At 48.3% G+C, this 57,073-nt stretch carries 54 protein-coding genes, 1 tRNA gene and 1 pseudogene (2 of these 56 cut by a window edge); 31 read left to right on the top strand and 25 right to left on the bottom strand.

Annotation, left to right across the window (positions count from 1 at the left end):
- The 4 genes from ACOJUO_RS09995 to ACOJUO_RS09980 form a co-directional block, all read right to left on the bottom strand.
- Nucleotides 1-476, bottom strand: the 5' portion of a protein-coding gene (locus tag ACOJUO_RS09995; protein WP_422139701.1) for an iron-siderophore ABC transporter substrate-binding protein. The gene continues 430 nt to the left of window position 1, outside the view; 476 of the gene's 906 nt are visible here — the first part of the coding sequence; the start codon lies at nt 474-476; the stop codon falls past the left edge of the window.
- On the bottom strand, nt 476-1,306 hold the full coding sequence (locus ACOJUO_RS09990) for an ABC transporter ATP-binding protein (protein WP_422139700.1): 831 nt from the start codon (nt 1,304-1,306) through the stop codon (nt 476-478). The genes ACOJUO_RS09995 and ACOJUO_RS09990 overlap by 1 nt, the downstream gene beginning before the upstream one ends.
- Before the next feature lie 228 nt (nt 1,307-1,534).
- Nucleotides 1,535-1,921, bottom strand: a complete 387-nt coding sequence (locus tag ACOJUO_RS09985; protein WP_422139699.1) for a hypothetical protein — start codon at nt 1,919-1,921, stop codon at nt 1,535-1,537.
- A 6-nt stretch (nt 1,922-1,927) separates the two neighbouring features.
- The gene (locus tag ACOJUO_RS09980; RefSeq protein ID WP_422139698.1) at nt 1,928-3,223 is read right to left on the bottom strand and encodes an MFS transporter; all 1,296 of its coding nucleotides are present in this window, start codon (nt 3,221-3,223) and stop codon (nt 1,928-1,930) included.
- 101 nt (nt 3,224-3,324) lie between these two features.
- Between ACOJUO_RS09980 and ACOJUO_RS09975 the strand changes: the two genes are divergently transcribed.
- The 5 genes from ACOJUO_RS09975 to ACOJUO_RS09955 all read left to right on the top strand — a co-directional run bounded on the left by ACOJUO_RS09975 (nt 3,325) and on the right by ACOJUO_RS09955 (nt 9,741).
- A complete protein-coding gene (locus tag ACOJUO_RS09975) occupies nt 3,325-5,247 on the top strand; it encodes an IucA/IucC family protein (protein WP_422139697.1) in 1,923 nt (640 codons plus the stop codon).
- 117 nt (nt 5,248-5,364) lie between these two features.
- The gene (locus ACOJUO_RS09970) at nt 5,365-6,384 is read left to right on the top strand and encodes a GNAT family N-acetyltransferase (RefSeq protein WP_422136570.1); all 1,020 of its coding nucleotides are present in this window, start codon (nt 5,365-5,367) and stop codon (nt 6,382-6,384) included.
- Nucleotides 6,381-8,189, top strand: a complete 1,809-nt coding sequence (locus tag ACOJUO_RS09965; RefSeq protein ID WP_422139696.1) for an IucA/IucC family protein — start codon at nt 6,381-6,383, stop codon at nt 8,187-8,189. Before ACOJUO_RS09970 ends, ACOJUO_RS09965 begins: the two co-directional genes overlap by 4 nt.
- Complete coding sequence (locus ACOJUO_RS09960; protein WP_422139695.1) at nt 8,186-9,478, top strand: lysine N(6)-hydroxylase/L-ornithine N(5)-oxygenase family protein; 1,293 nt, start codon at nt 8,186-8,188, stop codon at nt 9,476-9,478. The genes ACOJUO_RS09965 and ACOJUO_RS09960 overlap by 4 nt, the downstream gene beginning before the upstream one ends.
- Nucleotides 9,479-9,480: 2 nt before the next feature.
- A complete protein-coding gene (locus ACOJUO_RS09955; protein ID WP_422136567.1) occupies nt 9,481-9,741 on the top strand; it encodes a hypothetical protein in 261 nt (86 codons plus the stop codon).
- Between the two features lie 178 nt (nt 9,742-9,919).
- Here the strand turns inward: ACOJUO_RS09955 and ACOJUO_RS09950 are convergent, their stop codons facing one another.
- On the bottom strand, nt 9,920-11,488 hold the full coding sequence (locus ACOJUO_RS09950) for a hypothetical protein (RefSeq protein WP_422139694.1): 1,569 nt from the start codon (nt 11,486-11,488) through the stop codon (nt 9,920-9,922).
- A 327-nt stretch (nt 11,489-11,815) separates the two neighbouring features.
- Here ACOJUO_RS09950 and ACOJUO_RS09945 point away from each other — a divergent pair, with 327 nt between their 5' ends.
- Entirely contained in the window at nt 11,816-12,070 is a 255-nt protein-coding gene (locus ACOJUO_RS09945; protein ID WP_422136565.1) for a hypothetical protein, read from the top strand.
- Between the two features lie 11 nt (nt 12,071-12,081).
- Here ACOJUO_RS09945 and ACOJUO_RS09940 read toward each other — a convergent pair whose 3' ends face one another.
- Nucleotides 12,082-12,960, bottom strand: a complete 879-nt coding sequence (locus ACOJUO_RS09940) for a hypothetical protein (RefSeq protein WP_422139693.1) — start codon at nt 12,958-12,960, stop codon at nt 12,082-12,084.
- 84 nt (nt 12,961-13,044) lie between these two features.
- Nucleotides 13,045-14,397: an aspartate/glutamate racemase family protein gene (locus tag ACOJUO_RS09935; RefSeq protein ID WP_422139692.1), complete on the bottom strand. Its 1,353-nt coding sequence runs from the start codon at nt 14,395-14,397 to the stop codon at nt 13,045-13,047.
- A 428-nt stretch (nt 14,398-14,825) separates the two neighbouring features.
- Between ACOJUO_RS09935 and ACOJUO_RS09930 the strand changes: the two genes are divergently transcribed.
- The 3 genes and pseudogenes from ACOJUO_RS09930 to ACOJUO_RS09920 all read left to right on the top strand — a co-directional run.
- The gene (locus ACOJUO_RS09930) at nt 14,826-15,428 is read left to right on the top strand and encodes an outer membrane protein (protein WP_422136562.1); all 603 of its coding nucleotides are present in this window, start codon (nt 14,826-14,828) and stop codon (nt 15,426-15,428) included.
- Nucleotides 15,429-15,850: 422 nt separating this feature from the next.
- Nucleotides 15,851-17,776, top strand: coding sequence for an acetate--CoA ligase (acs, locus tag ACOJUO_RS09925; protein ID WP_422136561.1), 1,926 nt, complete (start codon nt 15,851-15,853; stop codon nt 17,774-17,776).
- 183 nt (nt 17,777-17,959) lie between these two features.
- Nucleotides 17,960-18,838: pseudogene (locus ACOJUO_RS09920) on the top strand (ISL3 family transposase); the annotation flags it as partial.
- Between the two features lie 15 nt (nt 18,839-18,853).
- Here the strand turns inward: ACOJUO_RS09920 and ACOJUO_RS09915 are convergent.
- From ACOJUO_RS09915 to ACOJUO_RS09895, 5 genes are all read right to left on the bottom strand, one after another.
- Entirely contained in the window at nt 18,854-19,309 is a 456-nt protein-coding gene (locus ACOJUO_RS09915) for a YaiI/YqxD family protein (RefSeq protein ID WP_422139691.1), read from the bottom strand.
- Between the two features lie 74 nt (nt 19,310-19,383).
- Complete coding sequence (locus ACOJUO_RS09910) at nt 19,384-20,760, bottom strand: sodium-dependent transporter (protein ID WP_422139690.1); 1,377 nt, start codon at nt 20,758-20,760, stop codon at nt 19,384-19,386.
- Between the two features lie 312 nt (nt 20,761-21,072).
- Nucleotides 21,073-21,384: a stress response translation initiation inhibitor YciH gene (yciH, locus tag ACOJUO_RS09905; RefSeq protein ID WP_422136557.1), complete on the bottom strand. Its 312-nt coding sequence runs from the start codon at nt 21,382-21,384 to the stop codon at nt 21,073-21,075.
- Between the two features lie 299 nt (nt 21,385-21,683).
- Nucleotides 21,684-23,693 carry a GMC family oxidoreductase gene (locus ACOJUO_RS09900; RefSeq protein ID WP_422139689.1) on the bottom strand — a complete coding sequence of 670 codons (2,010 nt, stop codon included), beginning with the start codon at nt 23,691-23,693 and terminating at the stop codon, nt 21,684-21,686.
- 487 nt (nt 23,694-24,180) lie between these two features.
- Entirely contained in the window at nt 24,181-25,233 is a 1,053-nt protein-coding gene (locus ACOJUO_RS09895) for a DUF2333 family protein (RefSeq protein ID WP_422136555.1), read from the bottom strand.
- 463 nt (nt 25,234-25,696) lie between these two features.
- Between ACOJUO_RS09895 and ACOJUO_RS09890 the strand changes: the two genes are divergently transcribed.
- A tRNA-Ile gene (locus tag ACOJUO_RS09890) sits at nt 25,697-25,773 on the top strand.
- Between the two features lie 91 nt (nt 25,774-25,864).
- Here ACOJUO_RS09890 and ACOJUO_RS09885 read toward each other — a convergent pair.
- Nucleotides 25,865-27,316, bottom strand: a complete 1,452-nt coding sequence (locus tag ACOJUO_RS09885; protein ID WP_422139688.1) for a phage major capsid protein — start codon at nt 27,314-27,316, stop codon at nt 25,865-25,867.
- Nucleotides 27,317-27,538: 222 nt separating this feature from the next.
- Between ACOJUO_RS09885 and ACOJUO_RS09880 the strand changes: the two genes are divergently transcribed.
- On the top strand, nt 27,539-27,991 hold the full coding sequence (locus tag ACOJUO_RS09880) for a hypothetical protein (protein WP_422139687.1): 453 nt from the start codon (nt 27,539-27,541) through the stop codon (nt 27,989-27,991).
- On the opposite strand, the gene ACOJUO_RS09875 is transcribed toward ACOJUO_RS09880, so the two are convergent.
- Entirely contained in the window at nt 27,916-28,335 is a 420-nt protein-coding gene (locus ACOJUO_RS09875; RefSeq protein WP_422139686.1) for a hypothetical protein, read from the bottom strand. The two genes, ACOJUO_RS09880 and ACOJUO_RS09875, sit on opposite strands and share 76 nt — an antisense overlap.
- A 150-nt stretch (nt 28,336-28,485) precedes the next feature.
- Nucleotides 28,486-28,644 (bottom strand): hypothetical protein, encoded by a 159-nt coding sequence (locus tag ACOJUO_RS09870; protein WP_422139685.1) that lies wholly within the window; start codon nt 28,642-28,644, stop codon nt 28,486-28,488.
- A 188-nt stretch (nt 28,645-28,832) separates the two neighbouring features.
- Between ACOJUO_RS09870 and ACOJUO_RS09865 the strand changes: the two genes are divergently transcribed.
- The 7 genes from ACOJUO_RS09865 to ACOJUO_RS09835 all read left to right on the top strand — a co-directional run bounded on the left by ACOJUO_RS09865 (nt 28,833) and on the right by ACOJUO_RS09835 (nt 32,586).
- Nucleotides 28,833-29,186 (top strand): helix-turn-helix domain-containing protein, encoded by a 354-nt coding sequence (locus tag ACOJUO_RS09865; RefSeq protein ID WP_422139684.1) that lies wholly within the window; start codon nt 28,833-28,835, stop codon nt 29,184-29,186.
- 381 nt (nt 29,187-29,567) lie between these two features.
- Nucleotides 29,568-30,944: a tyrosine-type recombinase/integrase gene (locus ACOJUO_RS09860; RefSeq protein WP_422139683.1), complete on the top strand. Its 1,377-nt coding sequence runs from the start codon at nt 29,568-29,570 to the stop codon at nt 30,942-30,944.
- Complete coding sequence (locus ACOJUO_RS09855) at nt 30,937-31,176, top strand: hypothetical protein (protein ID WP_422139682.1); 240 nt, start codon at nt 30,937-30,939, stop codon at nt 31,174-31,176. The genes ACOJUO_RS09860 and ACOJUO_RS09855 overlap by 8 nt, the downstream gene beginning before the upstream one ends.
- A 5-nt stretch (nt 31,177-31,181) precedes the next feature.
- Nucleotides 31,182-31,502: a hypothetical protein gene (locus tag ACOJUO_RS09850; protein WP_422139681.1), complete on the top strand. Its 321-nt coding sequence runs from the start codon at nt 31,182-31,184 to the stop codon at nt 31,500-31,502.
- A gap of 11 nt (nt 31,503-31,513) precedes the next feature.
- Nucleotides 31,514-31,792 (top strand): hypothetical protein, encoded by a 279-nt coding sequence (locus ACOJUO_RS09845; protein WP_422139680.1) that lies wholly within the window; start codon nt 31,514-31,516, stop codon nt 31,790-31,792.
- A complete protein-coding gene (locus tag ACOJUO_RS09840; protein WP_422139679.1) occupies nt 31,789-32,223 on the top strand; it encodes a DUF7673 family protein in 435 nt (144 codons plus the stop codon). The genes ACOJUO_RS09845 and ACOJUO_RS09840 overlap by 4 nt, the downstream gene beginning before the upstream one ends.
- 12 nt (nt 32,224-32,235) lie before the next feature.
- On the top strand, nt 32,236-32,586 hold the full coding sequence (locus ACOJUO_RS09835; RefSeq protein ID WP_422139678.1) for a hypothetical protein: 351 nt from the start codon (nt 32,236-32,238) through the stop codon (nt 32,584-32,586).
- A gap of 81 nt (nt 32,587-32,667) precedes the next feature.
- Here ACOJUO_RS09835 and ACOJUO_RS09830 read toward each other — a convergent pair whose 3' ends face one another.
- The 3 genes from ACOJUO_RS09830 to ACOJUO_RS09820 form a co-directional block, all read right to left on the bottom strand.
- Nucleotides 32,668-33,144, bottom strand: a complete 477-nt coding sequence (locus ACOJUO_RS09830; protein ID WP_422139677.1) for a hypothetical protein — start codon at nt 33,142-33,144, stop codon at nt 32,668-32,670.
- A gap of 174 nt (nt 33,145-33,318) precedes the next feature.
- The gene (locus ACOJUO_RS09825) at nt 33,319-33,846 is read right to left on the bottom strand and encodes a hypothetical protein (protein WP_422139676.1); all 528 of its coding nucleotides are present in this window, start codon (nt 33,844-33,846) and stop codon (nt 33,319-33,321) included.
- 646 nt (nt 33,847-34,492) lie between these two features.
- Nucleotides 34,493-35,434 carry an STM4504/CBY_0614 family protein gene (locus ACOJUO_RS09820; protein ID WP_422139675.1) on the bottom strand — a complete coding sequence of 314 codons (942 nt, stop codon included), beginning with the start codon at nt 35,432-35,434 and terminating at the stop codon, nt 34,493-34,495.
- Between the two features lie 985 nt (nt 35,435-36,419).
- On the opposite strand from ACOJUO_RS09820, the gene ACOJUO_RS09815 reads away from it, so the two are divergent.
- Complete coding sequence (locus ACOJUO_RS09815) at nt 36,420-36,833, top strand: hypothetical protein (RefSeq protein WP_422136543.1); 414 nt, start codon at nt 36,420-36,422, stop codon at nt 36,831-36,833.
- 167 nt (nt 36,834-37,000) lie between these two features.
- On the opposite strand, the gene ACOJUO_RS09810 is transcribed toward ACOJUO_RS09815, so the two are convergent.
- Nucleotides 37,001-37,165 carry a hypothetical protein gene (locus tag ACOJUO_RS09810; protein ID WP_422139674.1) on the bottom strand — a complete coding sequence of 55 codons (165 nt, stop codon included), beginning with the start codon at nt 37,163-37,165 and terminating at the stop codon, nt 37,001-37,003.
- Between the two features lie 316 nt (nt 37,166-37,481).
- Here ACOJUO_RS09810 and ACOJUO_RS09805 point away from each other — a divergent pair, with 316 nt between their 5' ends.
- Together ACOJUO_RS09805 and ACOJUO_RS09800 are read left to right on the top strand one after the other, a co-directional pair.
- Complete coding sequence (locus ACOJUO_RS09805; protein ID WP_422139673.1) at nt 37,482-37,742, top strand: type II toxin-antitoxin system RelB/DinJ family antitoxin; 261 nt, start codon at nt 37,482-37,484, stop codon at nt 37,740-37,742.
- Nucleotides 37,743-37,744: 2 nt separating this feature from the next.
- Entirely contained in the window at nt 37,745-38,014 is a 270-nt protein-coding gene (locus tag ACOJUO_RS09800; protein ID WP_422139672.1) for a type II toxin-antitoxin system YafQ family toxin, read from the top strand.
- A 51-nt stretch (nt 38,015-38,065) separates the two neighbouring features.
- Here the strand turns inward: ACOJUO_RS09800 and ACOJUO_RS09795 are convergent, their stop codons facing one another.
- Nucleotides 38,066-38,260, bottom strand: a complete 195-nt coding sequence (locus ACOJUO_RS09795) for a hypothetical protein (RefSeq protein WP_422139671.1) — start codon at nt 38,258-38,260, stop codon at nt 38,066-38,068.
- 591 nt (nt 38,261-38,851) lie between these two features.
- Here ACOJUO_RS09795 and ACOJUO_RS09790 point away from each other — a divergent pair.
- Both ACOJUO_RS09790 and ACOJUO_RS09785 read left to right on the top strand, forming a co-directional pair.
- The gene (locus ACOJUO_RS09790) at nt 38,852-40,552 is read left to right on the top strand and encodes a hypothetical protein (protein ID WP_422139670.1); all 1,701 of its coding nucleotides are present in this window, start codon (nt 38,852-38,854) and stop codon (nt 40,550-40,552) included.
- A 24-nt stretch (nt 40,553-40,576) separates the two neighbouring features.
- Complete coding sequence (locus ACOJUO_RS09785) at nt 40,577-40,858, top strand: nuclear transport factor 2 family protein (RefSeq protein ID WP_422139669.1); 282 nt, start codon at nt 40,577-40,579, stop codon at nt 40,856-40,858.
- A 64-nt stretch (nt 40,859-40,922) separates the two neighbouring features.
- Here ACOJUO_RS09785 and ACOJUO_RS09780 read toward each other — a convergent pair whose 3' ends face one another.
- Together ACOJUO_RS09780 and ACOJUO_RS09775 are read right to left on the bottom strand one after the other, a co-directional pair.
- Nucleotides 40,923-43,202, bottom strand: a complete 2,280-nt coding sequence (locus ACOJUO_RS09780; protein WP_422139668.1) for a TonB-dependent hemoglobin/transferrin/lactoferrin family receptor — start codon at nt 43,200-43,202, stop codon at nt 40,923-40,925.
- Nucleotides 43,203-43,328: 126 nt separating this feature from the next.
- Nucleotides 43,329-44,372: an endonuclease/exonuclease/phosphatase family protein gene (locus ACOJUO_RS09775; protein ID WP_422139667.1), complete on the bottom strand. Its 1,044-nt coding sequence runs from the start codon at nt 44,370-44,372 to the stop codon at nt 43,329-43,331.
- Between the two features lie 313 nt (nt 44,373-44,685).
- Between ACOJUO_RS09775 and ACOJUO_RS09770 the strand changes: the two genes are divergently transcribed.
- The gene (locus ACOJUO_RS09770) at nt 44,686-45,771 is read left to right on the top strand and encodes an outer membrane beta-barrel protein (protein WP_422136539.1); all 1,086 of its coding nucleotides are present in this window, start codon (nt 44,686-44,688) and stop codon (nt 45,769-45,771) included.
- A 48-nt stretch (nt 45,772-45,819) separates the two neighbouring features.
- Here the strand turns inward: ACOJUO_RS09770 and ACOJUO_RS09765 are convergent, their stop codons facing one another.
- Nucleotides 45,820-46,329 (bottom strand): copper resistance protein NlpE, encoded by a 510-nt coding sequence (locus tag ACOJUO_RS09765; protein WP_422136538.1) that lies wholly within the window; start codon nt 46,327-46,329, stop codon nt 45,820-45,822.
- A gap of 781 nt (nt 46,330-47,110) precedes the next feature.
- On the opposite strand from ACOJUO_RS09765, the gene ACOJUO_RS09760 reads away from it, so the two are divergent.
- From ACOJUO_RS09760 to ACOJUO_RS09730, 7 genes are all read left to right on the top strand, one after another.
- Entirely contained in the window at nt 47,111-49,162 is a 2,052-nt protein-coding gene (locus tag ACOJUO_RS09760) for a TonB-dependent hemoglobin/transferrin/lactoferrin family receptor (RefSeq protein ID WP_422136537.1), read from the top strand.
- A gap of 122 nt (nt 49,163-49,284) precedes the next feature.
- Nucleotides 49,285-49,977 carry an energy transducer TonB gene (locus ACOJUO_RS09755; RefSeq protein WP_422136536.1) on the top strand — a complete coding sequence of 231 codons (693 nt, stop codon included), beginning with the start codon at nt 49,285-49,287 and terminating at the stop codon, nt 49,975-49,977.
- Nucleotides 49,978-50,034: 57 nt separating this feature from the next.
- A complete protein-coding gene (locus tag ACOJUO_RS09750) occupies nt 50,035-50,721 on the top strand; it encodes a MotA/TolQ/ExbB proton channel family protein (RefSeq protein ID WP_422136535.1) in 687 nt (228 codons plus the stop codon).
- A complete protein-coding gene (locus ACOJUO_RS09745; RefSeq protein ID WP_422136534.1) occupies nt 50,718-51,146 on the top strand; it encodes an ExbD/TolR family protein in 429 nt (142 codons plus the stop codon). Before ACOJUO_RS09750 ends, ACOJUO_RS09745 begins: the two co-directional genes overlap by 4 nt.
- Nucleotides 51,143-52,036: a heme/hemin ABC transporter substrate-binding protein gene (locus tag ACOJUO_RS09740; RefSeq protein ID WP_422136533.1), complete on the top strand. Its 894-nt coding sequence runs from the start codon at nt 51,143-51,145 to the stop codon at nt 52,034-52,036. The genes ACOJUO_RS09745 and ACOJUO_RS09740 overlap by 4 nt, the downstream gene beginning before the upstream one ends.
- A gap of 21 nt (nt 52,037-52,057) precedes the next feature.
- Nucleotides 52,058-53,107, top strand: coding sequence for a FecCD family ABC transporter permease (locus ACOJUO_RS09735; RefSeq protein ID WP_422139666.1), 1,050 nt, complete (start codon nt 52,058-52,060; stop codon nt 53,105-53,107).
- Entirely contained in the window at nt 53,107-53,880 is a 774-nt protein-coding gene (locus tag ACOJUO_RS09730; protein WP_422139665.1) for a heme ABC transporter ATP-binding protein, read from the top strand. The genes ACOJUO_RS09735 and ACOJUO_RS09730 overlap by 1 nt, the downstream gene beginning before the upstream one ends.
- 506 nt (nt 53,881-54,386) lie before the next feature.
- Here ACOJUO_RS09730 and ACOJUO_RS09725 read toward each other — a convergent pair.
- Nucleotides 54,387-54,629 (bottom strand): hypothetical protein, encoded by a 243-nt coding sequence (locus tag ACOJUO_RS09725; RefSeq protein WP_422139664.1) that lies wholly within the window; start codon nt 54,627-54,629, stop codon nt 54,387-54,389.
- 121 nt (nt 54,630-54,750) lie between these two features.
- Nucleotides 54,751-57,073, bottom strand: the 3' portion of a protein-coding gene (locus tag ACOJUO_RS09720; RefSeq protein WP_422136529.1) for a hypothetical protein. 710 nt of this gene lie beyond the right edge of the window; the window shows 2,323 of its 3,033 coding nt (coding positions 711-3,033); the start codon falls outside the window, past its right edge — the gene reads right to left on this strand; the stop codon is at nt 54,751-54,753.

Raw genomic sequence — 57,073 nt, 5'->3', positions numbered from 1 at the left:
CTGAGTCTCTTTTCTGCCAGAGCTTCGCGCCCCAGAATATGTGCCACTGAACGAAAAATACCCTGCATTCTCAGAAAATAATCCAAAGGATCTTTCTGGCTCGGGTACTGGGAATAAAGAACGGTTGGAGCAATGCTCTTAAGCTCTGAAACTATACGACTATGACGCCATTTATAGCCAAGAATAAGATCCGGTTTGAGAGCCGCTATGGCTTCCAGACCCGGCTCAGCTCTCTGCCCGAGTTCGGTAACACTTGTCGGCATAACCGGATCATCGGACTGCCACTCCCGATAACCCTTTATGGAAGTCACCCCTGCAGGTACGACACCGAGGGTGAGCAGCATTTCAGCCTGGGTCCAGTTCAGTGCTGCAATCTTTTCCGGGGTTTCGGCCAGATCGGGTTCAGTGACTGAAGCCATCGCTGCTACCGATGTAAACAGCAGGAAATAACAGCTTTTTTTCAGGACTGCAAACATCAGGCGACTTCCTTGCTCAAAACACGATGGATCACGGGCTCAGCCTGACGCTCACCCAAGGGCAAAAAGAGCGACTCTTTTCTTCCTTCCAATTGCACTTCCCAGGTCTCTACCCCAAATACATCCGAGATAATGCGCTTATCCAGTACCTTTGTAGCTGCACCTGTTCTAATCACCTGCCCCTGATCCATCAGCACTATTTCGTCGCTGTACTGAAGGGCCTGATTCAGGTCGTGAAGTACCCAGATAATGGTGGTCTGCTTTTCATCATTGAGCTGTCTGACAATATTCAGCAGGCGCAATTGATGAGCGATATCCAGCCATGAGGTTGGCTCGTCCAGAAGTAAAATGCCGGTTTCCTGGGCCAGCACCATGGCCAGCCAGACTCTCTGCATTTCACCACCGGAGAGATGATCAACCAGTTCACCGGCATAATGATCCATACCGACTCTGGAGAGTGCCGAACTGACGGCCCTGTGATCCTCTTTTTTCAATCGCCCGAATGGACCTGCATAGGGGTATCGGCCACAAGCCACCAGATCCGTTGCCGACATACCAAGTGGAACCGGTGAGTGTTGTGGCAACAACGCCAGGCTTTTAGCCAGTTCTTTACGGTGGAGTGACTTCAACAACTGCCCTCCCAAAAGCACCCGCCCTTCACTGGGCTCAAGCAAACCGGAGAGCAATTTCAGCAGGCTACTCTTACCCGAGCCATTGGGTCCGAGAATAGCGGTTATTTTTCCTGGCGTGATGTCAAGATGGGTTGGTTGCAGAATGGTTTTTGTTCCCACCCGCAAACACGCCTGGTCAAGCGTTAGGGTCTGCTCCATGGCCTCAGTTTCTTTTGTTCTGTGGAAGTGTGATCGCTTTACTGTCAGACAACTGAAGCAAGCTCCCGGACTCTCTGCTGAGCCGGACTGACCATTCACTGAATAATTATTTTTCAATTTCAGACTGCCTGATATTGTCCTGATGCAGTCGTACAATCCTGATAGCCATTGGCTCAACCAATGGACAATGGTTGCGAATGATAATAGTTATTATTTACACCATCAAGCTTAAACTGTCGTTTGATGGCACCGCTCAATCGCCCAGTCACGAGCCTGATCAAAATCGAGACAGGACACCATGGGAAAAGGCATAGCCTTTTTCATGTTGTCACTGACCACTCTGTCACCCTCCTGTTCGGAAAGCACAACCCGGGCAATACCACGGCAAAACGCCCCCAGTTTTATCCTGTTCTCTTTAAACCAGAGCCCTAGTTCTCTTCTGGCTTCCGGTGAAAACTCACTGTTGGGCTTTGCCTGAATAATGAGACTGAATGGCTGCTCTCTTGCCAGCAGCTCAGAAAGGTCGACTAGCCATTGGCGAGCATCATCGTCGCAGGCCGGGCGATTAAAGCTGACTGTGACAATGGGCCAGCCCACCATTTGAATTGAGTTCATGTAAACCTAACAACTCCGTTTCTTTGGAGATTCAACTAATAAAAAGGAAATCATCAGAAGCAGAACAGCCAGAAAAATGCAGAAAACTTCTGCCATCTGAATGCCCAGTGATCCTCCCAGTCCGGCCAGAAGCGCTCCCATGGTATATCCGAGGGTATGAATCATAGCGAGGGTTCCTGTCAGAACGCCCTGCTGACCTACCTGTTCTGACGCCAGTGTCGTGTAAGCAGGCGTCAGTAATGCAATCGAAGCGGCACTGAAGACCAGTCCGAATATCAGGCATATCAGTTGAGTGGAGGTGATCAGCAGGAAACTACCGAACAGTAATAAAACGCTGCCGACTTTTAATGACAGAATCAGCCTGCCCTGAGCAAAACGAGATACCAACAAATGAGCAACCACCGTCGAAAAAGCGGCCACCATCATGAGCATCGAAAGTACTCTTGATGCTGATACTCCGTCGTAAGAAAAACGCTCTTGCAAAATAGGACCTATAAGGTACTGCAACAGGCCAAAGAGCGTTGTTACAGAGCAGGCCACCAGCAAAACAGGCCAGAGTGATTTCAGCATTTGCCTGAACGGGTTCTTTTCTTCGCTACCTTTTTCTTGCCTGACTTCTGAAGGCTCGTCATTGGTTAATATTGAGACCTGTATTAGCAAGGGGATAGCAAAAACTACCAGTGCTAAAACAGGAAACAGGCTGCCCTGGGAAATCAACATTGCCGGAATCACAGGACCTATGAGACGCCCGGCATTTATACTGACTGTAATCCGGCTTAGACCAGGCAGTCTGTTAGAATGATTACTGTCGTCTATAACCCAGGCCTGAACCGCTGGATACAAACCCGATACCAATAGACCATAAATAGTCCTGGCGAAAAACATCAAACCAATGGCCAACTCTCTGCTCAGCAGACCAGAGCCCAGACCGTGAAGCGCGAATGCCAGCAGTAAAAAGCTGGCCGCAAAACCAAAGAGCCCGGACTGAACCACTCGCTTGCGTCCAAAACGGTCACTTATTCTTCCCCACAGGGGCGAAGTGAAAATAAACAGACAGGTTCCCAGTGCCACCATGGCCGTCAGCAGGCCATAACCTAAACCGGTTTCTTCAGCAATGGCTGGCAGGCAGATCAATAGCGTCGTCTGCCCGGCACCGAGCATAAATACCGACCCAAACTGGCTGAACTCTTTGATGGAGTCTCCGGTCTCATAAACGGGTTTTGCTATAACAGGGCCAAGCTCATTTTGTTGCATGGTTGATGTTTGTTGTTGTGATCTGTTGCAAATGATAACAATTCTCATTTACAATTCAAGCCCTATTGAGCCAGACCTTAAATAAAATCCTCGTAACAGTAATTAAGGTCTTCCAAATTATGTGCTGAATAATAAGATCATTCTGGAGAATGAAATCAGTGTCCACACCGCTTTTAGAAACCACAACCATCAAAGCTGTATACGATTCATCCTATAAAAGGTTCGGACATGAGCTTACGTACGACTGCAATAGTCATGAGCATGCAGAAAGCCTGAGTGCTGGCTGCTTTTTTAATGCCTTGCTCAGGGAATGGAAAGACTGGTCATTAGAGCCTGTTGGTAGCCACAAGAAGTGGTTGAGTGGTCAATCAATAAGTTCAGACTGGCAGCCGCCTGTTGACGCTGAAGCCACTGCTTCAATCCCCTTGAACAAAAGCGACTGTCGGCTTTTGATTTATATTAAATATTTATCCATCAGCGGCAGGCATCAGTTCTGCAAACCCATTGCCCTGGTTAACCAAAAAAACAACACCATCACTGATTTATCCTTCACTGAAAGTGTTCAGTTAATCGTTAAAGACAATGCTTTATGGAACAGAGACGCCGGGCAGAGACAACTGTTTTTTAATCGTGTTAAAAGAAGCGTTGAGAATATGGCGTCTGTTCTTGAATTAAGAAAAAACGAACTTGATCAACTATTTTCCGGCTGCACAGATTTTCAATCTTCAGAGCAAGCCCTGCTGGCAGGTCACTCCGTTCACCCTACCCCCAAAAGTCGCGATCAATTTACCGCAGAAGACTCACAGCGCTATATTCCTGAATACGGAAACAGCTTCCAGCTGCACTGGTTTTCTATTGATGCCAACCTGCTGGAAGCAGACAGTGTTCATGAATATTCATTCCATGAACTGACTCGCCAACTGGCTTCTGAAGATCCGGAGTTCTCCGGTCGTTTTCCTGAAGACATTCCCGAACACCACACCCTGTTACCCGCTCACCCCTGGCAGGCTCAGCAATGGTTAAAGAATGCTTATATACGGCAGTTGCTCAGTGAAGGCCAAATTATTAACTATGGTCTGCATGGTAGCCAATGGCGTGCTACTTCTTCAGTACGGGCGATCCATGGAATACACGCCTCCTTGATGTTGAAGTATTCACTCAGCGTCAAACTGACTAATTCGATACGTCACCTGCTGCCCAAAGAAGTGATTCGGGGCAAGGAAATCCATCAGGTGAAATACCAGACGCCTTTAGGCAGTGATTTGAAAAGCCTTTATCCGGACTTCGAAATCATTACCGAACCGGCTCATGCCGCTATCAAGGGAGAAGACGGCCAGGTGCTGCCTGAAACCATGATGGTGCTTCGGGAAAATCCTTTCAACCGGGAAACCGTCAACCAGTGCACTGAGTTACTGGCCAGTCTTACCCAGGACAACCCGGTAGGTGAGCCCAGACTGATTGCTCTGATCCGGGAATTAGCTGTAAAGGAAAGGGCCAGGCCTGAAGCTGTCGCACAAAAGTGGTTTGGAAAATATCTTTCCAAAGTTTTAGAGCCCATGATCGTTGCTCAATCAGACTTTGGTCTGCTAATGGGCGCACATCAACAAAACCTGTTGCTCAGAATGCCAGAGGGTTACCCGGAAACCGTCTATTTCCGCGACTGTCAGGGCACGGGGTACAGCCGCCTGGCCAGAGAACTCTTGCAAGCACACCTGCCTCTGGCTGATGAAGAAAAAGAGCACCACGTCAGTGAACAGCTTGGCAACCGGCTATTTACTTACTATCTGCTGATTAATTCCACCTTTGGTGTTATCAGCGTGTTGGGAGCCAGCAATATTCTTCCGGAGAAAGAGCTTCTGTCCTCCCTCTACCGTTTTCTGGACAACCTGCGCAAGCAGGGCCGCCGGGACACCAGCTGCCTTGATTACATGCTCGATAGCAGAGAGCTCTGGTCAAAAGGTAACTTTTACTGCACCTACTGCAACATTAACGAGAACACATTAAAGAACCCGATGGATGTCTATCACTCCATGAGAAACCCCTTGCAGGCATTCAGTGAGGTTGTCCGGTAATACACCCCATTAATTTTATCGTGAAAAACATTTTGCAATGCCATTTTCATATTTGAGCATGACGCACCTTGTTTTTCTTCGCACAAGGCTACTCAGACTCACTCTTACGGAAGAGCAATGACTAAAATAACAACGATTACCCTGCCAGGGGCATCAGACTGCAAGATTTCTCTGCAATTACTGTCATCTAATAGCCTGACGGTGCATGACAACAATCAATCTCTGCTGTTAAAAATCTCGGAGCAGGATAGTGCCTTAATAACTGCAGCTAACGAATCCGATCTCCCTGAGAATGTACCCAATCACCTTATTGCAGCCAGTCTGGATTACCTGTTTTCCCGCAATCCGGATCTCTTCCAAATTCAGGTTGCAGCTTCGTTGGCTGAAAGGCTTCAAGATAATCAGCTGATACACAGCCATAAAGAAAGCTCAAAGGAAGCTACCTGTTATCGCTCAGGCCTCTATCAGGACCGAACACTCTGGCACTATCAGAGAGATCATCAGACGATACCTGAAATCTGGACTGAAAACGAAAAAGCTGTCACGCATCCACTTCGTCAGGAACAGCCTAAAGGTGTCGTTTATAAGCGTTATGACTATCAAAATGACCTCACTGTCTCCTTCAGAACCCTTGATCCGGACCAGGATCTTGATCTCTTCCATGAATGGATGAATCAGCCTCGTGTCGCAGAGTTCTGGGAGATGGCCCAGAGCCGGGAAGAACTGACAGCCTATCTTCAGTCAGCATTGAAAGACCGGAGAACCTGGCCAATGATCGGGTGCATCAACGGTGAGCCTTTCGGGTATTTCGAACTCTACTGGGCTCTGGAAGACCGTATTGCTCCCTACTACGATTGCCAGCCCTGGGATCGTGGCTTTCACCTTCTGGTAGGGAATCTGGAATTTCTGGGCGAGAGATATTCCAACAGCTGGACAAAGTGCATTACTCACTTCCTGTTCCTGGACGAGCCCCGAACGACTCGTCTGGTGGGAGAGCCCAGAGCTGACAACAAGAGATTGCTGAAGCTGTTGAGTCCCGCTGGCTGGTCATTGGTCAAAGAGTTTGACTTCCCTCACAAACGTGCGGCACTGGTCAACTGTTACCGGGAGAGTTTCTTCCAGGAGATCCGGTTATGAATCAGGCTGTTACGGCTTTACCTGTCAATCAGTGCCTTGAGTTCTGGCAGAAAGCTAACCGTCGGTTGTTAGCAAAAACACTCAGTGAGCTGAGCTGGGAAGAAGCCATCATCCCCAAAGCAATTGCTCCTGAAGAAGTGAGTGGCGGACTGTTTATCCTTGAACTGAAAAGCGGCGTGAACTATCGCTTTTATGCTTGGAGAACCATCTGGGATCAATTAATAGTGGATACTGCGTCCATTTCCCGTAGCTATCTGGACAGTTGCATCGACTCAGCGCTGGAAGTCAGTCAGTTTTTTATAGACGCCAGGGAGGAGCTGGGACTGGACTCAACAACACTGGCAAACTTCCTCGAAGAACTGGCCAATACGCTAATGGCCGAGGTACAGGTTCAGAAAAACTATCACCAGAAAAGTGCAGCCGAACTGATCGAGCTGGAGGATGACGAACTGCAATGTTATCTGGATGGCCATCCCAAAGTCACCGTCAGCAAAGGACGCCTCGGCTGGGGACAGGAGGATTATCAGGATTACGCCACTGAGTTTCTGCCCGAAATCCAACTTGAGTGGGTGGCATTGAGCCGTGAAAACTGTAGGCTCTCTCTGGCCGTCGACCTTCAGGAAAATGATCTGATCAGCGCTGTTCTTAACAGCAGGGAGCAGGCAGAGCTGTACGCCAGATGTCGTCAACTCAATATTGATTCAAGCCACTTTTTCCTTATGCCGGTGCACCCCTGGCAATGGCGCAACCGTCTGGTCAACCTGTTCGCTTCTGAAATTGCTGCAGGTCACATCGTTCATCTGGGAAGCTATGGAGACCCCATGCTTCCACAACAGTCTCTTCGAACTTTGTCCAATAAGAAGCGACCAGAGCAACTGAACATCAAACTGCCACTCTCCATTTTAAATACCTCCTGCTACCGGGGTATTCCCGGTCGATATATCCAGGCAGGTCCCATGGTTTCGAGCTGGCTCTCTGAAATAGCTGCGTCTGATCCAACCCTGTGCAACCGCAGAACCATTATTCTGGAAGAGCCTGCCGGGGCTTTTTATCCAAACCCTCAGTTCCAACAGATAGCGGATGCTCCCTACCGTTATCATGAAATGCTGGGCTGCATCTGGCGCCAGAGTGTTCACGCTAAAACCGAAGAATCGGAACGGACTATCCTGATCTCTACCCTGTTCCAGAAAGACGGCTATGGCTATCCATTGATTTGCGAGTACATTCATCGTTCGGGATTAACAACAGAACAGTGGTTATCAAAGCTTTTTGATCTGGTGGTGGTTCCTCTTTATCACCTGCTGTGTAAATACGGTGTTGGTCTGGTGGCTCATGGCCAGAATATTACTCTGGTTCTGGATAATCATCTGCCAGTCAGAGTAGCGCTGAAGGATTTTCAGGGTGACCTGAGACTGATCGATCAGGACTTCCCTGAACTTGACACTCTGAGTGATTACGCCCTTTCAGTCACTGCTCGCCTGCCTGCTGCTCACCTTATTCACGACTTGCAGACCGGTCACTTTGTGACCGTTCTTCGCTTTATCTCTGCCTGTCTGGCTGAAAAAGGCTTTTCCGAGTCCCGTTTCTACCAGTTACTGGGTGAACAACTTAAGTCGTATATAAAGGCACATCCCGAACTGGAAAATCGCTTCAAACTGTTTGATCTGTTCACACCGGAAATGGCCCGGGTTTGTCTGAACCGGGTTCGTTTCAAACTCGGCTATGGCGACACCAGCGAACGCCCTCTGCCAGAACTGGGAACCCCTCTCAAGAACCCTCTGGCAATAACACTCAGGGAAGAATGATGAAGTTTACACACTACCAAGATGAAACCGCCCCTCTGGATCTGGCCGGACTGGGATCTGGCCCGTTCAACCTGAGTCTTGCAGCACTGCTGGACAGTCTTCCCGAGCTAAAGGTCCGTTTCTTTGACAAAAGACCCGCCTTCGGTTGGCACCCGGGGCTTATGTTGCCTGGTGCTCATATGCAGACCTCCTGCCTGAAAGATCTGGTAACTGCCGTACAACCCACCAGTCGCTGGTCTTTCTTGTCATTCCTGGTGGAAAAGGGACGGTTTTATTCTTTTTTAGCCACTGAAAAGATGGTGATCAGCCGCAGCGAATTTGTCGAATACATGAACTGGGTCGCAGAAAACCTGGAGTCTTTGCAGTTTGACTCGCAGATCAGGGAAGTCAGCTTTGAAGAGGGTAGCTTCGTGCTGCGCTCGGACAAGGAGAAGGTTAAAGCTCGTAATCTATGTCTGGGAACAGGCAAAGTACCCTGCATACCTGATTGCGCTAGAGCTATGGTGGGTAGGCATTGCTTCCATGCCAGCGAACTGATGACCCGCCAGCCTGATCTTCGCAACAAAAAGGTTGCCGTTATTGGGGGCGGCCAGACGGGTGCAGAAGTCTTCCTTAACTGTCTGCGTGAACAATGGGGTAAAGCTGATGAGATTCAGTGGATTTCCCGCCGGGCCAGCTTTGAGCCTCTGGATGAAAGTCCATTTACCAATGAATATTTTACGCCCGGCTATGTTAGCCGCTTTTTATCCCTGCCTGAGGAAAAAAAAGAAACCATTGTCAAATATCAGAAGCTGGCCAGCGACGGCATTACGCCTGCATACCTGCTAGAAATCTACCGGGAACTTTATGACCGCACCTACTTGTCTCGGAGTCAGGTAAACTGGAAACTGCTGCCTGACCGGACCCTCACGGCCATGTCTGAATCTTCGAGTGGCTTTTACGACCTCAAGCTCACCAATTCGCTGTCTTCAGAGGATGAAGTGCTCTCTGCTGATATCGTCATTCTTTGTACAGGTTTTCAGAATCTACTGCCCCGCTATCTGGAGCCAATTCAGTCCAGATTGAACCTTGACGAACACCAGCGTTTCAAACTTTCTTCCAGCTTTGCCGTTGATTGGGATGGTCCGGACAACAGACGCATTTACGCACTCAACGCAGGTCTGCACAGTCATGGTATTGCGGAGCCACAACTGAGTCTGACCGCTTGGCGATCAGCAAGCATCATCAATGATCTGACAAAGCGGGAAGTTTTCTCAATCAGTCAACCAGGCAGTTTGATTGGGTGGTAAATTTGTTTTCAACGACCCTGAAAAAGACGGGTAATTATTTTGTAGGACTGGTCGGCGTCATTGCTGTTTTACTGATCGTCATCCAGTTCATTCCTGCACTCAGTAAAAACCCGTCTACCACCTCGGCTCCCGAACTCCGTCGCGCAAATGAACTTCATGACTTTGTTGAACGATTACCGGGATCTTTATGTCCGTATATCCCCTGTTACATGGCTGAAGCTGCTCCTGCGGAAGGAGGAGGCGGTGGTTCATCATTTCTATAAATTACCTCATAGTACTTGAGAGGCATTCCAATATAATTTCCGTAGGCATTAATGATTGCTTCAATCGTATGAAAGTAAAGTTTGCTATGACCAATTATGCTAAAAAAAACGCCTTCTCCTAAGTACAATTAATCTCTCTGCTCCTTTGTTATAGGCAATAACTGCGGCCATCGCTGATTTATTTTCTCTGCCCCTGGCAGTCCCTGTCCAACAACTCAATATTTAATTTCATCGACAGTAGAGTAGCAGCCAGATTCACGTTGTTACGGAGAGTTCCATCGACGGTTAACAGGCCCCGAGTTTCATCGATCACCTGCTTCACCTCCTTTTGACATTCTTCAGGAAATTGCTCCAGCAACCGATTCAGGTTCTGCTGTCCCTGGGTCAGGTATGCAAACCTCAGAGGAAACTGGCGTAACTGATACAATTGAACCAAATCTGGTTCCAACCCCGATTCCTTCCAGGTTCGGAGCGCCATAACAATAAAGAAGTCGAGGTCCAGCGCATCAAAGGCAGGTTTGTCTGCTGTTTCGATAAAGTCCTTAATCTCACCATTAATTACTAATCGACCCAATTGTTTGGCCGACTCCAGATACATTATCTGCAAAAAAAACGACATTGTAATGTCTTTAGTAAGGGGTTCTTTGTCCGCATAATAAACGTTTTGATCCAAGACAGGGAATTCCAACAATGTTTCCAAATCGTGCATCATAAATGACTCACAACCAAAGTCAGTAACCTGGCGTCGAGGCAGAAAATAAAAACGGGAATCAGTGAAGCCGTGATATTTTATCGCCAGCGTCAACGCTAAACTGACAAAATGCGACATGGGTGAATAAGTTTTTTCTGCCTGAAAGCGCTTAAAAATACTCAGACTATCAACGAAAAAAAACTGATAATGCCCTTCACTATTTCTCCTGGTAGAAACAACACAGACATGACCTGTTTTATCCTGAAAAACATAATTTTTTGGTTCTTCTACAGTAATGAATGGCAGCTGGGTTATAAACAATGCAAGTAGCTGACGAAGACACTGATGGGAACCAAGATAAACATTCATGAGTTTTATAATGTTCGGCTTGGCAGTACCCACAAGTCTGTCAGCTGGCTCATAGTTGGGCAACCCTTCAGGTAACTCAGACTCAGGGAGCACAACTTCGGTAAATAATCTGATTAAGACTGCTGGCAATGTCTTAAACGCAGGATAGTCTAATGAAATATGTGTCAATTCACCTTTTTCCAGCTTTCCGGGAAAATGAAGCTGAAGCAGCCTCAAAATCCCTTTCCAACGGTATTCCTTGTTCTCCAGGAAACCTTTTTCTTCCAAAAGATTGGGGTTTGCCCGATACAATTCCTGCAATTCTGCATAAAAGTCATCAATATTTTTTTTCTGATCCATTGTTTTCAATGACTTTTCAGCAGCCTTAAGTATTTCTTTCAGTTTTTCAAGATGCCTGACATAACTCTCATCGTTTCCGAAAGCCGATGCTGATGCTGCACCAGAGCTTGAGGAATCTGAATAGCCAGAACTACTCTGCCCTTTATTACTTTGCTTTTTACTTTGTCGCTTATGCTGCGGTGATGGTGATTTAACATCGGTTTTAGACTGTTCCCTGTTTTCGTTGCCAAAACGGTTTAATTCGAATGGATAGGCAGAAAACACCGTTCCTTTATCTGGCTGTAATCCTCCCCATTCAGAGACAGTCGAACTGACTATCGAACCTTTTTTTCCCTTCTGAAACAACAAAAGCGGAACAACCTTAGTCTTGGGCAAACGAATAGGGTCGGATAAAAAAGAGGAAAAAATCGCCTCAATGCCAACGCCAGAGATCATTGACGAAACGTAAGAAATTGCAGCCTGGCTGCCAGCTGACAAAATAATGCTGCCATAAATAAAGACACAGCACATATTCTTCATTATTGATAAACAAGCTCCAATAGAAGAAAAAGGATTATTCTAGACAAAAAGCTCAGATTTTCCTGACTCTGGGATAACTTCTTTAATTGACTCGTTCCCATGTTTAATTTCAAGTGATCTGTCAGTCTGATATGCATTCCCACGCTGGGGAGGGTGTTGCGAAACTTCAACAGCTCGTTCTCACGCTCTGAAGTCGTCATTCCCGCGAAGGCGGGAATCCACACTGACTCACCACCAGAACCATACTGCCCGGTGCTCCCCTGGCCTTGTCCTCCCCGAGAAGGGAGAAATCCATCGTTGGCGCTGGATTCCCGCCTTCGCGGGAATGACGAACTCAGAGCATGGGAACGAGCTGTTGGAGTTTTGCGACACCCTCTGGAGCGTGGGAACGAGCCAATTCCGTATGGCTGAATACTTATAAGCTAGCGACCAGATGAATGATCTTGGCATTTCAGCCAATGGTCATTTAGTTTGCATGCAGAGGCCCGTTCTGGCGTATATTTGCTTACCAGTATTTGCGAGTTTTCAAAGTGAGCAGAGGAGTCCCAGCCCCAAACTTTCCAAGTAACCTGGAACCTCACCGGTACTCCGCTGTATTTCGAGTCAGGCAGTACATAGTAGAAGTCCTGGAAATTGCCTCCATAGTAGGGTCCGTCTCCGTGTTTGGTGTGTTGGCCGTCAATGTAAAGGTCAACATCAATTACGCGTGCTTCCTGACCACGATTATTATTCCAGAAGATGTGCACTACCTGGTTGGCACAGAATTCCCCTGCCGTTCCACTGTGGCATTTTGGTATCGACGGAAGCCCTATGGTTCCAGGATCGCCTGCGTATATGGGTCCATCTTCACCGTATCCGCCCGGATTGTGGGAATCATCTCTGGATTTAAAATATAAATCCCGGGTGACGCGTCCCAAGTGACCACTTGATTCTCTGTAGGAGTAGGTAGCCCTGAAGTAATAAGTCTTACCGGGTTTTACCCGATAGTAGAAACCATTCAAGAACGATCCGATGCTAGCCATCTGAGTGTAACCTTCCGACAGGTCATATGCGTTCTTGGCGACATGAACCATAGTATGGACCATGGTAATATCACTATGCGCACTGAAATCAGCCATGCCAATCTGCACGATATCACCAGTGCATATCTGGTTGTGGGGGCAGTCAGCACTATACACAGACAAGGGGACGCCGTCGTGCTCCTTAGCGTGACTGTTAAGCTCCGCATTAGCCACTTGCATCCCTGCGAAACACGACAGCACGAACAATAAAAGACTTTTAAAAAATTTTGCGTGATTCATGAGCTTGAACTTCTTAAACCTTAGGAGAGTTAAGCGTGTTAAGGTTAGCTTCGTTTTAACCCCCTCACACGAAAAAACATTCGGTCAGATTTCAACATATGCCTCAGTTAGCTTATCGGCGAATATTTCGGCGAATACGGCCTCCGTATTCACAAGGTTAACCTGTAACTCTGCTTCGAGTTCTTCCATTTTTTCTTTACCCAGAGCCATTGGTAGCTCTGTGCAACCTAACAGCACGTGCCCCACTTCCCTGCCCGCCTTTCTCTCACTGTTGACGTATTGACGGATCATCGAAGACAGCTCCTCCTGCTTATCGCTCCCCCCCGTTCTCTTTGTATGATCTATCAGCTGTTGCAAAACTTTCTGGTCAGTTTGTGACAGGTTAATCGAATCTACCCCCTGCTGCCTGAGAGTCAGAGAATAAAGTTTGTTTTTATAAGCTTGCGTCGTTTCCAGAACCAATGTCGTCGTGTTTTTAGAGGGCACCTGATCTTTTGCAATTCTGCTCGCTATCTGATCCACCAGATGCAAAAGTGGCTTTATGCCCAGTTTTTTTAATGTGGGGCATTTGGCATGTGCCGCATTACTGGCTATTACGTAGCTCCGGTGCCGACGGGCTGCAAATGTTCGAATGTTATCTATGAAGCTGGAACCACTGGCAATCACTTCCCACAAGGTCCGGGGTGGTGGGCAGGAAAACAGGTTCATTACCAGATGATCTTTATCTCCTCCTTTTGTGAAAAAATCATCCAAAGCTCTGGTCACTATTTTGGCATCTGACAGCGGACCCATACCGCCAAGAACCCCCAGCTGGCTAGGTTGGCAATTGTTTTTTCGAGCGGATTTACCAACGATATGAAGGTCGATGGTTGGCCTTTGGCTTTCCTTAGGGATGAGCTTTGCGATGGTTTGCTGTAGATCGTTGTAATAGCTTATCTGGTCAGGCTCTATTTCAAGACTGATCCGTTGTTGACAGTATTTTTTTCTTGGCTGAATACTGTGTTCGGAAATCACTCGCCGGGTCCAGTCATGCTCAGTTTCACTCTTTTGCGGCTTAGTGGACAACAGTTGCTGATCAACCTCTTGCAGAATTGCCGCCAGTTTCTCTCCTCGCTCTCTACTGCTTTGAAAAGCCAGCAACTGTGCCTTCTGGTCAACGCTAATATATCCTTCTCTGGCCAGTTGGTTGATGCTAATGGATTGTTTGAGCTTGGTGCCATCAGGTTGAACGACCGTAATATTTCGATCTTTTATTAATCCAAAGGAAAATACCGTTCTCAATGCCTGAACGATATTTGAAGATTTTGCTTTTTCACCGAGGGATAAATATGGCGGCTTTACCAGGGCGGTTGTTGTGACGCTGCGTCCTTTGGTGTGGCCCGTGCTTGCCTTTGCTGAAGACTTTCTACTGACCTTTTCGACTGGGTTCGAAGGCATGCTTTTTTGAGAACCAATTTTCATGCTGCCTTGTGTCCCGGCTTATTTTCTCCTGTAATTTTCTCGGCTTGCAGGGAATTATCTTTATCAGAAACGATGAGGTACTCAACCATACGAAATCATATTTTCTGACTTATTGTTCAGGCACTCGCGGCAACTGCTCCTGCGTTGCTCTAGCTCCTGCATCCATGCAGTCGTGATGCGTTGCAACTCTGGTCACATAGCTTGCTATGTTCCCGTCGTTGCGCCTTGCAGAGCACCTGCCCAATAAGCCAGAAATATTCGATTCCGTATGGCTGAGTACTTATTCCTTGAGGTTTGCTTATTGGTTTATCCAATGCTGTCTTGCAATGTAAAAAAACCACACTGAGATTCAGGTAGCACATACTTATGGCGGTGTTTAGTCAACAACACTGAGGAAGGTAATTATGAGAATAATCATGATAGCTATAGCCCTGACCTTTGCAGGTTCTGCGCTTGCATCTGAAGAGGGTTTCTATATTGGCGCTAAAGCTGGCTATGAATCAATCAGCAGTAAGATGGAGTACGGATCACTGAAGATTGATTCTTTTGGTAATCAGGGGAGTATCTATGGTGCTTTTGTCGGTTATAACTTCCCTGTTGACCGTGCTATGTATGTGGGACTGGAGGCTGAATATAACCATCACACAACCAAGGCTGAGTATAAGTTGAGTTCCTTTGAAGAAGAGGTCCGGTTTAAAGATGAATATGGTGCAAGCCTGATTATAGGCCACGCTTACAGTGAGACTGTAAACGTCTATGGTCGTTTCGGAATGAGTAAATTAAAGTCAGAAGCTAAAACCTCTGACGGGAATAAAGGGGATGACAAGGTTACCGGCTGGCATGGTGGCTTCGGTGTCGAATTTAAAAATGAAGCCGGTCTCCCCCTGTCACTCAGGGCTGAATACCGATATAGCCAGTTCGATGACATTGATTATGACTATGGAGCCGAAGTAGAAAACAAACCAGAAGCGCATTCGATGTCTCTCAGTGCCATCTATAGTTTTTGACAATTTCTGAATAAACAAACAACCAAAAAACCAGACAAACCGACTGTAAGTTAATGTTGCAGCTTGATCATTTTCAGGACTCTGAAAAAGACGACAGGAAGCGTGGACGCTGCATTTAACGGAAAGGGCGAAATTCTCTATCCATAGCCTCTCATCGGAAGCGTAGCGACGGGGACACCCTGACCTTTGGAGGTATGGATGGAGAATTTCACGAGTTTAGTTAAAAGGTGGCCCAGCATGCTCATCTACTTCCTGTAACTTGCGCTTTTTCACTACTTTTGCGACACCCTATTCAGGTAGGGGAGGATGTCAGTCGCTTGCCCCTCTCAAGGAGATGGTCAAAAAAGCCAGGATATAATGCCCGCAAACGCACTCACTTCTATACTGGGTTAACTTTATAAAAACGAGGCAGGTGAGAGGCCATGACCCAGGCAACGATCTACCCGGTTTCCGAGGCTTTTCAAGACTCATGGATGAGCGAAGAAAAATATCAGGCGCTCTATCACTATTCTCTGGAGAATCCGGAAGCGTTCTGGGGTAAAAAGGCTGAACGCTATCTGGACTGGTATCGCCCCTGGGATGCCATTTATGAAGGCGACTTCAACAGCTGTGAAGTGAGCTGGTTTAAAGGTGGACAGCTGAATGCCAGCGTCAACTGCATAGACAGACACCTGGAAAATCGTGCCGACCGGGTAGCCATTATCTGGGAAGGTGACACGCCAGATCTGCAGCGTAAAATTACCTATCAGGAAATGCATGATGAGGTCTGCAGGCTGGCCAATGGCTTAAAGGCGCGAGGTGTCAACCGAGGGGACAGGGTTTGTATCTATATGCCCATGGTTCCTGAGGCCGTTTATGCCATGCTTGCCTGTGCACGCATTGGCGCTGTTCACTCCGTAGTCTTTGGCGGCTTCTCTCCAAACTCCCTTCGTGACCGTATTCTCGACTGTGGCTGCCGGGCAGTGATCACTGCTGATGAGGGCGTTCGGGGAGGGAAACATATCCCTCTCAAAAAGAATACCGACGAAGCTCTGAAAGACTGTCCTGATGTCAGTACTGTAGTGGTTTATGAGAGAACCGGAGCGAGGATTGAATGGCAGGAAGGACGCGACATTTCTTATCAGGAGCTGACAACAGACCAGCCCGTTACCTGTGAACCTGAGATCATGGAATCTGAAGATCCCCTCTTTATTCTTTATACTTCCGGCTCCACCGGAAAACCTAAAGGTGTCCTCCACAGCACAGCGGGTTATCTGCTTCATACCACGGTCACATTTCACTACGTTTTTGATTACCACGAAGGTGACATTTTCTGGTGTGGTGCTGATGTAGGCTGGATTACCGGCCACTCCTATATTGCCTATGGTCCTTTATCCAACGGTGCCACTATGGTCATGTATGAGGGGGTCCCCTTTTGGCCCGATGCTTCTAGAATCTGGGAAATTGTAGATCGTCACCGGGTGAATACACTCTATATAGCGCCTACGGCAATCCGGGCTCTGATGGCCAAGGGGGATGAATACGTTAAACGAACTTCACGAGCCAGTCTGAAAATTCTGGGAACCGTGGGCGAACCCATTAATCCGGAAGCCTGGCATTGGTACTACCAGATCGTGGGGGAAGAGCGCTGCCCCATTATTGATTCCTGGTGGCAAACAGAAACGGGTGGCATGATGATTACACCTTTGCCGGGAGCCACCGCATTAAAACCCGGGTATGCAACACGGCCTTTCCTGGGCATCCGTACTGCCATTCTGGATAATGAGGGTAACGAGGTTGTCGGACCTGGTCAGGGGAGTCTGGTGATCACCGGTTCCTGGCCGGGCCAGATCAGAACCGTCTATGGCAATCATCAGCGAGCAATTGACACTTACTTCAGCCAGTATCCGGGTTATTACTTCACGGGAGACGGAGCCCGCAGGGATGAAAATGGCTATTACCAGATCACAGGCAGAATGGATGATGTAATTAATGTTGCGGGTCACCGACTGGGCACGGCAGAAGTAGAAAGCGCCCTGGTATTGCATGAGGCGATTGCAGAAGCAGCCGTAGTGGGAATTCCTCATCCAGTGAAGGGTGAAACTGTTTATGCCTTCATGACACCCATGGACGGTATTGAAATCAACGATGACTTGATGGAGGAACTTTCAAATCTGGTAGCCAGTGAAATCGGCTCATTCGCTCGCCCGGAGATACTTCACCCATGCCCTGCCCTGCCCAAGACCCGCTCTGGCAAAATCATGCGACGCATCTTGCGTAAACTGGCCCAGGGCGAGAAAGATAATCTGGGTGACTTGAGTACACTGGCTGATCCGGCAGTGGTCAAGCAGCTGCTAAGTTCCACTTAAAAGCCCTGTTTCAATGCTCCCTTTTGATCGAATTAGTTTGTTTCTGAAGGGAGGCTTGAATTAGACATAGTTTTAATTTCATAGAACTATATTTGTATTTCTGGTCCTTTTGAAAAACGAGTGGCTAACGGAGTATAGTGCTCTCTCAATCTTTCCCGTTAAACTAACCTGAGTTACCTCTCCATGGAAGACCTGTTTCAGACAGCTCTCGGCATCGCCTCTCCCTGGTTTATTGAGTCTGTTAAGTTCAACACTGAGCAGTCACGGCTGGACATATACGTTAACTTCCAGAAAGGCTCTACCTTCCGGGACAGCATAGAGGATGACCCTTCCGGCAAGGCATACACAGCCTTTGACACTGTTAAGAAAACCTGGCGGCATCTGAACTTCTTCCAGCATGAGTGCTACCTGCATGCTCGTGTACCACGGATTAAACGAGATGATGGCAGAGTCCGTCTGATTCCTCCGCCCTGGAGTGGCAAGCTCAGCGGTTTTACCCTCTTGTTTGAGGCTTTCCTAATCCAAATGTGCCGATCAATGCCGATTCACCACGTCAGCAAGATAACCGGGGTTTCTGACTACCGGCTATGGAGACTTCTTGAACTCTACGTCAATGCGTCCAGATTTGATGAAGACTACAGTCGTTTACATACCTTGGGCATGGATGAAACATCGGCCACCAAAGGGCATGACTACATCACGCTGTTTGTGGACCTTGAGGAAAAGAAAACCCTATTTGTCGCTGACGGAAAAAGCAGTGATACCGTTAAGGCGTTTACAGAGGGCCTGAAAGAGCACAATGGCAAGCCGGAACAGGTCAAACAAGTGAGCTGCGATATGTCGCCAGCCTTTATCAAAGGAGTTCGAGAGGAGCTGCCATCAGCAGAAATCACCTTTGACAAGTTCCACATCATCAAGATCATCAACGAAGCTGTCGACAAGGTTCGCCGGGAAGAAGCTAAAACCAACCCGCTGCTTAAGGGGGCGAAGTACATCCTGTTAAAGAATGAAAGCAACTTGACGGCAAAGCAAAAAACACATCGTGAAAGTCTGAGTTTGCCTGGCCTCAACCTGAAGTCAATTCGAGCGCTGAACCTTTGCCAGCCACTTATCCAGCTGGTTGGCAAACTGCTGGCGATCACTCTGGCTCAGTGCCGGAGGCCCGCCGGATTCAATACCACTGGCGCGAAGTGTATCCATGAAGTCACGCATGTTCAGCCTTGCCCGAATATTGTCTTCTGTGAACAGTTCACCGCGAGGACTCAACGCAGCAGCACCTTTTTCAATCACTTCGGCGGCCAGAGGAATATCGCTGGTGATAACCAGGTCTCCGGACTCGGCTCTTTTAACAATCTCATTGTCTGCCACATCAAAGCCGGAGGCGACCTGCAGGGATTTTATAAAGCGTGACCCCGGAACCCTGAGTGGCTGGTTGGCCACCAGAGTCAGTGGGGTTTCGGTTCGGTCGGCGGCTCTGAATAGTATTTCCTTGATCACCACCGGGCAGGCATCGGCATCAACCCAAATTTTCATTCTGTGAGAAAGCTCTTAACCCGGAAACCAGGAACCTGTACTTAATACCATTTCGGTCTGAATTCCGGTTATCATCAAAAAGTGAAAAAGATCAGGACCATCACCATGAACGGGCAGAAAAACCGGATGTACCAGGGCCAGATCTTCCAGAAAAGACTGTGCTCAATATCCGGATATCCTTTCTGCAGTTCTTTCAGTTTTTGATCTCTGGACCATATCCAGGCCGCATAGATACAGACGACCAGGCTTAACAGAGGCATAGCATAGCGGGTTGTCAGGTTGACCACAAAGTCAAAGAGCACATCAAACCAGATCATCACGCAGACACTAACCCCGAAAGTAATCAGCGAGATCAGCCAGGAGCTGGCAGTCCTGCGGACATGAAGTCGTCTCTGAAAAACCGCTACCGGTACTTCCAGAATCGAAACTGCTGAGGTCAAAGCCGTAATGGTTAATAAAAGAAAGAAGGCCAGGGAAAGCAAAATACCCGGTGAACCAAACTGAAGAAAGAGCTGTGGCAAAACATCAAACACCAGCTTGTCGGCGCTTTTCAGAGCACCCTCTGCGGTGTAGATATCAATTCCGTGATTCAGCGCAACAAACATACCCGGAATAATCAGCAAACCGGCCATCACTGCGACCAGCGTATCAGTGACGGCAACACTGGCAGCCATCACCGGAATATTACAGTCGCGGGTCAGGTAGGCACCATAAACCACCATGATGCCTACCCCCAGAGACATGGAGAAAAATGACTGACCCAGGGCACTGATCAGAAGATCCTTATTCAGCAATTTGGAAAAATCAGGCAGCACAAAATACCGAAGACCTTTCAGGGCTCCTTCCTGTGTCATGGTGAAACCGATCAGCAGCAGAATCAGCAGCACCAGCATTGGCATCAGACGGCTACACCATTTCTCAATGCCATCAGCAACACCGCCGGAGACAATGGCCGCTACTATGACCATGAATGCACAGGCCGCTATCATGGTGGGCAAAGGATTAAATGAAGTCAGTGAGGTGGCCAGACTGTCCAGACCCAGAGCCACCGCTATGGGAGCCAGACCAAAACAGATGATCCAGCCGGAAATGATGGCGTAAAAGGTATAGATCAGCAGAACTGTGACTGTTGAAACCCAGCCAGTCAGCTTACCCAGCAGCTTGAAAAAATATCTGTTGCTGACACTTGCGAGGGTACTAACCGGGTCTGAGCGACCATAACGGCCAATTACCAGTTCAGCCACCAGCATCGGCCAGGCAAGGAGGAAAGAGAAACAAAGGTAGATTAGAACGAAGGCAGCACCACCATTGTCGGCAGTCTGGGCAGGGAATCCCCAAATATTGCCTATACCTACAGCGGAGCCCACAGCCGCAAGATAGAAACCCAGTCTGGATGTAAACTGTGGAGCATTCTCCGGAGTCTGTTCGTACGCAGTGTTTTCATGGTCCATTCAAGTGTACCTTTTTATGCCATGAAAAATAATGTCCTTCACTCATGGCTATTTGTACCGAGAAAATCTCATCCATCCGGGATGAAAAATTTCCTTACAAAAACGTCCTTATTCGTTGTATCTCCCCGGAGCACTGCATGAACTTAGTACACATGTACAACATAAAGCCCGAAGACTGAGTCTATATCTCAAAGAAAACATTTATCCAGTGTATACAAAACAAACAGATTGAGAGAATTATTTTTTAATTCTCCAAAAAAAGGCGCTTTCAGGAAAAAAAGAGCGTTTTTTTCCGTGAAGTTTTTGTCGAAGTTAACCGCCAGATCGCTTGGCATCGTAGCCAGCTTTCTTGAGCACATCGACCATGACATCCACATGATCTCCCTGCAGCTCGATATTGCCGTCTTTTACAGAACCACCACCGCCGCAGCGCTTTTTCAATGTTTTGGCGTAGGCCTTGAGGTCATTACCCGCAAGAGGCAAGCCACTGATCACTGTGACCACTTTACCACCACGACCTTTCTTTTCAGGGCGGACACGGACGTTGCCATCACCCACTTCTTCCCTGGGCTTTTCTTCCTTGATGCGACCCTTATCGGTCGAATAAACCAGTTTGCTGCTCATTCTTCACCTCAATCTCTTTTCAGCCAGCCTTTTTCCGTGACTTGCTCAATCTCACCAGAAAGAGCAGAAAGCCCATCACTTTCAGAGGCTGTCGCAAAAATATAGCTGCCATGCTTTTCGGCTCTGTCGGTCCCAGCGCAAAAAACCATAGGCTATCTCAAGTTGCAGAGCCCGGTTTTCAGGATGATAAAATTCCCACGCGGAATGAAGGAAAGAGCTGTTGCAGTTTTGCGACACCCTCGAAAGGACAGCGAGGGTGTCAGATGAATCTGGACAATACAAATCTTGGTAATGCTTGTCTAGTTTGCCTTGTCGATATTGTGAGCGGCTTTTTCAGCCATTATGTAAACAGCAAGTACCGGGAAAGTACCCACATGTCTTGGGAATACTGATGCATCAACGACACGCAAATTTTCGATACCTCGCACACGAAAGTCACTATCGAGCACCGAAAAAGTATCTTCTTCTCTACCGATGGCGGCAGTACTGAATGCGTGATGGCCCCAGGCTCGATCTCTAATTGCCTGCTTGAGTTCCTCATCGGATTGCAACGATCTCCCCGGCCAGACTTCCTGGTATTGCGTTCCATAAGTAGCTTCTGCGTTCTGAACAATATCACGCACCAATTTCACGCCCGCAAGAACACCTGCCAGGTCAGTCTCACCGGAATTCGGATTTCCACCCAGTTCTAATGTGTTCTTATTACCGTCTTCGAAGGAGTTGTAATTAACTGAAGGTCGATCAAAAGGACTATCCGTTTTAAGTGTTACAACACCACCACGGTTTTCATTATGACCTTTCAATACCACCCAGGTGAATCGTTTTGGTTGAAGTCCTGCCGCACTGTAGCCATCAAAGTAACCCGTAAACTGATTAACCAGGCCAAAGATATGCAGGTCCTCTTCAGGCTTGTCGGCTGAAGACTTTGTCAGTATCGACGTAAAGCTTAGATTAGTCGATAACACCGATTTCTCGCTTTGTGTGTTCAGCGCCTTCGCACCCGTCAAATACGCTACACAGCCTTCACCAAGAATATTACTCAACAATGAAAAACAATTCTCGATCCACTCCAGTTTGGCGGGTGCCTCATATACCATGCCGACTTCATATCGATCCTGAAGATTTCTCCCTACTCCCGGTAATGCATGGCGCAGGGAAATGTTGATATCAGCTCGATTAAATACTTCAGGATCACCAATACCGGACAACATAAGCAGCTGCGGTGTATTGTAGGCACCAGCCGCCAGAATTATCTCTTTAGCAGCAAAGACTTGATCACGAGTTTGGCCCGAAGCATCCTTATGAGTTTGATCAGCTTTGTATGCACCTTCAGCCACTACATACTCAACCCCCGTCGCTTTCTTGCTATCCTGACTATCAAACAACACCTTTGTGACCAAAGAATTGTACTGGACAACTAACAGCGGACTATCATTGTCATAGTCCCAGAGACCATCACTTTTACACTTATTTTCACGCTGACCGTCCGACAATCCGTCTGGATTTAAGGGATCTTCCATACAGGCGCTTGCCAGGATTCGTTCACGAACACTCGCCCTGAAGCCATCATTGTGAGCCACAGGCAACACCCACACGCCTTCTTCCTCGTTAGCTACCGATGCTTCCAGAAGGTTATTGTCGTTCAGATTTTCAACGATGGATTTATTACTGTCAAAATTAGGAGGATTCACAACTGATACTGCAGACTCAACCATCTCTTGAACATATTGACCATGTACATCATTAACCAGCCAGTCCGCTTCATATTTTTCAATAGAAGCCCAATCGTAGAGAATAGGCAGATAAGTACTATTTATATTGCTGGCCGACCAAGAGTCATCGCCCGTCAATTGAGCCAAGGAATCCCAGTCTGAATTTTTTGGCAGCACGTTGATCATGGCATTGTTCGCTGAAGAACCACCTATCCCTGTGCCTCGAGGATAAAAAATGCCTTCTCGCGAGGTTCCGGAGGGACAGTCACAGTTGCCATTGTCCTGAACAATACAGCTCACGCGCTTCCCGGGATCATCATTGATCCGACACATCGCATTAGAGTTACGTGCAGCCTTCGCTGGGTCACTGTAATGTTCGACATAATAAGACCAACTTCTGCCCGGCTTTTCACTTGCAAAGGGGTGATTGGCAGGAATGGGGTAGGTTGGGTTTCTATCAGCCGGATCACCACCTGCATCGATGAGTAATACTGAATGCCCCAGGTGCGCCAGTCGTGATGCAACAGTTCCACCACCTGAACCAGCACCTACGACAACAAAGTCATACTCGGGTTCGGGTTCGCAATAAAATATCATGCAGTACAAATCAGAACTGGAAATTGCTTCAGCAGCACTGGACCAACCTGAAGTTATAATGGCCAGGAAAAATAGACTAAATCTTGTTAGCTTCACTTAAACAGCCTTTTAATAATATTTTAATTATAATTGTCAGTGCTAATCCTGAGCGAAGATGGCTCGGCTCAATAGCCTTGACTTTGCTCTTCATTCCTTTGAGAACTGCTCACCCTGTGAGGACAAAGCAACAATACCAAATAATCGCGGCTAGATCCCCTAACCTGATTACAAATAAATAGAATAGTCTGAGGGACATTCGAACAGGATCTAACCTACTCGAATTTTTTTATATTTACGGTGGGTATACCAGGCCCGTTATCGGGCGGCTCTTTGTGAATGCCCACCGCCCTGTCGAGGGTTTACGACGATTTTGCTAATTTTGTAGCATTTTTAGCCGCTTTGCGGCTTCAGGAAAAATTAAAAACAGAACTAACAATTCACAGTGCATCTACCCCTGCTCAAGCAGTCGGCGCAAGTCGATAATGCCGGCATTGGCGCGAGAGATATAATTGGCCATGACCAGTGAATGGTTGGCCAGTATGCCAAATCCGCTACCGTTAAGAATGAATGGACTCCAGACTGTTTCCTGAGTAGCTTCCAGTTCCCGAATAATTTGCTTCAGGCTGATCGTAGCGTTCTTTTTTTCCAGTACATCGGCAAAGTCGACCTCTATCGCCTTCATTAGATGAATCAGTGCCCAGGAAGAACCACGGGCTTCGTAGAAAACATCATCGATTTTGGTCCAGGGCGTTTTCACTTCCACCAGCGTCTCTGCTTCTGTGGACTGGGAAGCTTCCGCATCCCCTGCCAGATCAGTATTAATACGCGGTTTGCCGACACTGGCACTGAGTCTTTGAGAAAGACTGCCCAGACGGGTTTCAACATCGGTCAGCCAGCGGGTCAGGTTATCGGCACGGGCGTAGAACTGGGCGGGATCCTGCTTATCGGGCAGTCGACGCATATAATTGCCCAGCTTATCGATACCACGCTGGTATTCTTTTTCACTGGAAGGAAGAATCCAACTCCTGGAATCAAAGTTAAACTGAGGCTCGGCAATGGCAAGATCGCGATCTTCCTGAGACTGGGACTGCGAACGACTCATATCTTTACGAAGAGAGCGCGCCATATCACGCACCTGAACCAACACACCCAGCTCCCAGCTTGGCATATTATCCATAAACACACCGGGAGGACCGATATCATTTCGGGTATAGCCACCGGATTTGCTCAGCAGCGTGTCCGCAATACGATAAAGCGTAGCCGTAGTCGTGTAACCCACCACAACTTCCTGGTCATTGGCCTGTGCCATCTGCTCAGTATTGGCTTTTACTGAAAAACTATCCGGTTCAATACTCCAGTAAATACCTAAAGCAGTCAGGCCAATTATCAGGACACCAACAGCAACAGCAATCATTTTGGCCCCAGGTATACCACCACTCAGGGTGCTCGTGAGACCCTCAGTTACTGAAGACAGACGCTCTTTTATCTTTTCCAGAGCCATAGATTCCTCATTGCTCCAATCTGAATCCTGTTCATTATCCTCTATTCAGTGCGGGTATTAAAGACGCAGTCATTGCACTATGTGAATGACCGCTTGGCAAAACGCCGTGAGCTCTCGCCCACTACGAGGCTATCGCAAAATTGCTGCGCTTTGCTGATAGGGCGGGAAAATGCCCCTGCCACAATCCTTCATGACCTGCCGGACTTCCATCCAACAGAGGCACTGCTTTTATTTCGACAAGACACAGCAGGCGCTGACAAAAAAGCAGGTGCCAACGATGCTTCTTTTACACTTCAAGACCTGTTAAAGAACCTTTTTTGATCGATAAAAGCTTTATTAAAATCAGAGGGTTGGCGAGAGCGCCCTGATATGCTTATAATTCACCTCCACTAAGAACCAAGCCCTGAAGTCTTGTGCGTTATACGCTACCAACAGGAAAGATTACGGGGTTGGTGTCAAAATGGGGCCTTTAGCTCAGTTGGTTAGAGCATCCGACTCATAATCGGCAGGTCCTGGGTTCGAGTCCCGGAAGGCCCACCAGATACAGCAAAGCCCGTAGCGTCAGTGAACACTACGGGCTTTTTTGTGTCTACGAATCTAGGGCAGGTAAAAGGGCAGGTTTCTTACAGCACTAAGCCACCTTATCTTTCTTCCGTGATGCCGATTCAGTCGATGCCGATTCAGGCGCCGGATTCATGTTAATGATCTTCACAAACTGGTCCGGACGCTGCACCGCGACATCGCCACGCCACAGCACCCGGATGGCGATGGCGTTCTGGCTGAACAGGCTCAGTTCCTCCTGAATGCCTTCCTTGGGTATCTGCCCGGTGGTGGCGTATTCCAGCCGCAGGTTATGGCGGACGCCGATGGCCAGCTGTGACCAGTCGCCAACGATGGCGGTGTGCTCATCCAGCTGGTTGGTGTCGTAATGCCGGACCTGTGACCAGCTGGCCGGTGGCATCAGCGGCTGGCCATCGGTGGCGGTCAGGGCATCCAGCAAACCGAAATTGACCGGCGCCATCATCAGCCCGCTGGGTTCGCCGTTGACCTGCCGGACCCGTGTCACGGCCTGTGAAAACGGCGCGTAACTGTCCAGGGCGGCGCTCAGGTCGATCGCCTGCACGTCGGCGGTGTTCAGCACACCCACCGGCTCGATGCGCTCGGACGTTTCACTGTCGACGGCACCGGCACCGGACAGCGCCGCCTGGTCAATGCCCTCGGCCATGACGTTGCTCAGGGTCCGGGTCAGGAAGCTGTTCAGGCCGATGGCGTCCTCCAGCAATTCACGCGACAGCGTCACCAGCGCACCCAGGCTGCACGATTTCAGCACCACCGGCTCCAGGCTGATGCCGGTGCGGTGGATGTGACCCAGCTCGGGCCGCCAGGCAACGCTGGCATCACCGGTCTGGCGTGGTACGGTCAGGGTCGCGCTGTCCATTGGCCAGACCACCGCACCCGCCGTCAGCACGCGCGACTTGTTGCGGGCCAGGTCGATCACCTCAGCCGCCAGCGGTGTCGGAATCAGCACACCGCCGGTGCCGGTGCTGGTCATCGTGCGCCGGGTCTGCTGATTGTGCTCACCGGTCAGCCAGGCGCGGACATAGCCACCCAGCTTCAGATCGCCCAGGTCTTCAGAACGCACAAACTTACGGCACCAGTCGCTCATGCGCTGGTCCTGGGTCAGCGGTTCGAATTCGCTCAGCTCTGAAGCCTGTCGGCGCACATCCAGATACAGTGGATTGCCCAAATCGTCCTTGATGATTTCACGGGTACCCTTGGGCAGCGGGTTCAGTGGCTTGTCGATGTGGTACTTTTCGATAAACCGCTGACACCATTCTTGCAGGGCATCGAAGGCTTGCTGTTCGCTCTCATCCAGCCCACGCGCCTGCTGCTCCGCCTGGTTAATCAGGGTTTCCATACTTTTTGCCAGTGCCTCGCTGGCGTCCTTCAGATCTTCCGCGTCCAGTTCATTGGAGCGAATCTGCATCTGTTTCTCATCGTCGTTGTAGAACCTTCTCAGAATCCTGATGGCGTCCGGGCAATGCCGGTTAATGGCGTCAAAGTGCTTGATGTGCATCTTCATGGTGAAGACTCCTGTAAATTGAAAGGGTAGTTATAGGGTAGGCGACACAGGCCATGTCCGGCTGAAAGCCCGGTATCCGGGTTTTACCTGACATTCAGGACAAACACGCCAGCATGAGGTGAGGTATGCAGGCACTGATTGAAACCAGCTACCAGGACGCGGTGAAACGCTATCAGCAAGTCAGCAACCACCGTCGTTTACCCTGTCGGTGGTATTCGAACTTTGAACGTAACAACTGGTACTTGCGCGACCGGGACGGGTACCACCTGGCGACGGTCGAACTGGGCCGGTGCCGGGTGCATCTTCCGGACGGGCAGATCGTCCGGTCAGGATGACGACGACCACCTGTCGGAAAGCCAAAGGGCGATGGTGGCGGAAAAAATCGCCACAGTAAAAAACGGCGGTAACCGCAAATCCGATCAGTCTGCAAATTTGCAGACTGATCTGACCGTGTCCCAGGCCGCCGAACTGATGACCGTATCCGACCGGGCGGTACATCATGCCCGCACCGTCCGCCGCCAAGGCATTCCCGAACTGATCGAAAAGGTCGAAACCGGCGACGTCAAGGTATCGGTCGCCGCCGACGTGGCCGCACGACATCAGTCAACAATCACCGGATACTGTTTTTTCATCCTGGTCCGGCGCTTCATCCAGTCGTCCAGGGATTCAGTCTGACCGGCTGCTTTATCATCATCGTCCAGCGCTGCTACCCACTGGCGGACGGTGGCCGTCAGTTGCCTGAGCTGGCTGTGCTGCTGGACACGAAAGCCGTCCGGGTTGGTCTGTAGCTGGTGCTTCAGCAGCGCCAGCTGGGCCAGGGTGGTTTCGTCAACGCTGTCCAGCGGCGGCAGGCGTTCGGCCAGCTTGCGGTAGATCACCTTGACGTCGTCCGGCAGCCAGGCCGGGATGACACGACACTGGCGGTTGCTGGCGGCGCTGTCCCTGCGATCGGCATGACGACAGGGCTGGTAGGTGTTTTGCAGCTGGTGCACGTCGGTGGGCTTGCGGGTTCTGGGCATGGCTAAGGATCATGACAGGGTGACAACAGGATAAGTATAGATTCGGCGGCAGCCCTTGCGGTTCTAACAGGGAGGGCATGTTAAATAGCTACAGCTTTTTGAAAGCAGACCGCCGCCGATGCGCAAATTTTTATGCGTGCAATTTAAAAATCAGGTGGCCTCCGCGTGATCGTAGGCGTCGTTGGTGATGCGGTCGTTCTGCACCGACCGGATGCGCTGTTCAATCTGGTGGGCCAGCTGTTCCGAACTTTGGCCCGGCTGCTGGGTGATGTTGAAGGTCACGTGGTTGTCCTGGCTGACACGAAGCACAGAGACCACCGGGGGACGGGGCTTTTGTCTAAGGAGATTCTGAAAAGGAGTGATCATAAATGGCCTCAAGTGCGAGAATAATCGACTATTCTGGTGTATTGAATGCACAAGAAAACAGGAAGCCACGAATAGAAAGTGGTGAACTGGCTGCCGTATACAGATTTCAACCAATACGGGAGACTGGTGTAGTGAATGAACCAGTTGAGACAGGCCCGATAAACATGGCAATACCCGGAGACAATGTTCGCAGACTCAGACTCGAAAAAGGCTGGTCCATGCGAGAACTGGCAGAGCGTTGTGTGACCGAAGACAAGACAATGGATCACACAACCATCATGCGACTGGAGAAGGACAAGGGCTATACCCGTGCCACTCTTGAGCGTGTCGCCAAAGCTCTGGGTCTCAGAAACCATGAAGACCTGTTCGTCCCAGAAGAACTGGCCGGATTCGAAAAACTCGATGATTCCGACCGTGCCCAGATTGCCAACATGGTTCAGGCGCTGGCACTCTCTGCTGAACGCAGACAGGCTGTAAACAGCTAATCCTTCCTCTTTTGTTGCTTTCATAACTCCCTCTTCTTCCTAAAGCTCCGGTCCCGGGGCTTTAATTTTTTTGTCTGGTGCATTGACTGCAACAATTTCTTTAAGCTAACCTTAGCTCAAATGGTGCAATAGATGCAACATTGAAAAATAAAAGAGAAGACAGATGGAAGCGCAAAACATTCTGGACACTCAGGATGATCCGACTCTGTCAGTGGTCGACGTAGCAGACCGCTCAGGCCAGAGCGTGTCCTTCATCTATGCCGAAGTCGAACGGGGAAACATTGAGTACTACGACTTTGGCAATGGCAGAAGGTGGATCAAATTCAGTGAAAAGCAGTTGGCGGACTACTTTGAAAGCCGTCGCAGGAAGAGGAATTCAGCATGGGCAAACGCCGTACAAAACCGTGGAAGCGGGTCAAGACAAACGCCGGATGGCGGATTAAGTACGACTACAAAGACCAGCGGCTCGGTATCGCGAGGACTCGGGAAACTTTTAACACAAACGAAGAGGCGGAAGACTTCCACGAAAGGCTGATTGCCAACGCCAAGAAAGTATCAAGGGGGGAGAAGCCAGAACGCATCTTTGGCGAAGCCATGATGGAGTACCTGACGCTGGTGTCTGTTAACAAAACCAGCCACCGCAACGATCTGAGCGACGCCGCTATGTTGCGCATTCCTTTTGAATACAGGAATAAATTCTGGCGACTGGAAGACCTGCCGTTGAATGACTCAGAGACAGGCATAGTGGTCGGGTTGGAGCTTTATTTTAAAGACCAGTTAAAGATCTCAAAACGAGCCTACCTGAACAAAGAGTTGTATCAGCTTCGCAAGGAAACGGGTGGCTCTTTCTGGTATCACCAGACTCACCCCGCCAGTGAAGATATTCCAAAACCACGCACTCTGGTGACCGATCCAGTTCTGCTAAAACGATTGGAGCAGACAAAAGGCAGGGGGCCAGTTAAGAAAGATACCCTGCGACTCCGGCAGATTTTGGCCTCAAGCATTCTTTCCTATGCCTACCGTAAGCGTAGATGGATAGACATTAACCTGGCTGACTTCATTGATCGCATCGAGCCCGGAAAATCGCGCATTGATTTTTTGACCTCTGAACAGCTTGCCTGCCTGCTCGAAAAAGCCCAGGAACTTTACGGGGGATATTTCACCCGGCTCATCAAGGGGGGCGTCTGGATCGGCTGGCGACGCAGTAACCTGATCGGGCTGACTTGGGACAGGGTGATCTGGCCGGAAGAAGTGAAAGACCCTGTGACTGGCGAAAAAGAAATACGACCCGGCTATCTCATTGTTCATGGTGCTGAAGAACAGGATGTCAACCCCTTCGATCTCTCCCAAAGAGAAACAAGAACCAAAAACAAAGACGTTCTGATGACCACAATGACCCGCCGGCTTGAGCTGCTTCTGCGTGAATGCTGGGAGCACAAACACCCTCACTCTGAAGTCGTCTTCCACAAAGGAGACGGACGCCGCTATGGTGATTTCCGAAAGAAGTTCAACAGGCTAAAAAAAGAGCTGAACATTCCTGAGCGCTTCCGTTGGCACGACCTCAGACACACTTGGGCAACTGAAGCACTGAATGCCGGAGTGGATAACAGAACCATGATGGACGAGCAGGGCTGGAAGGATCGGCGCATGGTGGATCGTTACAGCCATACACGTCTGCAGGACCGACTGGAAAGAATGAACCGAGTCGGTCAGGCCAAACCTCAGAGCCTTCGATCGAAAGGTGACGACGATGCCTAATCCCATCATTGAGCTGCTGTCTGACACAAGACCTATGTCAGGCCCGGAAATCCTGATTCACTTCCCGCTCGCAGAAAGAAGACAGCGCACGAGAGATCTGGAAGAGCTGGTTGCCAGGGGCGAGGTTATTCACGTTCCCATGGTAGAGCAACAAGTGCGGATCGCCGCATTCAAACTGCCCGAAGGCAGCCGTTGCCAACGTTCCATCTTCGATCTGGACGAGCTGGGGTAACCATCATGAGACGCTGGACAAAAAAAGAAGAACAGTACCTCGAAGCCAATTACAAAAAATACCCACTGGATGAGACAGCCTGCGCTCTGGGCAGAACCCGAAACAGCGTTTTTAGTAAGGCTCTGTACATGGGAATAACCGGCCAGGTGACAGGAGAGGAGCATAAGTGGTCACGACATTCCGACCACGATATAGCACTGGCCAGAGCCCTCGCTGAAGAGAATGTCCCGGTGGCAACGATCAGCGAAAAACTCTGTATTCCAAGACGCACGCTCTACTACTACCTGAACAACCCTGACAAACGACCAACCCGGGCGCTGGCCTGAAGGAGACCGTTATGGACGCGGTAATAAAAAAACGAGGACGTAAAAGAGAGACCGACCCCATCAAAGCCGCCTGCATTCTTCTGGATGAAAGAAACACATCGCCGGAAGAACGCTCCCCGAATTACAAAGAAGCCCTTCGCAAGTTAATTGAAGCGCAGATTCAGGAATTCAAAGCCAGGGGAGGCAGCATTAAACAAATCCCCTCCGGAGTGATGACCACATCGGAGAACCCGATCTCAAAGAAAAACATCGTCTGGAAAGACCATCTTAAACAGGAAGAGACAGCATGACCAAACAAACCATGACACCCGAAGAAAAGTACGCAGCTTCAGTCGAGGTGCTGTCCGATCTCGCTCTGAACCAGGGTAGCGGTTATGCCCGCTGTGCCGCCCAGGTCCTTCTCTCTGCATACAACGGAGCTAACTGGCAGCTCAATGTCACCGACCTGTGTGAGCTGGATGACAAAAACATGATCCATGCGATGAATGTTCTAATGCTCCGTCGCTCCGTCCGTGAAGAACCCCATTACATGATCGAAAACGGCGACGAAATATTCCAGAAAATAGCCAAGCGCTGGAAGCGCTACCGCATAGACAATCGTTACAAGCGCGATTGCCCAGACTGCTACGGCTCAGGTGAGCAGGAAATCTGGGACGACACCGACGAATTAATAGGCACCCGGACCTGTACTACCTGTAATGGTGAGAAGTGGTTGGGTTAAAAGGAGATAGCAATGGAAACAACCACACTGGAACATTACATAAAAAAAGCGCAGGCCAAGCGCTCATCCATATTAAACACCTCAGATCGTGGCAAATCAGCGTACGCTCTGGCCAGTATGGCATTAGAGCACGGTAGCGCCAGTGCTGAAGCTGCGGCTTCTTTGTTGCTGGCCATGGAATACGGCAAAGCGTTTGATTTTGTAAAGCTCCTTTCATTCGATACTGAAAACCGTGCTCATGCTGACCTGGTATTAATGGGTTACCAACCACATCACCTCTGGCCTTCGGCATGGATGGATGAAGCTGGGTATCACGGGCAGGATGTTATGGATACTCTGCTGGATAAGTGGGGGATTGCATAACCCTTGCCTGTGGAAAGGGCACTCTCGCAATGAGTGCCCCTGACCATACAGTTATTAAGCTGCTTTTTTGCGATTAAATATTTAATCAATATTGATTCCTTCTGGCTGCATAAGATTTTTTAACTCATCATTGGCAGCCAAAATTTCATCATGACATTGCTGAATATATTCTAGGGATATCTCGTGACGCTCTCTCTGTGACTTTTTCCTATGTAACTCTATCATCACAGTCAATAACCCATCAGAGCTAGACATTATTCCATGAATGATTTTGTTTCTCTTTGAAATAAAACCGTTTTCAGAAGAAGCATTGTTTTTAAATCGTTGAAGAAGTGCCCTTAACTTTTCACTGTTCTCATAGTGATCAAGAAGTGATATGGCTAATTCAATTTTAGGTCGTATATCCATAGGACCTGTTATCATTACTCCAACATCTTTCTCTATAGATAACTGGCTCCAGATAACATTCGAAATCAAGTAATCAAAGTAAGAGTACTGAGTACAAATGTATCCTACAAGCTCAGCACGTTTTTTGACGTTTAGAGGATCATCGATCATGATGCTGACTCTCTGTGCAGATAATGCTTAGTTTGAAAACTTAAACCTACACCAGATAATAATGATTTTGAAATAATAATATTGACTTGCGAGATACTTTTTATTCCACTGGATATTCTTCAGCTAATGAAAAAAATCAGGATGGTTGCCACAGACAGACATCCTGATTTATTGTTAGGCCATTTTTTGAGTAGGTATGAATTCAGTTGTTTTACTTTCAGGAAGAACAACAAACTCTTTAGCAAAAAAATTCAGCTTTTGAATCGAAGCAAGCACAATAGCCACTGGAATAAGGTAAATTAACCATGCTCCAGAATTAACAACAAATGCCAAGCCTACGACAAGATTCGCCTGCCTAAATATCTCTTTCAGTTCTTCATCCTCACACTCATTGATAGTTTCAATTCTTTTCTTAACTTTATGGAGCAGTTCTGGATTATGATCCACTTCTTGTTCTATATCTCTCATTACCTTTAAATCAAGATAAGGAAGCCTACTAATAAGATTATTAATACCGCTATGAACGATATTAAATGCACTTATATTTGTTTTACTTCCTGATTTTATTTTATGCATACGCAATCGATCTCTTATTTTGAAGAGCCGATTTCTAAGCATCAATCTTAACGATGGCAAAATAATTCCGTCATAGACGAAATGCCAAAGTGCTAAGAAAATCACAGCTACAATTATATAACTCATGCTGAATCACTCGAGTTAAATTTAACCCCTGCCAAAGAACTCTGTAAGTCAGATTTCTCTTTCCCAATCCTTCGGCACTCTGTACTAAATTTGGTTCTCATTTTTTTTGCATGATAAAACCAGCCAAATGCCAGAATAAATGATAGTACATACCCCATTAATCCCCCATCAGTTAGGTGTTCTATAACTTGGAACATGAGTTTAGAGACATCTTCTGGAGGCATGCGCCATAGTACCAGAATCAGGAGTCCAATTACTCCAAGTATCGGCAACTGACCTCTGTTTATTGAGGAAACAGTAATATCTCGTACTGACTGAGCCCAAGTGACAGGGGCTATACGAGTATTACGTTTACGTCCCTTATTTTTACTCATCTTCCCAATTGATACCTTAATTCACTGCACACCCGTGCTTGATGGTACCAAATGATATATGGTGAGTACAGCTATGCCTTGCGTCTTAAGAAGGGGCTGCTAGTACGAAGGCTTCAAGGACTCCGGATTCTTTCCAATTTCAGCTTCTGAGACAGTGGCCTACCGCCGATCGGGAACAACGTGTCTATTCCGGTTAGTGACTGGGTGGGTCGAGAGATGATGCGGTATATGACTCAAGCGGTCTAAGACCCAGTTCAGGAGCGCCGCAGGCGTCACTTGGATTTTCTTGATAGATTCGATTCGCACTTGACAAGAAATAGAAGGTTGCTTGCTGTTAAGTGCAAAGTATAACTTGCCAAGTGCTCAGGAACTTCACTGACATCAACGCCTTGACCATGGCCACCTTCTTTATTTCGCACTGTTGGTATGCCGCTTTCGAGTAATGTGCGAATCGATGAGTATTGTGTTTGAAGGTAGCTTGGTATTAACTCATTAGTTAAACAAACATTTATCAATTTCTTAGCAGTATCTGTTTTTCCATAACGCCATGAGTTTTTTTCGCAAATTGCCTTCATTAAACTTTCGAAAGATTTCAGACATTCTACGAGGCACTCTTTGTATCTCTTATGCCTATAGTGCTCATGTGCTTTAAGAAACTCAGAGTTTGCACCTTGATATTGCTTAGTAGAACCCAAAACTCTGAGAGTAGGCTTAACTGCTTCAGAATGAATAAATTGTGAATCAACTCTCACAAGTTCACTACTTTCAAACTGATAGCCAACGCCAGACTCTTTGAATCGCCCGTTAAGCTCTACAATTGCCTCATCAGGGGTTATGGCCCTCCCTGTTGCCTGCCTAAAATTCAATTCGTTATCACGAACATGCTGATCAATTACTCTGAAAGAAAGCTCAATTAAATCGAGGCATTGTTCATAATCTTTAGATTCCAAGAAATATTTAAATACAGCATCGGAATTGGAAGTCTCATTTTGTTTTAATGTGAATACTCCATATTCCCTACACAATATCTTATGAATCTCTTGATAGGCATAGTTTGTAGCTACATTGTAGCTGCATTCAACTCCGATCGCGTCACGTATGATATGAACAACTTGTACTCGAAATTTTTGTGGAATTTCTTCGTATACATAAACATCTGGTACTTCACCACGTAGTTTTTTTTGCCTTTTTGAGAATAAATTGAAAATTGGCATGTTTAATCCAATGTTTGCTTAGCAGCTAGCCTGACTGGTATCAACAGCGGGGCAACAGGCTCACCCAGAAGGGCAGTGCTGTCTGTCTGTCATTGTTATGTGACATGTCTCACAAACAAAGGTCACTGACCGTTTTTATGAGTTAATCACGGACTTGAGTCTCAAACTTGTAGCCCCTCATCTGAGCTTCTGAAACACAAGCTTCATAGCGGTTGTTTGCCATTGTACCACTTATAATACCAAAGCCAGTTGCTTGACAAATAACTTTTTGCCCTTCCTCATTGACTAATACAGCATTTGGGCTTACACAGCTTGTCAGTGAGACTAGAGCAACTAATAACAGAATGTGCCGCATATCATTCACCTTACTGTCGATTAATATTTGCACCCTATAAAAGTATGTTCAATTATCGGCCATTTACCTTTCTGGGAGGGAAAAAAGTTGCGATGAATGCACCTGAAAATAATGATTGAATAGGTCTAGTAGCGTATTTTAAATGACACACAGGTGACATAACAGAGACAGTTTAGTATAGTCAGCTGCACTCGGACTATATATAACTCATTGTTTTTAAATAGATTTGCTATATGCACCACTAGCTCATAATCGGCAGGTCCTGGGTTCGAGTCCCGGAAGGCCCACCAGATACAGCAAAGCCCGTAGCGTCAGTGAACACTACGGGCTTTTTTGTGTCTCGTTTATTGTGCCTACTAATGCACCTACTTTGTGTCGGACTGTAACGGTATTAAAAAGTGAGTGTGTAAGTAAATCTCCAGAGCCCTTAAAGGCAGTGACCGCCGCCCCAGTTGACATCCTCCCCGCCGTAAAGAGGGTGTCGCAAAAGCACACTAAAGGCTCTGCACAAGTGCAGAGTCTCTTAGAGATTGCAATCTCCTGTGCATGACGGCCCTCGGGGAGGACTTAAGCCCGATGCCTAAGCAATGCGGGGACATTTGAACTATAAAAATGAGAGGGAATAAGAAAATGAAAAAGCTATTTTTTTCTACATCAGTCTTACTGGCTCTATTGCTGTCTGGCTGTGATCGTGATGCCCAACTCGCATCCAGGAATCTATCGAAAGCAGCGGATCAATTTGAAATTGATCGTAGAGTTGTTTTTTACAATGGCATTACAGGCGACTATATGCTTTCGCTCGAGGGCAAGTGTTCAATCAAAGACAGCAACAGGCAGCTAGAGGTCACCTGTAAGACGGGTCCCAATGAATTTAAAAAGCACTTCTTGGGGTTGTCCGATAATGTCACATACTTCGCTGAACAGACGAACGGTGTTGGTGTGAGTGTTTATCACAACCGAATCATCTGGAAGCCACAAAGTATCATGCCGAATATTGATATTAACGGTTCTACTGATGACCTGATGGAGAGTATGACAAAGTAGACTAACCCATAGAGCTGACGGGCAGCGTAGCTGTCTCCGTCAAGCGAGTTGCCAGGCGGCGTGGCTATTTCCGAAGGTGGTTTACGATGATGGCGAGAGTTTCTTCTATTTTGTCAAAATGTTTGCAGTTCTCAGACTGGTAAGCCTCGATCTTGTGGTCTTGCTGATCAAAACGTTTTTCTACCTGAGCGAACATACATGGGCCGGTTCTCTCGATGATTTTCCAGCACAATCTTCTGTGTTTCCCCGGTAATCTGGACGAAGCGATGTACAGCGTTATCCAGCGATTCAAAATGGGATTCAAGTCTCTCTACACGATGTCCCAGTGACATACTGCGTGCCGTTATCATTTGTTGTAGGAGCAGTCAGAATAGCAGGCATTGTGAGAGGGCCGCCAAGGTATTGCACAGTGAAAAGTGTGAACTGGTTTATCAATCTCTGAGTGTCCTTTTCATTTGCGTCAACCCATGGTCACAGGTTGGCAAGACTGAGCTGGTTGACGGCCAGATACTTTGCCGGGAGTGTAATCGCAGAAAGTCCAACAAGTAGTAAGCGACCTACCCACCCCATATACAGGCAGCTGAATTTTGAAATGTGTCCCAATTGGCCTACACTATAAAACACCATTCAATACCAGAGGGAACCGTCATGAGCAAAAGCGCTGTGGTCAGGGCCAGAGTGGAACCTGAGCTGAAGAAACAGGCTGAAGCGGTGTTTCGCAAGATCGGGCTGAACACAACACAGGCCATTACTCTTTTTTATACGCAGGTTGAGCTGTGCAACGGGTTGCCGTTTGATGTGCGTATTCCTAACGAAGAGACTCTGAAGGCTTTCGAGGAAAGCGACAGAGGGGAAGGGTTGGTAGAGTGCAAAGATCTGGATGACCTGTTTAAGAATCTGGATATTTAAGCATGCTGATACCCGTATTCTTAAACCGCTTTCACAAGGACGTTAAAAAAGCCAGGAAGCAGGGGAAAGATATTGACAAACTCAAGCTTATCACCCGCCAGCTGGTAGAGCAGAAGCCCCTGGCTGCCAGACACAGGGATCACCTTTTGACCGGGAATTATAATGGCAGGCGGGAATGCCATATAGAGCCAGATTGGTTGTTAATCTACAGGCTGGATGATGATCGTATTGTGTTTGAACGGCTCGGGAGTCATTCCGAGTTGTTCAGATAGCAAGGTGTCCTTATCCCACCTTCCCCAGCAACGCCTCCTGCTCTTCACGACTCATAGCTTGCCGTCTGCCTTCAGTGACTTGATAAGCTCATCATGGGATACGGTTTCCTCGCACCGGTGCTCTGCCACTGTCGCAAGATCTTCAAGGTCTTCTAACAGCTCCTGATATTGATCCACAGGCAAAACGACTGATACCCGGTTTCCCTCGTCATCGGTTATGTATTGCGGCTTTTGTTGTGCTGGCATGGTTTTATTTCCGATTTAGACCTACCTTTTTTACGTATTTCCTATTTTTAAGTACTGCTTTTGGCCTGTCGGTAAGCCTCAACAATACCGCTATTCCTTTTCTCAAATAGCAAAACTCCATCATCGCGACTCCATACCTGTTCACTAAGCCGGTATTTAATGCTCTTCACTTGAGTTGGGGCTAGTTTTGCCATTAAAACCATCTTTGGATGTTGCGCCCTCTTTGCACCTTCTATTACACCCCCCCCCTTTCTGTCGGACTTAAGCGGAAAACAATAGTACAGCTTGGAAGCTTATGGAAATAATAAGTCCAGTAAACAAGAGGTTATAAGCAAGATAAGGGATCATTTGGAATGATACGAAAGCACAAATTGAAAGACACATACTCGGCAGGTCCCGGGCTCAAGTCCCGGAAGGCCGACTTCCGGAAAGAGCAAGCAGCAACAGTGCGGGAAGGTCTGCGCAAGCGCCCAGCCCTTTCACGTGGAATACGCAAAAGCACACTTATTATCTTGATCTATCCTTCCTCTCTGTAACCCAGAAGGCAGGGATAGAATTATTAAACACTCACTCTTTGCAGCACTGCTCTTAATGTCATTGTCTGTCATCAGCCAATCTAAACCGTTGACAAGACATTTTGTTGTCGAGCTCGAGCAGAATGCAGATTTTCCAAACCGGGACTTTTCTATAAAGCTTGACCTCCGCATGTTGTCGGGGAACCCCTCAGACAATATCGACTCAGACGGCTATGCAGAACCCGGCTCGTCACCTGATGACAAACGACACAAACCTTACAGCTACAGGGTGAAAACGATCCTCATTGAGTCGATTTCGTGGCGGTGGCTTTGTGCTACGAATCTGCTGGTTGCTTGTGAACTATTTCTGACCATCCAAAACTCCCCTCTGGACTCGCTCCCTTGTTCATGGCCGCCTCTGGCAACAGCTATCGCTGTCGGTTGGCTTTTAAAAAGCTATTTCAACCCCGACTCACCAGTGTTTAATTCGATTGAACAAAAAGAAGCGTGTCAAAATCATCTGTTTCAAAATCATCTGTTCGTAATCACCACAACGATGCCTGGCTCTGAACATGCCCCACAACAAGGCCAGCCATCAACATCATCCGGCCAGCAAATCCCTCAGGCTACCACTTACATTAAAGGCTATTTCACCAGGCTCCTGAATTCTGACTCTGGCAATAACAACGAAGGCCCTGAACAATACCTGCATACTTTGGGTTTAAATTGTTATCTCTATCCCTGTGATGGTGTTTGTCGATTCCGACAATCTTCCAATCCATCCGAGAGTGGAGCGTTGGTTTGTGAAGAAAGTTCAACAAACAACACAGAAGAAACACCCGAACAAATTTCATGCCCCCATTTGGCCAATACACAGTGTTATAGTTGCAACTCTTCCGATGGTGCTGCCCTGAACTCAGTAGTTTCAGGGGAAGCCGATGCAACCTGCCTTGCCAGTAAAGTAACTTGCAACGTGTTAGTGTTAGGGGAGGATGATCATCTTCGTCAATGCGGATCGGTCTGTAAAAATGTCAGAGCCCTGTCGTCTCACAAAAGCAGCATCCACACCGGGCAAAAAACCTGTGACTTGACCGTGCCCGGGGAGAGTGGCCAGCTGTGGCCATGTGGGAAGACCTTTAAGAATGCTCAAATCCTTTCGGCTCACAAAAGAGAGGCTCACACTGGACAACAAACATGTGACCTGACTGTGCTCGGGGAAGATAACCAGCTGCGACCATGCGGAAAAATTTTCAAAAATACACGATCATTGTCGTCTCATAAAACCAGCTTCCACACCGGGCAAAAAACCTGTTCCTTGACCGTGCCCGGGGGGGATGGTCAGCTGCGGCGATGCGGGAGGGTCTTTAAGAATTCTCAAGTCCTGTCGAATCACAAAAGAAGAACTCACTCCGTGCAACAAACCTGTAACTTGACCGCGCTCGGACAGGATGGCCAACTGCGACCATGCAGGAAAGTCCTTAAGAACACTCGAGCAATGCTGGATCACAAAAGCAAAATCCACAGTGGGCAAAAAACCTGTGAAGTGATCGTGGTTGGAGAAGATGGACAGCAACGACCATGCGGAAGAGTTTGCAGGCATATCACAGCCCTGGCGAATCACAAAATGAGAGACCACTCCGGGCAAAAAACCTGTAGCGAAACCGTGGTCCACGAAGATGGCCAGCAGCGAACTTGTGGGAAGGTCTGCAAAAACGCGCAAGACCTGTCGAATCACAAAAGAATACATCGAAAACGCAAGCCTGTTGATGTGAACTAGGGTGACGAACTCAATACCGGCCTGGTGGGCTTCCTGAAGGAGTTTGTTGAAGACTATCCGGAATACAGTTACGACGTAAAACACATCTATGCAGATGGTGATTATGTGATCTTTCATTCCCACGCCACATTGAATAAAGATGATCGTGGTAACGATGAAAAGGGTATGAATATCATTGATAACTGGCGTTTGGAGAATGGTCGTATTGTTGAACACCGGGATTCCATTCAAGCGTTGGACGGTTTTATGCGCTTCTATTCAATGATCAGTGGCGGCAACATTCGCAACGAAAATGGTGTGTTTTAAGGAAGTTTTCAGGTTGAGGCAAGGAATGGGTTCCCAAGGGAACCAGAGTTGTGCCACAGCCTGGTCATATTTCCCACTTCACACTGACAGAAAAGTTCCTGCCGGTCTGGGTATAACGGTTAAGGCCCTTATAGGTGTCAGAAAGACCGCGTACATCATCCCACTTCCAGTATTTCTTGTCAGTAATGTTGAAAATACCGGCAGTGAGAATCACGTCTTTAATGGGCTTACAATAAGTGGTCATATCTACAAGACCATAGCCAGGTGTTGCGAACTGTTCGCCCCCTGCTTCACTCTCGTTTGAAGCAATATCGCTATTAGAGATATCGTCTTTATCTTTCGCGGCGACCAGAGTCCACATCATTTCCCCGCCCCAGTTGTCATCGGGTGAATCATAGGCCAGTCCAATAACAGCGGTGAGCGGGGCAATACTGTTTAAAGGATCGTCTTTAAATAATTCTCCCTTATCATTGGAGAAAGTACCCTGACCTTTACTCCAGGCAACCGCTGTCTTAAAACTTGTTCCAATGGGCGCCCCTATGGCTTCATCCAGCCAGAGCTGGCCCTTGAACTCAAGACCCTTGATGGTTGTGTCATCCAGATTCTGATACTGGTACTGAACATCTCTCCCAACTGTTCCAAGGGGAACCATTTCAATAAAGTCGTCATACCGATTATAAAATGCAGTGATTTCTGCACTTCCAAGTCGCCCGTTCGCTCTCAATCCTACTTCAATAGAGTCACTTTTCTCGGGCTCCAGATCGGGATTAGGCATGACATGAATGTTCATTGAACCGACAGGTACGATTTCTTCAAAGTACATCGCAAATAAATCAGGTGTGCCAAAGCCCTGGCTGTATTGTACAAACCCTGAAAATACGTCTGTGAACTTGTAAACAGCGCCCAGTTTTCCAGACCAACTGTCGTATGATTTGTCTTTATATGCTTTTTTATAATATTGATCCGTTTCAGTTTCTGGTGAAAAACTGTCATAACGAATGCCTGGTGTCACGGTCAGACGATCGTCCAGCAGGGTTATTTCATCCTGAAGATAGATACCCGAAGATTCAACGGTCGCCAGCGGCGCATAACGACTAATGTCATTCTCTTCACCAGCTGGATTTTTGACGTATGTGGTCTTGTTCAGGTTATTCTGCTCTTTTCTTCCCAGCTCCAGTCCATAGCTGATAAGGTGATCGGAGGATTTGAAGTCAAGCCATTTGGTCATCTTCAGATCCAGCTGCCAGCTGGTTTCCCTGTAGATGTAATCCTTGTTTCTCGCCTGGGTTTTCCATTTCGAAGGGCCCGGGACCTCGACCAGCATTTCATCGTAGGTAATCTGATTAGTCTCGGTTTCCTGCCAGTTCAGGGTCCACTTAAGCGTATCGAAAACCGGTATGAACGCTTCCCACTCATGAAACACGCCAAGGCGTTGACGTTTTGTTGAGTCCTCTGCTTCAAATTTGCTGTAAGGAGAAGGGTTTCCAGTGGGCTGTACACCGACCATTGACAATAAATCAGTGTCAGAGTGAAGCTCCCGCCACTCAACTGTCAGCCCCATACGATGATCGTCGTTCAATTGGTACTGTAACTTGCCCAGTACGTTATTGACACTAATATCCTTGGGGTCGGCTTCTTCCCTGGCCTCACCCTTCACATCGGCACCACCATGGGTCCGGGTTTCTTTGGCATCGCGACGGGTATAAATCAGCAGGCTTTCCAGATCATCACTGCGATTAGCAAACGTTGCTGTTTCAGTAAAGGCACTGTCAGCAGAGGAGTATCCCCCCTTCAGTGATGCGTAGGCGTCATTACCTTCGGGATGAAGAAAGTCTGCCGGGTCTTTGGTGACAAAAGCAACAACACCGCCAATAGCATCGCTACCATGTACGGTCGATGCCGGACCTTTTAAGACTTCAACGACCTTGATGGTTTCGAGGTCAATAAAATTTCGCTGGGAACGCAAAAACATTTTGGTGGAATCAAAGGCTTTGGCCTGATCCACTCCGTCTACAGTAATCTTGACCCGGTTGGCATCCATCCCACGAATATTGAAGCTGCCCGCACCGGTTCTGCCATCATTTGTGACCCTGACCCCCGGCTCGTAACGAACCAGGTCATCAATGTCATTGACCATTCTCTTTTCAATGTCATCCGCCGTGGTGACATCCACGCTGCTGGCCACCGAATCGAGATTCTGTTCAGTCAGTGTCGCTGATACAGTCACCTGGTCCAGCAGAGTGGGTTGTATAGACGGCAAAGCTTCTTCAGCCTTGACTGTGACATTTGCTACTGCCATGACGGCCAGGGCCAGATGTGTTTTTTGAATCGCGGGTAGGCTCATTGTTTAACAGCAATTCCTGAAGTTCGGGCGTCAATGCGATTGTTACAGCGTCTCCCGAGTCAGTGACCGAGTATGACGAACAGGACTGATAATTGAGAGATCAGTCAGGTTAATCCTGAAAATAAATCAGTTCTTCTGCAATCTGAACTCCGCCACTAAAGGCACATGATCCGAGAGCATTTCAGCTTTTTGGACCACTCTGGCCTTCACTAGATCCAGCTTTGCTGAGTAAAAGAGATAATCCAGCGTCCGATCCAGACCCAGATCCTGACGGGTTCGACTAGTGAACCACCGTTGCCTTTCCTCTCCAGAAGCCTGTTGAGGCGTTGGAACAACCGGAAACCTGTCGGTCAGTACGGATAACTCGGAGTCTTTCTGATACCAGAACTGCTCGGAGTCATCGAGGTGCTCATACTGTCCCTGCGGAATCAAATTGAAATCCCCTCCGGTAATCCACAGGGAGTCGGCCCCCATCCGGTCCAGCCGCTCAGCCAATTGCTTTACCTGCCTTTGCATAATATCCAGCCCTTGGGCAAAAGCATCCAGATGCGTGTTAATCACCGTCAGTGACCCGGCTCCCAGGTTGATTTCGGTCTCCAGCAGGGCCCGTTGAGTGGTCGCAGGATAAAGAGACTGATCAGGTATGGCAGGAAGGTCATGCCTGACGACACTGTCAATAGCAAACCGGGATAAGGTCAGCAGGTTCACTCCACCCGGCTCTTTCCGGACATTCGGTGAGGCCCGTTCGTTCAAATAACTATAAGCGGTGAAGGCACTGCAATGAAACCTTACAGGCAGGGCGTCTTTCAACCACTGGATCTGGTTCATCCTGACTCTGGGGTCTACGTCGACTTCCTGAAGCAGAAGGATATCAGGGTTCTCTTCTTCAATCAGGTCTGCTACCTGATGAAAAACAGACAATTGCTTGTCAAGAGCCAGAGCTTCGAGTTGCTGCGGGGGCTTCCATAGTTCATAGATGCCTCCGGCCATAAACTGCACATTCCAGGTCATCACTTTGATGGATTGACCGGCTTCAAGCTTTTCCGGTGTTCCGGTGCATTGAACAGAGGGTTTGGCAAAAGCAGAACCGGCTGCCAGCCCCAGCTTGAGTAACACAGTGATCAACAATAACCACGAATGAAAAGAAGTGGTCTTCGAATCTGAAGGCATAGTTCCACCCTGACTGGATAAACGTCAGATCGGCCAGAGTCTGCTCTCAACCAGCTTCTCATTGCCGACCATGGATACCCAGTATAGACCGCAGTTTTCTGCGGCTCTTACAATTTCTTTTTGACTATCGCGTTTATACAGAACTTCAGTACAGGTTGAACGACCTGCTTTTAGATAAAGGCATTACAACATTACAAAGTCTATGTCGTTTAATATGGGTAGAAATCTCATTTAACGCCACAAAGACATTTAACAGATGCACATTAAATAGGTACACTTCGCCTACATCCCAACGACACCAAGGAATGTAGCCGTGTATAAAAAACGACAGTTACTGGCTTTTGTAATTTCCACCGGATTGGCCGCTTCGGTTTATGCTGATGAAGGACGCTGGTATATCAACCCTGCGATTGGTCTTCAGAATTTTGATTCTGATCGCAATCTGGACGATGCCACCACACTGACTCTGGGGGGTGAATATCGCTTTAACGACCAATGGGCCACAGAACTGAGATTTCTCGACAGCAATGCTGACAGCAGAATTGGGGATACCGATGTCAACCAGTATTACCTGGATGCTCTCTACTACTTCAAACCCATGACAGCCAGGTGGCAACCTTTTGCCATTCTGGGTGTGGGCCACGGGGAATTTGAAGGCAAGCTCAATGACTCTCAGGAAACACAGGCCAACGCCGGTGTTGGTGTTCGCTATGCCATTAACGAAAACTGGTCGCTGCGCGGGGATGTTCGTGGCATCCACGGAGCCGATGACAGCACCTGGGACAGTCTGGTCAACGTCGGAATCAGTTATGCCTTCGGTGGAAGTTCAGCTCCTGCCCCGGCGCCTGTTGAAGCAGATAGCGACCAGGACGGTGTACCTGACAGTCGTGATAATTGCCCAAATACACCAGCCGGTGCGACGGTTGATGCCAGTGGCTGTGCACTGGACAGCGATAAAGACGGTGTTCCGGATTATATGGATCAGTGCCCGAATACTCCCGAAGGCCGCAAAGTCGACGACAATGGCTGCAAAATCGCACTGATAAAAGACATCAGCATGAAGCTCAGCGTCAATTTTGCTACCAACTCTGCCGTGGTAACCGGCGAGATTGATAACGTCGACGAAGTGGTTCAGTTCCTGAAAGCCTACCCTGAAGTACCTGTGGAGATTGGAGGTTACACCGACAACAGAGGTGCTGAGGAATACAACAAAAACTTGTCACAGCGTCGTGCAGATGCAGTTCGCAACATTCTCATCAATGATTATGGTATTGCAGGCGACAGCATCACAGCCGTTGGTTACGGCGAAGATCAGCCTGCTGCCAGCAATGAAACAGCTGAAGGACGTGCCGCCAACCGCCGGGTTGAAGCCACTCTGAAGCATAAGATCGAGCAGTAGTTCTGGCGAGGAGAGTTCATTCGAACTCTCCTTTGCCAAGTGTCACCATCAGGGCATCTTTTTCAGATTGTAGCGTGAAGCTAAATCACCCGTTGCCTTCTCGCCGTTCACATCCAGTTTCATAAGCATGTTTTCACCAACGAAGTATTGGTTTGGACCTGACTCGTCAACCAAGGTGACGACGTTGCCCGATTTGTTCCAGGTGAATTTACCTCCAGATTTGATTGGGTCGCCTTCTTTGCCTTCATACAACTCAACCAGTGAGTAGGTGCCGTCTTCATTGAGTGTCAGCGTTGTGTCGATGCCTGCACAATCTGCACAGGGAAGTTTACCTTCGTAAATGCCAATCCAATTCAGAGCGTTTTGCGCGTTTTGACCAGAATCGACAAAAGTATCGGTGTTGGTCAGCTGCTCTTCTTCGATTGGAGCTACATCAATTGCGTTTTTCTGATGTGTTGCCTGAGGACCGTCAACCGCACTTGTCTCCGGCGGTTTCTCATCCTGACAGCCCACTGTGATGATCACCACACCAGTTAGCGCCAGTAGTGTCTTTTTCATTTCACACCTCTTTGACAAGGCAAGGAGTGTCACTAAAGCCTATTCGCCAAGCGAAAATCATGTTGGAACAGGCCTCATTTGACTTTAGAACCCATTAGAAAAGGACGCTAGTGGAATAAAATTCACTAGCCAGTCCAGTAGTACCTGCTCACGGAAAAAATATGTATCAAACCCCCAGAAAACATCACCCGTGTTCGTTGAAAATCTAATCCCGTGGATAAAAATTCCAGTGGGCCGATCCAGCCAATCAAACCTGTTACAAAAATTTATTTGCTGCTGATGATGTATTGGATAATTGCCCCAGACCAGATAGGAAGGACTGAAATATGTTGCTCGTACAACAACTCCAAACACTGGCGGAACGAGAGTTACAAACATACCGAGACCTTTGCGAGATTTGCACAGTGTATAAGCTACCACTTTAGATGCAAGACAGAATAAGGCAACCGAAAACCAGCAGCCTGTCGAACTTAAGCGTCCACCTGGACGGGGTCGCCCAGACGGGGTCGCCCAGACGGACGCTTAAGTCCGACAGACTCCCGGCAGGAAGCAAAGCAGAATGAAAATTACAAACCTGTAAAAAAAAACCTACAGAGCAACCAAAAATATCACAATCGCAAAAACCAATTTCTTTATACAAATGATAATGATTTGCGTTTAGGTTGTGTTTTGCATATTATCCTGCAACATCATCACAAGCGCTTCGGGGTATTCAGAACACTGCGCTTGTGTGATTGATCCCTATAAAGAATCCTCTAATAGCAGTACACGTAGGCCAACAATGACGTTTACCAAAAGTAGACTGGCAATTGCTGTCATGGCAGTGTCTTCCGGTTTTGTTTACGCAGACAGCACACCTCAGACCAATGCAACCCTTCTCAATCAGGTGACAGTCACTGCCACCCGATCTGAAAAAGACATCACCGATGTAGCCCAGACGATTGAAGTCGTAGACCAGTATCAGATCCAGCAGGAACAACCTGAGTCTGTGGCTCAAGCCGTCCAGTCTCTGCCAAACGTATCCGTCAGTGGTGGCCCGCGCACTAGCTCCCAGAACATTAATATTCGCGGTCTGGAAGGCACTCGTGTTCTTCAGATCACCGATGGTGCCCGCCAAAACTTCTCCAACGGCCACCGTGGTAGTTATTTCACAGACCCGGAACTGCTGAAATCTATTGAGGTGGTTAAGGGTCCATCCAGTAACCTGTGGGGTTCAGGTGCTATCGGCGGTGTCGTTGTGCAAAACACCAAATCCGCAGAAGAAATGCTGGAACCCGGTGAAACTTTGGGTGGCTATGTATCCCAAGGCTTCCACAGTAACAATAATGAATCCCGCACCAGCGGCTCGCTTTATGGTGTGAATGACAACTTCGACTGGTTGCTCAATGGCTACTATAACGACGGTGGTAACTATGAAACAGGGACCAGCGGCGAAGGGAATGGAGACGAGGTTGAGAACTCCGGCTCCCGCGAACAGGGTGGTATGGCCAAACTGGGCTGGCAGCTGAATGACGACAGTCGTCTTGAGTTTAAAGCTCAGCAGGCTCAAACCAATGCCAAAGTTCCCAGCAATCCCGCAACGGCTGTAGATACGGACTCCCCATTGATTATTCAAGAGTCCACCAACACCAACCTGTCTGCTGCTTATCTTTTTAATCCTGACAGCGTTTTGGTGGACAGCAAGTTCCAGCTGTTTTACACCGATACTGAATTTGATGAGTATCGTATTGAAGACGAGCAGACTGATAATACCCGATACAAGACATTGGGTGCAGCGTTTACCAACGTATCAAAGCTGACTCATTTAGATTTAACCTATGGTCTTGATGCCTACAAAAACACCATTGAAACAGTTCGTGATGACTTCGGAAATGAAGGTAATCGCCCGGAAAATCTCGATGGCGAGTCCACCACTGCAGGTGCTTTTGTTCAGGCAGATGTTCCTTTGGCAGAGGCATGGACTTTGCAAACCGGGGTTCGATATGACCGCTTTGAGACCAAGGACAACCGTCCTGACTCCGACATTGAAGACAAGAAACAGTCTGACAACGCAGTCTCCCCTTCTGTTGCCCTGATCTGGGACACCACTGATTGGCTGACTCTGACTGCCAGTTACAATGAAGCCTTCCGCGCACCGAATATGGAAGAAATGTTCTCTACAGGAACTCACTTTGCAACGCCAGTTGGCACCAACAGGTTCGTACCCAACCCGAACCTCAAACCTGAAGAAGCGAAGAATAAGGAAATTTCAGCCCGGATGAATTTTGCTGGCCTTCTGAGTGATGATGAACTGACCATCACAGCCAACGTCTTCCAGAACGATGTGGATAACTTCATTACCCAGTTCGTTTATGATCCAAACATCTTTGGTGTTCCAACCAAAACAACCTGGAAGAATGTTGATGAAGCTCAATTGAAGGGCTTTGAGTTGGCCGGCCAGTATCGTTACCAGGATATCCAGCTCGGCCTGTCCTACGGCCAGACCCGTGGCGAAGATAAAAAGACGGGTGAATATCTGGATAACATACCGGCCGACAAAGTGGTTGCAGATGCTGCCTACCTGATGCTGCAGGGTGACCTGAAAATTGGTTCACGGTACACCTATGTCAGTGCTCAGGAAGATATTCGTTCCGATTACGACGGCCAGTCCTCATACGACAGCTACGATCTGGTCGACCTTTACGCTAGTTATGAGCCAACTACCGGCGCTCTGAAAGGCATCAAGACCGATCTGACAGTCAACAACCTGATGAACGAGTACTACATTTCTGCCTGGGAAACACTCTACGAGCCGGGTCGCAATATCAAGCTGAACGTGCGCTATATGTTCTGACTTTTAACCCTGTGACGGTTACTGCAGCGCACCCAATAAATGCGAATTATTATCATTTGACTTATTGAATACGTCTTAAAGTTGCAGTAATCTTCACTCGCCAATGCACAAGTAAACCGATTATGTCTCGAACGCTGCTACTCACATTGATCATCTCCATTTCCGTACATATGGCAGCGGCTATCTACCATGGTCAGCAGGAAGTTGAGCAGACTAAAGTGGCTCAGGGCAGCATCAGGGCTCCCATCAGAATGACCTTTTCTTCAGTGCAGCAGGCTGCTCCCCAGCCGGAGCCTGTCAGGGATACCCCCAAACCTGTCGAGAAAAAACCAACGCCCATCAAGAAACCAGAGCCAAAGAAAAACGTCGTCAAGATAGCGGAACCAGAGCCGCAACCTGAAAAGCCCGAAGTTAAAAAAGAACCTGAGCCAGAAAAGGTGGTCGAGAAAAAACCGGAACCGCCCAAAAAAGAAGCAGAGACTCAGGTAGTCAAAACCGCCACAGAAAAGAGTGAAGCAGAAGGTCTCAGCAACGAGCCTGTTTTCGTCTCCAGACCTGCTATTCGCAAGTCCGTCCCTCCCAAATACCCGCGCACTGCGCAACGAAGAAACCAGCAGGGCGTCGTTATGCTGGAAGTCCTGATAGATATTGAAGGCCATGCAATGAGCATAAAAGTGCTGGAGTCGTCCGGTTTCAGGCTACTCGACCGGTCGGCTATTGCAGCGGTTGAAGACTGGGAGTTCGAACCCCAGAAGCGTAACAACCGGCTGGTGGCTTCCCGGGTCCATATTCCCGTGGCATTCCAACTGAATTAACAGCCTCTGGCTCACCCAAAATAGAAGATTTTGAAGATAAAAAACAGGTATTAATTGATGTTACTGGAACAGATCTCTTCCCTGGGACTCATGGGCTGGCCCCTGATCATTATCTCCTGCATCAGTCTGGCTCTTATCCTGGAAAGACTGATCACTTTTACGCTGCTGCCCAGCCTCAATAAAAAAAGCATGAATACCCTGCTCAATGAAGTTCGCGGCTGCTCCCACTGCAATAATAGCCAGAACAAACTCTGCAAAAACCTTGTTGCCGGAAAAGGTGTTCGCAAGGGTATCGCTATTCTGTTGAGCCACAATGACTGCGAAAAAGAGATGCGTGAAGAAGTAGCAGGCCTCTGGCTCCTGAAACAAAAAAACACCCTTCATGCCTGGCTGAAACCACTGATGCTGATTGGTATTCTGGCACCTATGTTGGGACTACTGGGCACCGTTCTTGGCCTTATTGGTATGTTCCAGGGAATTTCTGAAGTACAGGGCCCGGTAACACCGGATATTCTGGCTGGCGGCCTCTGGGAAGCGATGTTCACCACCGCCTTTGGTCTGATGGTGGCCATTCCATCCCTGGCAGCCGCTCACGGTTTTGGCATCTGGGCCAATCACTATGTGTCCAAACTGGAGTTTGCCCTGAACCATGCCAACCTGCTGCTGGAAGGCCTGAAAATGAACGACGATGGCATTGCCCTTAATCAGGAAACCGGCACCTGTCCTGAGGCCGTTCCAGCATGATTCGTATTTCCGATAGTGACGAAACAAACGCCTCTTTTTCCGCAGCGGATCTGACACCGCTGCTGGATGTTGTCTTTATTGTCATGGTTTTCCTTCTGTTCACAGCCAATGTGCAAACCCTGAGTCTGCCTGTGAATCTGCCTGAAGCCAGCCGTGAAGAAGCTGCCCTGACTGAGGAGCCTGAAACACTGACCGTAAGTATTCTGGCAAATGGTCAGCCCTGGGCACTGGCAGAGAATAAATACGACAGTTTTAAAGTGTTTAGTCAGGCGCTGCTGGCCCGCGTCAAGCAAGCGCCTGACACCACGGTCCTGATCGCGGGTGATCAGGAAGCACCTCTGGGTAACCTGGTTGAGCTAATGATGTTTTTAAGTGAGCACGAAATCACTGCCGCACAAGTCCTTATGGAGGAGAAAAGTCCATGAACACAGTGCCTGGAAAGAAGCTTCTGGCCTCTCTGGCAATGGCTTTCCTGCTGCCAGTGTCTCTCTTCACAACGGCAGCAGTGACCAACGCCCAGAACAACCGTTCAGCAGAGGAGAAACGTATTGTTTCTGCCGGCAGTGGTATTACTGAAATCATTTACGCACTGGGTGCTGGTGACCAGCTGGTAGCAGTGGATCTCACCAGTAACTACCCTCCTCAGGTTAACAAACTGCCCAAACTCGGCTATCACAAGCAGCTCTCTGCCGAAGGTATTCTGGCACTGAAGCCTGACATGCTCATTGGCACAGACGACATGGGTCCAAAAACCACCATCACTCAACTGGAAATGGCGGGTCTGGAAGTTGAATCCTACGCCACCGACAACTCTGCCGAAAGCATTCACAAGCGAATACATTCGTTGGCGAAATTGCTGGATAAAGAGAAAGAAGGCGACGCTCTCTGGCAATCCATCGAGAACGACCTGAAAGCCTCACAGCAACTGGCCGAAGGCAAAGATAAACCCAGAGTCCTGTTCCTGCTGGCCATGGAAGGCAGAAACCCCTCCGTTTCCGGTGCCGGTACCGAAGCCAATGCCCTGATCAAGCTGGCCGGTGGTTTTAATCCTGCAGAAGCTCAGTTCAACAGCTATAAACCTCTTTCCAATGAATCGCTGTTGACCCTCGCTCCTGATGTGATTATCTATTCGGATCGTGGTCGTGGCCTCACCATGGAACAGTTGTTCGACAGCCAGCCTGTTTTGAAACAGACGCCTGCGGGTAAAAATGCCCGTGTTATTCCCGTAGACGGTCGATTACTGCTGGGAGGTCTGGGTCCCAGAACCGGAGAAACAGCTTTGAGTCTGGCCAAGGCCTTTTATCCGGAATCCTGATCACCGTCACTGAGAACAACAATGAACCCTAGTCGTAAATCGGCACTGTTGCTGATAATGCTGGCCTTGGCCCTGCCAACTGTCATGGTGCTGTCCGTGGGCACCGGTCCGGTGGCCATTGCCCCTCTGGATATTATCTGCATTTTCCTGGATAGACTGGGCATCACTGACAGTCAGGTATCCGACCAGACACGTCTGATCGTAGAATCCATCCGCCTGCCAAGAACACTGATGGGTATCATGATTGGCGGCTCTCTGGCCATTGCCGGTGCTGCCATGCAGGGCTTGTTCAGAAACCCGCTGGCTGATCCCAGTATCATCGGTGTATCCAGCGGCGCGGCCCTTGGAGCGGGTATCGGTATTGTTTTAGGATCGGCGCTTTTCGCAGGATTCTCCAGCCCACTGCTTATGGATTACAGCGTTTCACTGCTGGCTTTTGGCGGCGGCGTTCTTACGACCTTGATCGTTTATAAAATGGGTACCACCAGCAACGGCACCTCTGTCGCTACCATGCTGCTGGCCGGTGTGGCGATCTCTGCACTGGCAGGCGCAGGTATGGGAATCCTGAATTACATTGCTGACGATGCCACTCTCAGAAGCCTGACCTTCTGGCAAATGGGCAGCATAGGTGGTGCCAACTGGAACTCGGTCCTGCTCTGTTTCACCCTTTTAGGTCCAGTTATTTTCTTGCTGTGTCGTTACGGACTGGTTCTCAATGCCATGTTGCTAGGCGAATCCGAAGCCCGACATCTGGGCATTGATGTTCAGAAAACCAAGCTTAAATTGATCCTGGTGACGGCCATGGCGGTCGGTGTCTCTGTATCGGTCGCCGGTATCATTGGCTTTGTCGGACTGGTAGTCCCCCATCTGATTCGTTTGCTGGCAGGACCTGATCACAAAACACTGTTACCCGCCTCAGCCATGCTGGGGGGTATCCTGTTGCTGGCAGCCGATATGATCGCCAGAACCACTGTCGCTCCCGCTGAACTGCCCATTGGTATTGTCACCGCCCTGATGGGTGCTCCGTTCTTCATGTCCCTGCTATGGCAGCAACGCAAAAGGATCGCCTGATGAGTTGTCTCAAGGTTGAAAATGCCACAGTGCAGATTGCTGAAAAGAGACTGCTTGATGACGTCAGTCTTACAGTCGCTCCCGGTGAAATAGTCACAGTTCTGGGCCCTAACGGGGCTGGTAAAAGCACCCTGATGAAAGTCATCAGTGGAGAGCAAAAGCCTTCTTCAGGAAAGGTACTGTTAAATGACAGAACTGATTGGGGACTGCAACAACAAGCTCTTATGCTGGGCGTGTTACCTCAGTCTTCCTCACTGAGCTTTCCTTTCACGGTTGCAGAAGTGGTTATTCTGGGACGCATTCCCTGTGCTACAGACCGGACAGAAAATCTGGCCATCGTTGAGGCGGCACTGACAGAAGTCGATGGTCTGCATCTGAGAGATCGTCGGTACACCACCCTTTCCGGTGGTGAACGACAGAGGGTTCATATGGCCAGAGTGTTGGCCCAGATCTGGGACGAACCGGATTTTGGCAAACGCTACCTGTTGCTGGACGAACCCACTTCAGCACTGGATCCGGCTCATCAGCAACTGACTCTGAAAATGGCCCGCAAGCAGGCTGAGAAAGGTGTAGGTGTAATGGTTATTCTGCACGATCTTAATCTGGCAGCCCGTTACTCAGACCGTCTGATGATTCTAAAAGAAGGGGCTATAGCAGCCCAGGGAACACCCCATGAAGTGTTGACCGCAGAAACGTTACAGGCTGTGTTTGATGTGGATGTTACGATTTCGGAGCATCCAGTTCATGGCTGTCCTTTGGTTATCAATAATTAATCTCTGTTGGGATCTTTTCACAATTTCTCATCCCCCTCGAACGCCAGGATGAGAAATTGGTTCCTTTAATTTTATACCTACGCAAGTGACACTCCCCGCCTTGTCAGGCGAGGCTTCTGACTTCACAGGCTACAGCCAGCCTATAGCGACTGGACTTACACAGAAGCCTCCATCAGCAGTAACCGGGTGCCTCTCGGTTATTTATTGGTCTCTTGTTTGATTTGCCGCAGCCTTAACGGGTCACTCAGGTATGGGCTCGTCTGGTTCTTCAAGGGCGGTTGAGCAGTTGTCTCTGCCTTAATTTTTTGTTAACAGTGCTTGGTTTTCGTCACCGTGAGTCTCTGCATAGAGACAGACCGATGGAAAATATAACCAACCACGTACAAATACTCAACCGCAACGCTCTGCGTTCCCGTCTTATATCCCCGCCCGATTGAGGGTGTCGCAAAAGCCCAACAACTCGTTCCCACGCTGTGAGGGTGTCGCAAAACTTCAACAGCTCGTCCTCACGCTCTGAAGTCGTCATTCCCGCGAGGGCGGGAATCCAGCGCCAACGGTGGATCTCTGCCTTCTCGGGGATGACAAGGCCAGGGGGACAACGGGCAGTATGGTTTTGGTGGAGAGTCAGTGTGGATTCCCGCCTTCGCGGGAATGACGAGAATGAAGCCGGGAATGACGAGAATGAAGCCGGGAATGACGAGAATGAAGCCGGGAATGACGAGAATGAAGCTGGCAATGACGGGAGTCAACGCGTTCCCACGCCGGAGAGAGTTTTGCGACACCCTCGATTGGGCGAGGGTTTACGACGATTTTGCTAAAAATAAGCGTACAGATTCAAAAAACAGGCGCACCATAACAGCCAATTCGAACTCAATAATATCTGTTGTCTTCACCCCACTTTCCAAAATATTCCGATAGCAACTGGTCCCACTCATCCTGATTTTTTGTATGTTTACTCATGATAGCGAGATTGATTTCCAGCCAGTATTGCTCGTCATGGCCTTCAGGCAACGAATTAAAAAATTCAATGGTTGTTAAGGGGCTAACGGCAATGTTTTGATGAAGCAAACAGTGTTTGGCTATTCTTAATTGACTCTCTTCTGAGCATTCTTTCCAAAATTGATGAAAATATTCCCGATACACTTTGAGCTGATAATTACAAAAAAAAGCTTTGTAAGCTTCCATTTCAGCCAGAGGCAGGCCATCTATTTGCAGGGATAAGATTGAGTTGTTTTGTATACTTTCGCTACTGCCCTCAGGAATTTCCTTCAAGCAATCATCATGCTCATCCGTACTGTTGGCATTGACGCCAAAGTCTATGTATTTGTCATTGGATTCAGGGAACAGAACAAGGTTCATAACATTTAACATCAACGACAAAACTGATTCCCGGGAAAAGTCATTGTCTTTGAGGCTATTGAGGGGGCATAATTCTTCAAGTGGATTTCCACTCGTACTATTATAATCTCCTTCTTTCAGGAAGGTGGTTCTGAACTCAAAATACACATCTTTGAGATCTTTGATTTGACTATGATAGAACTCCGGATTATTCCGGACAAAATTTATTGCATTGGCAGTACTTTTAAATTCAATGGAGAAAAGTCCATAAATGATTTTATGAAGTTGCTGTGGATAAGTTCTGATAATTTCATCAATATGTTGGGACAGAATATCCCGGCTTAAATCATCCAGCGATGTTGAGAAATAGCATAAATAATCACTCTTCCCCATCACCTCCAGCCAATTTTCCAGATTGAACTCATTGTTCTCATTAACACAGGACTGATACAGGATTCGGGAAATCTGGCATGTACTTTCAAGTACCTCGCCATCCTTACCACCTGGAGTGTAAAACCGAACATTGTCTAATACCGATGATGAAAACCGCTCACCTTCAAAAGAACATCGGGCGAAAAAGCAACTGCCAACAATGGCACTGTTTAACAGCTCTGTATTGAATTTACATTGCTGAAATGTAATGGATGGCAGGATTGTACCCTTCATTGAACAGCCACTGAAATCAATGCTTTTTATACGACTCTTCCTCTTCAGCTCAAAACCATCCAGGGAATCCAGCTTGCCCTCCAACAGTTGTGGGTTTTGTTCAAACAGCAACTGTATGCGCTCTTCGCCACAAGAGCTGACGATACCTTTGATGCCTGGGTGATGCTTACTGTCTTCAGAGGTTAACTCACGGTAGAGGAGTGCCTGAGGGTTCCGCAGTTTATTCAGCAGCAAGGGCATGGAGGAAAAGTCATCCGTTTTCGAGGCGGGCTCTGGTTTTTCAGGACACGGGTAGCGAGTTGCCATCCCGGCATAATCCCAATGGAACATGACCGGCTCCCCTTCCGGGGTTAGTTCAATGCCCTCCCAGGCACTGTTCACCATGCTTTCGTTACCGACAATCACATTAATCAGCAATAATCTGGCCCACTGCTCTGAAGAAAGAGAGCGCAGCGTCGCCTCGCCGCCTTTGAGCTTGCCCTGCCATTGTTCGGGAACGGGACTGACCACATAAAAATGACCCTGCTCCTCATGAACAAAACTCTGAGGGACTGTGATGCCCAGCAGCCCGGCAAGGTTAGCCATTAGCAGCTGGTTGCGGGCGCTTAGCTCACAGCTCGCCGGTTTGACGGAATATACTTGTTGGCTAACGGGGTCGTTGTGAAGCGCCGCTGGCCAGGTGCTATGACATTCTTCCATGGCAGCACTTTTCATGGCACCAGCTTGCGGAGTCAGTTTTGCCAGAGAGAAGGACGATGCCGGTGGTTCTGTCAGCTGTCCGGTATAGGGCGTAATCAACTCCCGAACAACACCGGACTGTTCACCTATGCTAAACAGCTGATAACTAAAGGGCGAAGGATGGTGCTCCCACTGCTTCTTAGTGTTTTCACAGCGGGTGGCGGCACCGATGCTGAAGAAATGTTTGTGGTTTGCTTCACTGTCCTGCAACTTGATCGGACACCAGAGGTCACCCTGCCTGGCAATCACCCGGCAGACCTCTTCGGCCAGCAGGCGCCAGTCTTGCCTCTTGAGATCATCCTGACAGTCAGCAAAACACTCCAGCCGATCCATGTAAAAACATCTTCTGATCCGCATGACTTCCAGCGTATCTGCATCGTGGAGCAGACTGCGCAGGGTTTGTATCGCCTCGGGCAGATGCTCGCAGCCCTTCGGATTATCCTTGTGGCAA

Origin of the sequence: Endozoicomonas sp. ALC020 (assembly GCF_049275935.1) — a bacterium.
Classification (GTDB): domain Bacteria; phylum Pseudomonadota; class Gammaproteobacteria; order Pseudomonadales; family Endozoicomonadaceae; genus Endozoicomonas_A.
This window is presented reverse-complemented; position numbering and strand designations above follow the sequence as displayed.

Excerpts from the sequence above, each read along its gene's own strand:
- ACOJUO_RS09810 (WP_422139674.1), bottom strand. The coding sequence starts at position 37,165 with ATGTCACTGGGACATCGTGTAGAGAGACTTGAATCCCATTTTGAATCG.
- ACOJUO_RS09990 (WP_422139700.1), bottom strand. The coding sequence starts at position 1,306 with ATGGAGCAGACCCTAACGCTTGACCAGGCGTGTTTGCGGGTGGGAACA.
- ACOJUO_RS09960 (WP_422139695.1), top strand. The coding sequence starts at position 8,186 with ATGATGAAGTTTACACACTACCAAGATGAAACCGCCCCTCTGGATCTG.
- ACOJUO_RS09730 (WP_422139665.1), top strand. The coding sequence starts at position 53,107 with ATGAGTTGTCTCAAGGTTGAAAATGCCACAGTGCAGATTGCTGAAAAG.
- ACOJUO_RS09790 (WP_422139670.1), top strand. The coding sequence starts at position 38,852 with ATGTCATTGTCTGTCATCAGCCAATCTAAACCGTTGACAAGACATTTT.
- ACOJUO_RS09985 (WP_422139699.1), bottom strand. The coding sequence starts at position 1,921 with ATGAACTCAATTCAAATGGTGGGCTGGCCCATTGTCACAGTCAGCTTT.
- ACOJUO_RS09965 (WP_422139696.1), top strand. The coding sequence starts at position 6,381 with ATGAATCAGGCTGTTACGGCTTTACCTGTCAATCAGTGCCTTGAGTTC.
- acs (WP_422136561.1), top strand. The coding sequence starts at position 15,851 with ATGACCCAGGCAACGATCTACCCGGTTTCCGAGGCTTTTCAAGACTCA.
- ACOJUO_RS09825 (WP_422139676.1), bottom strand. The coding sequence starts at position 33,846 with ATGAGTTATATAATTGTAGCTGTGATTTTCTTAGCACTTTGGCATTTC.
- ACOJUO_RS09900 (WP_422139689.1), bottom strand. The coding sequence starts at position 23,693 with ATGATATTTTATTGCGAACCCGAACCCGAGTATGACTTTGTTGTCGTA.
- ACOJUO_RS09935 (WP_422139692.1), bottom strand. The coding sequence starts at position 14,397 with ATGCCTTCGAACCCAGTCGAAAAGGTCAGTAGAAAGTCTTCAGCAAAG.
- ACOJUO_RS09740 (WP_422136533.1), top strand. The coding sequence starts at position 51,143 with ATGAACACAGTGCCTGGAAAGAAGCTTCTGGCCTCTCTGGCAATGGCT.
- ACOJUO_RS09760 (WP_422136537.1), top strand. The coding sequence starts at position 47,111 with ATGACGTTTACCAAAAGTAGACTGGCAATTGCTGTCATGGCAGTGTCT.
- ACOJUO_RS09805 (WP_422139673.1), top strand. The coding sequence starts at position 37,482 with ATGAGCAAAAGCGCTGTGGTCAGGGCCAGAGTGGAACCTGAGCTGAAG.
- ACOJUO_RS09855 (WP_422139682.1), top strand. The coding sequence starts at position 30,937 with ATGCCTAATCCCATCATTGAGCTGCTGTCTGACACAAGACCTATGTCA.
- ACOJUO_RS09820 (WP_422139675.1), bottom strand. The coding sequence starts at position 35,434 with ATGCCAATTTTCAATTTATTCTCAAAAAGGCAAAAAAAACTACGTGGT.
- yciH (WP_422136557.1), bottom strand. The coding sequence starts at position 21,384 with ATGAGCAGCAAACTGGTTTATTCGACCGATAAGGGTCGCATCAAGGAA.
- ACOJUO_RS09835 (WP_422139678.1), top strand. The coding sequence starts at position 32,236 with ATGGAAACAACCACACTGGAACATTACATAAAAAAAGCGCAGGCCAAG.
- ACOJUO_RS09980 (WP_422139698.1), bottom strand. The coding sequence starts at position 3,223 with ATGAGAATTGTTATCATTTGCAACAGATCACAACAACAAACATCAACC.
- ACOJUO_RS09815 (WP_422136543.1), top strand. The coding sequence starts at position 36,420 with ATGAAAAAGCTATTTTTTTCTACATCAGTCTTACTGGCTCTATTGCTG.
- ACOJUO_RS09745 (WP_422136534.1), top strand. The coding sequence starts at position 50,718 with ATGATTCGTATTTCCGATAGTGACGAAACAAACGCCTCTTTTTCCGCA.
- ACOJUO_RS09775 (WP_422139667.1), bottom strand. The coding sequence starts at position 44,372 with ATGCCTTCAGATTCGAAGACCACTTCTTTTCATTCGTGGTTATTGTTG.
- ACOJUO_RS09755 (WP_422136536.1), top strand. The coding sequence starts at position 49,285 with ATGTCTCGAACGCTGCTACTCACATTGATCATCTCCATTTCCGTACAT.
- ACOJUO_RS09910 (WP_422139690.1), bottom strand. The coding sequence starts at position 20,760 with ATGGACCATGAAAACACTGCGTACGAACAGACTCCGGAGAATGCTCCA.
- ACOJUO_RS09840 (WP_422139679.1), top strand. The coding sequence starts at position 31,789 with ATGACCAAACAAACCATGACACCCGAAGAAAAGTACGCAGCTTCAGTC.
- ACOJUO_RS09930 (WP_422136562.1), top strand. The coding sequence starts at position 14,826 with ATGAGAATAATCATGATAGCTATAGCCCTGACCTTTGCAGGTTCTGCG.
- ACOJUO_RS09765 (WP_422136538.1), bottom strand. The coding sequence starts at position 46,329 with ATGAAAAAGACACTACTGGCGCTAACTGGTGTGGTGATCATCACAGTG.
- ACOJUO_RS09850 (WP_422139681.1), top strand. The coding sequence starts at position 31,182 with ATGAGACGCTGGACAAAAAAAGAAGAACAGTACCTCGAAGCCAATTAC.
- ACOJUO_RS09885 (WP_422139688.1), bottom strand. The coding sequence starts at position 27,316 with ATGAAGATGCACATCAAGCACTTTGACGCCATTAACCGGCATTGCCCG.
- ACOJUO_RS09970 (WP_422136570.1), top strand. The coding sequence starts at position 5,365 with ATGACTAAAATAACAACGATTACCCTGCCAGGGGCATCAGACTGCAAG.
- ACOJUO_RS09795 (WP_422139671.1), bottom strand. The coding sequence starts at position 38,260 with ATGCCAGCACAACAAAAGCCGCAATACATAACCGATGACGAGGGAAAC.
- ACOJUO_RS09830 (WP_422139677.1), bottom strand. The coding sequence starts at position 33,144 with ATGATCGATGATCCTCTAAACGTCAAAAAACGTGCTGAGCTTGTAGGA.
- ACOJUO_RS09780 (WP_422139668.1), bottom strand. The coding sequence starts at position 43,202 with ATGAGCCTACCCGCGATTCAAAAAACACATCTGGCCCTGGCCGTCATG.
- ACOJUO_RS09875 (WP_422139686.1), bottom strand. The coding sequence starts at position 28,335 with ATGCCCAGAACCCGCAAGCCCACCGACGTGCACCAGCTGCAAAACACC.
- ACOJUO_RS09860 (WP_422139683.1), top strand. The coding sequence starts at position 29,568 with ATGGGCAAACGCCGTACAAAACCGTGGAAGCGGGTCAAGACAAACGCC.
- ACOJUO_RS09915 (WP_422139691.1), bottom strand. The coding sequence starts at position 19,309 with ATGAAAATTTGGGTTGATGCCGATGCCTGCCCGGTGGTGATCAAGGAA.
- ACOJUO_RS09845 (WP_422139680.1), top strand. The coding sequence starts at position 31,514 with ATGGACGCGGTAATAAAAAAACGAGGACGTAAAAGAGAGACCGACCCC.
- ACOJUO_RS09975 (WP_422139697.1), top strand. The coding sequence starts at position 3,325 with ATGAAATCAGTGTCCACACCGCTTTTAGAAACCACAACCATCAAAGCT.
- ACOJUO_RS09750 (WP_422136535.1), top strand. The coding sequence starts at position 50,035 with ATGTTACTGGAACAGATCTCTTCCCTGGGACTCATGGGCTGGCCCCTG.
- ACOJUO_RS09895 (WP_422136555.1), bottom strand. The coding sequence starts at position 25,233 with ATGGCTCTGGAAAAGATAAAAGAGCGTCTGTCTTCAGTAACTGAGGGT.
- ACOJUO_RS09940 (WP_422139693.1), bottom strand. The coding sequence starts at position 12,960 with ATGAATCACGCAAAATTTTTTAAAAGTCTTTTATTGTTCGTGCTGTCG.
- ACOJUO_RS09800 (WP_422139672.1), top strand. The coding sequence starts at position 37,745 with ATGCTGATACCCGTATTCTTAAACCGCTTTCACAAGGACGTTAAAAAA.
- ACOJUO_RS09735 (WP_422139666.1), top strand. The coding sequence starts at position 52,058 with ATGAACCCTAGTCGTAAATCGGCACTGTTGCTGATAATGCTGGCCTTG.